Genomic DNA, 57,671 nt, shown 5'->3' on the forward strand with positions numbered 1-57,671 from the left:
GACGAACGCGGCGACGACGAGGGTCAGCCGGACCGAGGCCGGTTGCTTGCTTCGCACGGACGAGATCGTGGCAAGGCCCGACCGTTGCCGGACCCCTTGTCAGTACCAATCACCCGATACACCACCCGCACCACCGGTCCGATCCCCGGCCGCGGCCGGGACGCGGGGTCGGCAGCCGTAACACGAATCAGCGGTTGTTCCAGTCGGCGGTGCCGTCCAGGTAGTGCTTGTTGCGTTCGGTGAAGGCTTCGACAGTGAGGGGAGCCCGGCCGGTAAGGTGTTCCACGGTGTTGTCGGCGCCGGCGAAAATGCCGTTGCGGTAGTCGACGGCCACGGCGATCAGGTGTTGAATGAAGTGCGGATCGAGGCCGCGCTTCTCCAGGTCGGCGCGGAATTCGTCGAGGCTGATCGGCACGTAGGACACTGTGCGGCCCAGGGCGCGGGTCATCGCCTCGGCGATCTGGTGGTGGTTCATCTCGACGGGACCGTAAAGCGGGTAGATCTTGCCAGCGTGCTGCCGCGGATCGGCCAGGAGCGCCGCGATGACACGGCCCTGGTCCTCGGCGGCGATGGGAGCGTGGCGGGCGTCGGCGAAGGGCAGTCGCAGCTCCCCGGTCGCGACGTCGAAGAAGTTGACCAGCCATTCGGCGAAGAACGTGGGCCGGATGTGGGTGACCCCGCCGCTGAAGTGGTCGAGGAGCCGTTCGGCGATCCAGTGTTGGCGGGCGGCGTCGCTGACGGCGTCTCGCCGGGCCGAGATCTGCGACATGTTCACGATGGTCGAGACGTTGTTCTCCTCGGCAGCCTGCAGCAGGATCGCGCTGGCCTCGATCAGCCCGGGGGCGATCGGATAGGTCAGGTACGCGGCGTCGATTCCCCTGGCCGCCTTCGACACCGCGTTGAGGTCGAGCAGGTCGGCCACAACGATCTCGGCGCCGACTGTGGCCAGCCGGTCCGACCTCTCGTCGGTGCGGCGCACCAGCGCCCGCACGTGATGGCCCTGCTCGAGCAGGACCTTCGCGGCGTATCCGCCGGTCTTGCCGGACGCGCCGGTGATCAGGATGTTGCTCGCCATCATGGTTTCCCTTCGGGCCGGGTTCTCGGCTGCGGTAGGTACAACCACAGAATATGGGGGCATGTGCCCATAGTGATTATGGGCACATGCCCGTACTTGCCGGCATGCCCGGCCGGTCACCGGCGTTGACGACTGCACGGACGCGCAAGGGAGGTACCGGGATGCACGCGGCCAAGTCGGCAGTGCAGGAGTGTTACGCCACGGCGGCCCGTAAGGCGTCGCGGCGGTTGACAGCGCTCTACGACGGCATCTTGACGCCCGCCGGTCTCCGCTCGACGCAGTACGCGATCCTCAGCCAGCTCGCCGTCGGCGGCCCAGCCACGCTCAACGAGCTGGCACACGTGCTGGTGCTGGACCGTTCGGGACTCGGGCATTCACTGCGCCCGCTGCAGCGCGACGGCCTCATCCGTCTAGACAAGGACGCGAACGACCGGCGCAGCGTCAACATCACCCTCACCGACGAGGGGCGACGGAAGTTCGAGAAAGCGTACGAGCTGTGGCAGACAGCGCAGGAGCAGGTCATCGCGGTGCTCGGCCTGGCGACGGGCGCCAAGCTTCGCGACCAGCTCAACACCGTGGCGGAGGACGACCGGCTGGGCCTTCCGCCCGACACCCGCGACGTCAGCTAGGACAGGCTGTCCGGGACGCGAACGCTCACGGACGACGCACCGGCGACATGAGGGACGGCTGCGAGTCCGGGGCAGTCGTCAATCGATCGTCCATCGCGCCTGAGTTACCTCCGGACGTGACTTCCGCCCCGATGGTGGACGCGCTCGGGCGGCGCGGTACCCACTCCCGAGTACGACGTCGTCGCCCGTTACCTTGTTGATCGTCCCCGATGTGGGGATGCAGCTGCGGCAGGTGTTTGATCGGCTCGCCCGGCATGGTCGGGTCCTGGTGGTGGTCGACCAGCCGGGCTGCGCAAGGCCGGCCGCCGCAAACTCGCCGAGATCGCCGCCAAGCACGCCCCGCGGATGGGCGGACGCCTCGTCGAGCAGGTCCTGACCGCCCTGGACGAGCAGACCGTGACCGTTCCTGGCACCGCCGCGGCCGAGAAGGTCCTCCCGAGGCTGGCCGACAGCTTCCGCGACGTCCTCCGCCAGCGTGACCAGGTCGCCGGCGAGGTCGAGGGGATGCTTGATGCACACCCTCTTGCCAAGGTCCTGACCTCGATGCCCGGCATCGGGATCAGGACCGCAGCCCGCATCCTCCTCGAAGTCGGCGACGGCACCGCGTTCCCGACCCCGGGACACCTGGCCGCCTACGCAGGCCTCGCCCCGGTCACCCGACGCTCCGGCACCAGCATCCGCGGCGAGCATCCACCCAAAGGCGGCAACAAACAGCTCAAACGCGCGTTCTTCCTCGCCGCGTTCGCCAGCCTCGCGCATCCACCCTCCCGGGCCTACCACGACCGCAAGCGAGCCGCCGGGAAACGTCACAATGCCGCCCTCATTCACGCGGGACAGGGCGGCGAAGTCACTGGTAACCCCGGAGACCTCTGGTCGCACAAGTGGACCCTGCCGAGCGCCTACAACGCGGACGGCACGCGCATCTTCGCTTATCTGACCATCCCCGAGGACGCCCGAATCGGTGTCTGCGCCCACGAGTTGGGACATCTGCTGTTCGGCTTCCCCGACCTGTACGACATCGACGGCACTGCGGAGGGCATCGGCAACTGGTGTCTGATGGGCAGCGGTTCATGGGGTGGCGGCGGCGACGTGCTACGACGCCTCGCTGCCTGGCGAAGGGCTGGTGATCCTGCACGTCGACGAGAAGCAGCCGGACAACACCGACGAGTCTCACTACATGGTGGGACTGGTGCAGGCCGACAATCAGCGGGACCTCGAGTGGTCGGCGAACCGCGGCGACCCCGGCGACTCCTACCCCGGAAGCACCGCGAACACCTCGTTCAGTCCGACGAGCACTCCCAGTTCGCACTCGTACGCGGGCGCCCCGACCGGCGTCTCCATCACCGGCATCTCCGCGTCCGCCCCCACGATGACGGCCACGGTCGCGGTCTCCGCGCCGGGACCGGTCCATGTGCCGGTCGGCGCCGCCGCGGCGCGGGCGAAGATGGACGGCGAGGTCGGGCTGGCCGAGTTGATCCCCGCCCTCCACGCGCGGTTGGAGGCGCTGGAACAGGTAGTGGCAGGCGACGCGCGGAGGTCTGCCGAGCCGGTCCTCGACGGCGGCCAGCGGCCGGCGCGCACCGGTGCGCCAGACGGCCTGGAGTCCGCTGTGGGCGTCGGCCACGCCTACAGGCGGCCGTAGGACACCCATGACGCTCGGGTTGGCTGTTGTTGCTGCCAGCCGACGCGGGCCCGGTCGACGCTTGACCGATAGGGTCGCGGATCGTGGATGCTCAAACTGAAGAACTGCGCCACGCGCACGACGTGCTGGCAGGCTGGTATGCGGAACGTCTGAGCGGTGTCCTGGAATCGATGCCGACCGAGCGCGCGGTGCTCGACCTGTTCAGTGAACTGACCCTGGCCGCGGGCCTGGGCGCCGAGGTGGCCGACGTCGGGTGCGGGACCGGCCGGCTCATGCCGTATCTGGCCTCGCGCGATCTTTCGCCGCGCGGCGTCGACCTCTCTCCCGGCATGATCGAGGTCGCCCGCCGTGACCATCCGGCGTTCCCGTTCGAGGTGGGCGACCTGCGCGACCTGCCGTTCCCGGACGCTTCGCTGGCCGGCGTGGTGTGCTGGTACTCGCTGATCTTCCTGGCCCCGACGGCCCGCACCGTGGCATTCGCCGAACTCGCGCGCGTCCTCCGGCCAGGCGGCTACATGGTGACCGCCTTCAAAGACGGCGACGGTCGGCACCGGCGTAGCGGGCGGTCCGCAGGTCTCGGCGTGGAGTTCGACTCGTACTGGTTGCCCGCCCGGGAAATGCTGGACCTGGCCGGGGCCGCCGGCCTCGACATGGTGTTTCAGGGCAGCCGCCCGCCTGAGGAATCAGAGTCATGTCCGCAGGGCTACTTGCTGCTCCGCAAGGCTTAGAGTTCCCAACAAATGCGAGTTGTGCCCTCCGGTGTCCTCTATAGACAGTGATCTGCTCAGCGCTGGCGGGCTCGGGCGTGGAGGGCGGCCCGCAATGCCGGGCCGAAGATGCGCTGTACCTCGGCCGAGGGCAGGGCAGCGATGGGACGGATCGGGTTCAGATATCGCGTGAAGATCAGGCCGCCGATCACGCCGACCGCGGCGGTGGCGCGTTCGGTCGCGTCGGGGCCGCCGAGAAATTCAGCAATGCGGACGAGTAGCTCACTTTCCAGGTACCCGCGGAAGGCGCGCATCGTGTCGTCGTCCTGCAACGCTATACGGTTTTCGGTCGGCGCGGTGGCGTCCCACAAGGTCGTAACGGCGGTCAGCAGCCGGTCGGCGAGGCCGGCTTGGTCGCCCGGCAAGGCCTGGTCGAGGGCGGTGGACTCCAGGCACAACAAGTTCAGCGACTGGCCGAACAGGCCCTGCTTGGAGCCGAAGTGGTAGCTGATGAGCGCCGAGTCGACGCCGGCCGTGGCGGCGATGGCGCGGACCGTCGTGCCCTTGTAGCCGTGCTCTCGGAACAGCTCGCGGGCGGCCTCGGCGATGCGGGCTTTGGTCTCGGGGTTGCCACGGGGCCGGCCCCGAGTTTTATTCAGCACGGTTGAATATTGCGCTCCTCGCGCGGGACCGTCAACGCCATCAACCCCGCAACGAGGAGCGAGCACATGCGCACTGTCATCTTCGGCGCCAACGGACCGACCGGCCGCCAGCTCACCGAGCAGGCCCTGGCCGCCGGCCACGAGGTCACCGCGGTAAGCCGCCGCCCGGGTACCATCCAGCCCCGCGCCGGCCTCACCGTGGTCACGGCCGACGTGACCGACCCCGCCGCCGTCGAACGTGCCGTCGCCGGCAGCGACGCAGTTCTGTCCAGTCTGGGGGTCCCGCTCTCCCCTCAACCGATCACCGTGTACTCCCAGGGCAACGCGAACATTGTGGCGGCGATGCACCGCCACGGGGTGAAGCGGATCGTCACGGTCAGTTCCAGCGTCATGGATCCGACGTGGCGACCGACCGGTGAATTCTTCTTCAACAACGTCATGGACCCGCTGGTCAACCGCAGGCTGGGCCGCACGGCGCACGAGGACATGCGCCGTATGGAGGCCCTCGTCCGCACCAGCGACCTGGACTGGACGATCGCCCGGCCGTCCGGGCTGTTCGACCACCCAAGCGTCACGCGGTACCACGTTGCGGAGAACGTCGCGGACGGGCTGTTCACTGCGCGCACGGATCTCGCGGCGAGCATGGTGGCGCAGCTGACCGACGACCGGTTCGTCCGGCGCGCCATGGCGGTGATCACCACCGAGGTGAGGCCGAGCATCGTCGGGCTGATCTGGCGCGAGGCCATCGGGAAGAAGTCATGACACGGCCCGCAGCTCGCGGCCATCGCGCCGCGGCAATGCAGCCGCCGTCGCCGCGCGCCGCGGCGTTCCTCGCCGAGCCGCACCTGTGCACGCTGACGACCCTGCGGCCGGACAGTTCGCCACACGTCACGGCCGTCCGATTCACCTGGGACCCGGCCGCCGGCCTGGCCCGGGTACTGACCGTCGCGTCCAGCCGTAAGGCCCGCAACATCGCGTGGCGTCCCGACGGCCGCATCGCAGTGTGCCAGGTCGCGGGATTCCGTTGGATCACCCTCGAAGGCGCCGCGACGGCGTCCGACGACCCGGCGCGGATCGCCGAGGGGGTGCGCCACTACCTGTGGCGGTACCAGTCTGTTCCGCCCGCCCCACCCGACCGCGTCGTGATCGAGATCGCGGTCGACCGCATCCTCAGCCTTAACCTCTGAAAGGTCATGTCATGCCCACTACTCGTATTCTCAACTCGACGATGTTCCACCGGGAACTCGGCACCGGGCACCCGATCGTGTTCCTCCACGGCAACCCCACCTCCTCGTACCTGTGGCGGCACGTCATGCCGGCGGTCAGCTCCGGCCGGCGGCTCGCACCGGACCTCATCGGCATGGGCGAGTCCGGCAAGCCCGACCTCGCGTACACCTTCGACGACCACGCGAGATACCTGGACGCCTGGATCGACGCGCTCGGCCTGGACAGCATCGTGCTGGTCGGCCACGACTGGGGCGGCGCGCTCGCATTCGACTGGGCCACGCGGCACCCCGGGCGCGTGCGCGGCCTGGCGTTCATGGAGACGATCGTGAAGCCGATGGCGTGGGAGGAGTTCCCCGAGGGCGGCCGCGACCTGTTCCGGTCGATCAAAACACCGGGCGTCGGCGAAACCATGATCCTCGACAACAACGCATTCCTGACGCAGCTGCTGCCGTTCACCGTCGCGAGCGGTCTCGGCGACGACGATCTCAAGGTGTACCTGGATCCGTACCCGACGCCGGAAAGCCGCCGGCCGTTGCTCCAGTGGCCGCGATCCATGCCGCTCGGCGGCGAGCCCGCCGACATCGTGGCGCGCATCGAGCGGTACGACACCTGGCTGGCCGCAAGCACAGAGGTACCTAAGCTGCTGCTCGCGTTCCAACCAGGCCCCGGCGCGATGATGGGACCGGAGATTGTCGACTGGTGCGCGAACAACATCGCCGAGCTCGAGATCGAGCAGCTCGGCCTCGCCGGCCACCACGCGCCCGAAGACCAGCCGGAAGCGATCGCAGCGGCGGTACGCGACTGGGCGTCCCGGCATGCCCTCCTGTAGGCATGGCCTCCGGTAGCGCACGATCCTCCGTTCGGCCCGCGGACACATCCCAGGTGATCAGACCAGCCCCATCGGCCACCAGATCATGGTGCTGCAGCGCCAGCTCGGAGAGCAGCGTCCGCGGTTCGATCCGAGCGACCGGGCGTTGCTGGCCGCGCTGCTGCACCAGGTACCGCGCGACGTGGTGCGGGAGCTGCGTCTGCTGGTCCGTCCGGTCTACGGTCTGGGAGATCCTGCTGCGAGGCGGCATCGATCCGGCACACTGCTGGTCTTCGGCCCGTTCGACTGTCGTTGACGAAGACGACGGGATCGCGGAGGTCCCCGATGGCCCCCGCGATCCCGTCCGGTCCGATCAGGCCGGAGTGGCCTGGAAGTACTGGTTGTTGCCGCCGTTCCACCAGTACGTGTCGAGCTTCGCGCCGTCGCCGCGCGCGTCCTGGTACACCTCCAGGTAGAGGCCGCTGGAGACGTTCTGGATGGTCCGGCCGATGTAGTCGGTCGTCAGGCCGGTGCTCCACAGCTCGTACTGGTTGCCGTCGCAGGGAACCTGGAGCACCTGGTGACCGGACACGCCGTCGCTCCACAGGCACTTGCCGCTGTTCAGGTTCTGGATCAAGTAGTAGCCGCTGGCCTGCTGCCAGAAGACCCACTTCTGGTTGTTGCCGCCCGTCCAGTGGTAGAGGATCACCGGCGCCAGCGTGCTGGTCGAGGCGCTTTGCACGTCCGCGAAGATGTACGGGTTGGACGCGGGCGACAGCCACGCGGTGAAGTTGCCGGAGGCGTGCGCGGTCCCGGGGCTGATGGCGACCGCGCCGGCCACCGCCGCGACCGTGGCGGCGACGCTCACGGCGAGCTTCTTGAGGTTCCGGTTCATCGTGTACTCCCTGTCGCGTTGCTGCGATCGATGTGGGTGAGTGTTTTGCCAGGGAAGACCGTCGAGTACGGACGATCAATACGTCAGGAATCCGTCACTTCGGCGGGACAGCTCCGGGTTGCGGCCCGCTCCTGGCCGCGCCGCACCCTGCAGCCGCTGTCCGGCTCGGTGCCGCAGCGGCGTCGGCACGACAAGAAGTCGGCAAGGTGGCGGTCCGACGATGGGCGGGCACGTGACACCGGGCGATCCCGCTCGGCGCCGCCACGACATCGAGGACCGGGATTCATGGTGCTTGCACGGCCGACGAAGCGGCGCGCGCGGTGAGCGACGAACGCCGGCTGGTCACCGTCGTGGGGTCGCGGCGCCGGGTCGACCTGTCCGTCCCGTCCCGTCCCGTCCCGTCCCGGGCCGTTAGCGCTGCCGCCTCGGCCGTTCACGGCCGTCGAGGACCGCATCGCCGACCTGCCCGCCGCCGACGGACCGGGCCGGGGCACCGGCGCGAACGCCGGCCGGATCCCGGTCGGCTCGACCTGATGGCCGGTGCTCAGGTGCGGGAGAGCAGCCGACGGGTTCGGGCGGGGACGTCAGCGGGCAGCGTGCCGATGACGTCGGCCAGGCTGACCGCTGCCAGACTGGCTCGCCATGCCTCGTGGGCCGCGCTCATCGTCGTGGCCAGGACGCACGGCTCGGTGCAGTCCTCGGCGGGCAGCGCACCACGCCCCTGCTGCCTGATCTCCCGACACTGGTACGGGTCTGCACCGCCGTCGACAGCCTCGATCACGTCCAGCACGGTGATCTGCGACGTGGGCCGGGCTAGCCGAAACCCGCCCCGCGGGCCCGTCGTTGCGGTCAGCACCCCGGCGCGGACCAGGTGTGCCAGCTGTTTGGCCAGGTAGGGCGCGGGAACGCCGAAGTGCTCCGCGAGCTGGGCGGCGCTCGCCGTAGCGCCGCCGTCCAGCTGCGCCAGGGAGGCGACGCAGTGCAGAACCCACTCCGCACTCTCAGGCAGTTTCACGCGCCCAGCCTAGCCACACTGCTATTATGGACCTCTGATATCCGCAATAGGCAAGGAGCTGCCAAGATGCGAGTAGCCGTTGTTGGGGCCACCGGACGGATCGGCTCCCTGACCGTCGCCGCCCTGCAACACGATGGGCACGATGTCGTGCCCATCAGCCGGACCCACGGTGTGGACGTCGTCGCCGGCACCGGCCTCGACGAAGCCCTGGCCGGGGTGGACGTGGTCGTCGACGCCGCCAGCACCAACGCCGCGACCGAGGCCGAGGCCGTCGGCTTCTTCACTGCCGCCACGGCCAACCTGCTCGCCGCCGAACAGCGAGCTGGGGTCGGCCACCACGTCCTGCTGTCCATCGCCGGGGTGCGCACCGTGCCCGGCAACGCCCATATGGCGGGCAAGCGCGCCCAGGAGGCGGCGGTCGAGGCCGGGCCGATCCCGTACACCATCGTTCCCGCGACGCAGTTCCACGACTTCCCGGCGATGGTCGCCGGCTGGGTCGAACAGGACGGGGTCGCGCAGCTGCCGCCGCTGCTGATGCAGCCGATCGCCCCCGCCGACGTCGCGAACATCCTTGCCCGGGTCGCCATCGGCGCCCCGCAGGGCCGCCACCGCGACATCGCCGGAGCCGAGCCGCAGGACCTGATCGACATGGCCCGTCGCACGCTCGCCGGGCAGGGCAGGAGCATCCGGCTCGTGCCGACCTGGCACGGCGGCATCTTCGACGAGACCGCGGCCGGCGACGTCCTGCTGCCCGCGGCCGACGCCGAGATCGCCCCCACCACCTTCGACGAATGGCTGGCCACCCAGCAACGATGAGTGAGCCGGGGCGAGACCTTGGTGAAGCGCATGTGCACCGTCGCGGTCAGCGTCGACCCGTCGTCCAACGGGCCTGGGTGTCCTGGCTCGTGGATCGGTTCGCCGATCACCGCGGGCAGGTCGGACGACGGGTCGACGCGTATCCGGGTGGCGCAGCGGGTGAGTCGGTTGCGTGGTTCCCGCTCGTGGTTGCCCTTGCGGCCGCGCCCGCCGCGACCAGCCATGACTGTCGAGACGGGGGAACCTGCAGCCGAAGTGGTATTCCACGCGCGACGTGGCGATGCTGCTGGGCTACGGCACCTCAAAGGTGAAGATGCTCATCGCCGCCCACGAGCTGCGTTCCATCAAGGACGGCAAGTACCGCCGCATCCTGCCTGAGCCGGTGGACGAGTACATTGCCCGCCGCGCCCGCGAAGCGCGGGAGCGCTGGTGAGCGCGAAACGGACCCGGGCCAACGGGGAAGGCTCGACAAGTACGTCTACGGCAAGACCGCGACGAGGCCCACGACAAGCGGATCAATCCGCCCCACCCTGCTACGGCAGCGCGACCACGCCGCTGACCACCACCAGACCCACGCGCCGACCTGTTCGAGCGGCTCCTCACCTGGGCAGTGTGCTCGCGCGCCGGCCGTGATCCTCGGCAGCAGGGCAGCATGAGCGAACACGTACTTCCCGCTACGATGCTTCATCCTGCTCGCGGGCGAGCAGGTGCAGATGTGTTATGGCCATGTCGATCGCGGAAGCCATCGGCGTGACGTCGCGGGAGGTCTGCGCCAACAGGTAGCCCCCCTGGACAGCCGCCACGAACCCCGTCGCAAGTTGGGCCACGTCGACGTCCTGCGGAATGACACCTTCCTGCTGAAACCGGCGAAGGAGATCTTCGAAGAGTTCTTGCCAAGCCATGAACAGGTCGTGGAGCTTCCTGCGCGCGACTGAGTCCTGATCGGAAACCTCGTTCGCCAGGGAGCCCAAAGGGCACCCGTACCGGCCGTCTTGCAGGGCATTGCGCGCGACAAGTGCATCTCGCCAACGTCGCAGGCCCGCGAACGTCCTCACCTTCTCCAGGCGTTCTCGCTCACCGGTTATCGTTCGCTCGCCCACAAACTCGATCACTGCCCGTACCAGCGCTGGCTTGTCTTCAAAGTGTCGGTACAGCTGCGATTTACTGACGTTGCTCGCTGAGACGACATCGTCCAGAGTCGTTCCACCGACTCCTCGCACGCGCATCAGATCGGCGGCGGTGGCGACGATTTGAGACCTCGTCTTCGCGCCACGCGCCGTCAACCGCGCGGCTGCGGCCGTCTGCGAGCTCTCCTCCACACTGCCATGGTACTGACAGGACCGCCGCACGAACCAGGTCAAGGCATCAGCGAGGGGCGCCGCGGCCGCGCATGGGCGCCGGTGAACGTGGACGTGTGCAGCCACCTAGCCACATCTGGACGATTTCGTCTCGATTGGTCAACCATCGACATCCCGTGAGGCGTCCCATCGGCCATCGTGTGTGCATTTCCACGCCCGCAGGCGTACCGGCCTCTGCGACCGCACCGCCAGGCGCTCGCAGAGCGACACCGAGCTGCACTGGACGAGTCCGTCCAGTCAGTTGTGGTCGGACCGTTCAACCAGTACAAACAGGGAGAGTCGGCTGTCACGTCTGCGCCTGCCGAACCGCGGGTGATGACCGCCAGGCATCCCCCCTCTTCCTGCGGCCGGGCGGCCCGCAATCCCACCGCCACCCGTGCTTCTACTCGGCCGATGGATATGCCGATGTGGTACCTACCCATGGCGACATCATGCGATTCGGTGATGAGGTTCTCCGCGGTGAGGGCGTAGCGGCCCACAATCCGGCATCAATTAACTGGACTACAACGTCCAGACAGGCATCGATCTGGTAGCACTCGCTGGCCACCATTGGCTTGGCACAGCGCGTCTGATGGTCGTGGCGATACGTCCTCGTCTGGCCGCGCGCCCCGTACTGGCGCTATACTGGACGAAATCGTCCACATAGCCGCCCCCGCAGTTTGGCGGCGGGGACTGGATACAGGGAGGTGCCGGATGAAGGCGATTGTGGTGACGGATCAGGCCGCGGGAACGGCCGGGATGACGCTGGCGGAGCGACCCGGGCCGGAGGCGGCGGGGAACGATGTGCTCGTCGAGGTCCATGCCTCGGGCTTCACTCCTGGAGAGTTGACGTGGCCGTCGAACTGGACGGATCGCCTCGGCCGTGACCGGACGCCGTCGATCCCCGGCCACGAGTTGGCCGGTGTGGTCAGCGCCCTCGGGTACGGAACGACGGGCCTGTCGGTGGGACAGCGGGTGTTCGGCCTCACGGACTGGACCCGTGACGGCACGCTGGCGGAGTACGCGGCCGTGGAAGCGCGTAACCTTGCGCCGCTGCCGGGAGACGTCGACTTCACCGTGGGCGCGAGCCTGCCGATCTCGGGTCTGACCGCTTGGCAGGGACTGTTCGAGCACGGTCGTGTTCAGGCGGGGCAGAGCGTGCTTGTGCACGGTGCGGCCGGCGGCGTCGGATCGATGGTTACCCAGCTTGCGCGTGAGGCCGGTGCCTACGTCATCGGTACCGGACGTGCTGCCGACCGTGAGACGGCACTCGAGTTCGGCGCGAAGGAGTTCGTCGACCTCGATAACGACTCACTGGACGACGTCGGCGGAGTCGATCTGGTGTTCGACGTGATTGGCGGTGACATCGGGAAGCGGTCGGCAGGGCTGGTTCGAGCCGGAGGAGCACTGGTGACGATCGCCGGCCCGCCGGCGGCGCGGCCTGCGGACGGCCTGGCGATCGACTTCGTCGTCGTGTCCGATCGCACCCAGCTGAATGAGATTGTCCAGCGGGTGCGGGACGGACGTCTGCGGACGGTCATCGGCAACGTCGCGACCCTCGATGATGCCGTTGCGGCGTTCAATCCGACCGAGCGGGCCAAGGGAAAGACGATCATCCGCGTTCGCCCGTAAGGACTTGGCACACCTAGCGCGAGCATGACCCCGCAGAGCGGGAACTGCGTCGATGGATCGGCCTGCACCTCCGTCGACGACATGCGGCGGGGCGAGTACGACTACCGCCACGGCCCGAGAGCGATCTGATGACCGTCAACGAAGGGATACCCCCCATGACCGACCCGACCGAGCCGACCCGCTACGTCTTCGAGGTCGTTAAGGACGAGGAAGCCGGAATCTACGACGCCGTCGTCGGGGACCGAGAGGTGGCCGGGCTGACCTACGACGTCGCTGGCGACGACCGACTCGTGTTGCAGGCAACCTCGGTGTTCCCCGAATTCCGCAAACAGGGCATCGCCACCGAGCTGATCCGACGTGTGCTGGACGATGTACGCGCGCAAGGCAAGACGGTCACCATCATGTGCCCGATTGTGCGCACCTTCATCGAGAACAACCCCGAGTACGCCGACCTCATCGACCCCGAGCACCCGGGAGCGACCAACAGTCTCCCCCGACAGAACGTGTGACGATGACGATCAATCTTGACGCCGAGGCGGCCACCCGCGAAGAGAACAACGCGGCGCTCGTCGCTGCTCTGGACAAGGCAGGTCTCAGCGAGGTGGAGTCCAGCTGGGGGCTCGATGTCATCAACGACGCGGAGCACGGCCGATGGGTCGCCGTCCTCGGTGCTGACGCCATCGCCGAGCTCACGTATCGGTTCGTGGGCGGCCGTGTCGTGCTGCTGTCGACCTGGGTCGACCACGCCTACCGCAACCATCGGGTGGCGACGGAACTCGTCGCTCGCGTGTTGAACGAGATTCGCGAGAGCGGGAAGAAGATCACCGTCATCTGCCCGGTCGTGGGTGAGTTCATTGCCCGCAACCCGGAATACCTTGATCTCATCGACAAGGTCCATCCCGGGGCCGGCGCCTACCCCCAACACAAACCCGCGGGGGGCAGGGCGACGAGCAGCTCACCGCGTTCGAGCACGACGTGACGTAGCCGTCGGCGTTCGGACGCGGTTCGAGTCGTCCAGCGGGTCCGGGCTGGTCGGCTGCGGAGGGGCATCGGCAACGTCGCGGCCCTCGGCGATGTCGTCGCCGCCTGCAACCCGACCGAAAGGCTGAGGTCTCCCTTCCGGCGTCGTGTGGGTCGCCATCCGGCGCATTCGCGGCCCGGCCTAGTTCAGAACAAGAGAAAGATGCAGAACGTGGCACCTGTGATCAACCAGGTCAGCCAGGGCGGAACGCTCCGGCTGGCTTTCTTATCTGCGGTGGCATCCCTGGCGGCCGCGTTTGCCGCGGTGGGCTCGACGATCCCGCTTTTCAACATCTACCGGGCCGAGGACGGGTTCACCAACGCCGGCATCTCGATGACCGTCGTCGCCTACTCCGCTGCCACTCTCACCACACTGTTGATGACGGGACGGCTGTCCAATCATCTCGGCCGCCGGCCCACCTCGATCGCGAGCCTCGGACTGCTTGTGCTGGGCTGTCTGCTGTTGCTGAACGTGCACGACATCGGCATCCTGATCGCCGGTCGGCTCCTGATGGGCCTCGGGGCCGGGCTGGCCAGCACCAGCCTCACCTCCTACATCGTCGATGCCGCACCGGCCAAGCCGGCCTGGCTGGCCTCCGTCGCCTCCAGCCAGACAGTCATGCTCGGCCTCGCCGTCGGCGCCATAGCCTCCGGAGCCCTGGTCCAGTTCGGCCCCTGGCCACGCGAGCTCATCTACCTAGTTGCCGTCGGCCTCCTCCTCCTGTCTGCCGCACTCGTCGCTGTCAGCCCGGAGACTGCAACTCCGTCGCCGGGCGCTTGGTCGTCATTGCGACCCCACGTCCGCGTACCGGCCCGGGTCAGACATCTGCTCCCCGTCGCGGCAGCGGTGTTCCTGGCCACCTGGGCGACCGGGGCCTTCTACCAGGCCTTCGTGCCAGCTCTCGTCGAAGATCAACTCCACACGCGCAGCCCGCTCGTCCTCGGGCTGGTGTTCGCCGCCTACATGGGTCCCAGTGCTCTCGGTGCTCCCCTCGGCGGCCGGTTCACATCCGCGGCCGCCGAACGCCTCGGCATGATCATCTTCCTGGCCGGATGGATCGGCATCATCATCGCGATCGCCACCGGCACACTGGTACCGTTCATCACCGCAACCATCGTCGCGGGCGCCGGTCAAGGCATCGCCATCAGCGCCGCCACCCGCGGCCTGCTGCGCGGCAGCACCCCGGCCGACCGGGCACCGATCTTCAGCGCGACCTACCTACTCTGCTACAGCGGTGCTGCTATCCCCGCCCTGGCCTCCGGCCAACTCTCCAACACGTTCTCACTGCCGCAGATCGCCCTCGGATACGGCGCACTTGCCCTCGTAGCCACCGTGTTCACTGTCATCGCTGCGCGCAACCCACACCCCGACACGACCGGGAACAGCCCGGCACGTGAGCAATCATGCGCTACTCCGTCATAGCGACGCAGTGCCCGCCTGCAGCAGCAGTCACGGCGGGGGTGAGGCCGCCCGGTCCACCAGGTCGTAGTCTCGCACCACCGCCGCGGTTGACCCAGTCAGATGGGTGGCGTCGGATACAGCTCGACAGTCGTCATGGCGCATCCTCCGATCGCCAAGAACTGCCGTGGCGCACACATGTCAGGCGGGCTGCCGCACCGCCGTACCAAGACGGTTGTCGATCAGGTACCGCCAGAGTCCATCCGTGCCGCGGCGCGCGACATCGCTTGCCGTGCCTTCGACATGCACGTGCTTGCCGTCGGGACCTGTGCCATCAATTGACCAGTCCACCACGATCTCGGCGATATCGCCGGCAACGAACACATGGCGCGCCTTGGCCTCCAGCGGCAGGCCGAGGCTGAGATCGCGCTCGAGTTCGGAAGCGATCTCGGCGCGATCAGTGACGGTTCGCCCGTCGTCCGCGATGAGTACGGCTCCTTCGTACAAGGTCATCATCTCGCTGACATTGCCGGAGTTAAATCGCTCAATCAGCGACGGGATGACGCCTTCGGGTCCAGTGGGGAGTGAATGGGACTCGGACATCGCGGTCTCCTGTTCGTGTTGGTTGAACGCCCTGCTGGGGTTCAGGAGGGCCGGGGTGCCCGCCGGTCGCGGCGCTGTTCGAGCTCTTCGTCGCTGACCAGCGTTTGCATCGGCTGACCTGGCACCATGATCATGGTGGCCAGGAAGCGCAGCCAGGTGTCCGGCCGGGGGTTGGTGGTCTGGTAGTGGATGATGTCGCCGCCCGGCTCGAACACCGCCTCGCCGGCTCGGACCAGTCGCTCCGGCTGGCCCTCCAGTTCGAAGATCATCTCGCCTTCGAGGACGTAGGCGGACAGCGGGCCGGAGTGCCGGTGCGGCGGGATGCCCTCGCCCGGCGGCACCTCGATCAGCACCGTCATGAACTCGGGCGAATCGGGGATGAACGGCGGAGACTCGTCGAGCAGCGTCGTCCGCGTGATGGGGTCCTCGCGCATCGCCATCCTCCAAGGTTCCCGAGGTATCCGGAGCCTCCGGCTCGACACCCATGGTTGCCCCGGCGGTGCTCGGCCGCCCCCATCCAGGCGAGGTGACCGGGGTGTGCCGGACCGCGAGCGATCCCCGGCGCCTCGTGGTCTGGCACACCGGCGCGAACGGTGTGCCCAAGCCGACCTCGCCGACCATTTCAACGGCCGCGACCGCTGCCCGAGTCCGCGACTGCCTCGCCGAACGACCGACGTGCTCGGGCTGCGGGACGCCGGCCCGACCAGGTGTGGCGCAGGTACCGGGAGCGGAATCGAAATGGCCCCTCTTCTTCAATGACAACGTCGATCCGCGAGACGTAGCTGATGTCCCGATCGTGGGTGGACCAGGTGTGGCGTCCAGGGAGGTTGGCCGTCAGGCCGTGTGCCTTGGAGGGCGACCTTCCGCCCCCCAAGGCACCGCGACGGGCCGGGACTCACCCCTTGCGCGGGTGGGTGCTGAAGAACTGCCAGATCGAGTCGGTGGCGTTCAACGCCTGTGACGGTGGCGGCAGCCCGAGCAGTTGCTCCACCGCCGGCATCGGCGTGCCGCCCGGCCACTGGTGGCCGGCGCCGGCGATGGTGATGAGCTCGACGTCGCGCCCGTCCGGGCAGTGCGCCAGCACCGTGGTGACCTCTCCCGCGGTCCGTGTCTGCGGGGCGCCGCACCGGTCGATCGTCCGCCACTTGCCGATCTGGTCGGGCACTGATCCGCCGTCGATCTTGACCGGGATCAGTCCTTGGCCGTCGTTGTTCATTTTTCCCGCACTGCCGTCGTACGGCACCACGTCGTCGCCGGTGCCGTGGACATGGATCACGGAGATCGGTGCCGGCGCCGGGCATTGCCCGAGCTGCTTGCCGGCCACCACCCCGATCGCGGCGAACGTGGTGGTGTCGCAGGCCAACCGGTAGGCGAGCATCCCGCCGTTGGATATTCCGGTGGCGTAGATCCTGGCCGGATCGATCGGCAGTTGGTTCGAGACGTTGGCCACCATGTCACGGATGAATGCCACGTCGTCGACGCCGCCGTGCGCCGACGGCCCGCAGCAGTCGGCGCTCACGACCCAGGATCGCAGGAGCCCGTCCGGGTATGCGACCACGAACCCTTTACGGTCCGCCTCGGCGTTCCAGCCGTACGCCAGCTCCGCCTGGCGGCCGTCACCGAGGGCGCCGTGCAGCATGACCACCAGCGGTACCGGCTTCGACATCGACAGGTTGGCCGGCCGGTAGAGACGGAACGTGCGCTTCGTGCCGGCGACGGTGATGCTGTGGTCGGACGACCCGGCGGCAACGGACGGGCTCCTGGGCTTGACCGCCACCGCCGCGGACCTGGTCGGAGCAGTCGGCGTGGGCGTGCCCTGCCCGGACGGCTGGGCCGCATCGCAGGCGATCAGCACGATGAACACGCTCACGGCCGCCACCGTCAACGCGGTACGCCGGACGGACGCCGCTGTGTTGGTTCTGCGGAACATGAACTTCCCACCTCTCATGGCAGCTCGCAGTTGCTCGCCGGAGCGCCGGCCGGTCGGCGACCTGCGCCGACCGGCCGGCGACCGGACGAGACCTAGCCGAGGCGCCCGGCGGTGGTCTTGAGCCGGACCAGCTCCCAACCGCCCTCGGGCACGTTGTCACCCTTGTCGGTGCGCAGGTTCATCGGGTTGGCCATGCCGAGGTAGATGGCCGATCCGTCCGCCACCATGTTGCGGACCCCGTAACTGAAGTAGTTGCCGAGTCCGGTGGTGTTCACCGGCTTGGCCGGTCCTTGCGGGCTGTCGAACGCCCACAGGTCGGCACCGTACGACTTCGGATCGGGCGTGCCCATTGCGGCCCGGACCCCGCCGAGCGCCGCCGGCGGCGAGTACTTGCTGATGTAGCCCCAGTCCATGGTGCCGACGTACAGCGAGCCGCCGGTGACCACCATCGACCAGGTGTAGGTGTTGTAGGCGTTGCCGAATCCGGCCGCGCCGTACTTGGGCTGGTACCCGGTCGAGGCGAGCTTCCAGGCGCCCGACCCGCTGTTCGCCTTCGGGTCGTAGGTGGGCAGTTGCGACGCCCCGTACAACAGGTCGACCGACGGGCGGCTCTTGTCGAAGCTTCCGGCGCGGAAGATGCTCACCGTGCGCTGCGTGTTCTTGACCGCGAGCGCGCCCTGCTGGTCGTTCGCGGGCTTGTACTGCTTCACCATTGCCGCGGTGGCCTGCAGCGGCACGTGCATGGTTCCCCAGTACAGGTATCCGCCGTAGGAGGCGAGTGAGCCGAGACCGTACGTCCTGGCCACGATGGGGTCAGGCTCGTACTGGTACACGTTCCACACCTGCTTCCAGGTGTTGGCGTCGTCCTTGGTCAGGCCGGGCTTGCCGTTCGCCAGCCGCGCGCTCATCCACACGCCGGCCGCGGTCGACTTGGTGTACCCACCGGCGCTCGGCCAGGTGGTGACGAAGATCCGGCCCTGGTGCACGGCGAGGTCCGCGACCTGCGCCGGCAGGTTGGCCACCACCGTGTACTTGAACGGGTTGGACTTGTCGCCGGTGAAGCGCAGCACCGCGCCCCCGCCCTGGCCCTCCGGGCCCAGGCCGACACCGACGTAGAGCGCGCCGTCGGCCACGACGAAGTGCCGGATGTTGCCGTACGCGTTGAGGCTGGTCGACCCGAGGTACCGGCCCGAGTCGCTGTCGAAGGCGAAGAGGTTGCTGCCCAGCAGGCCCGGTCCGCCCAGCAGCACCACGCCGTTGTTCGAGCCGGCGGCACGGATACCGACGGTCGTGTTGATGCGCAGGTTGTCGGCCCTGGACGCCTTGGTGATGTCGCCGGTCTTGTCGGTCAGCTTCCGCGACGACGTCTGGTAGAGGTACACCTTCGGCGCGCGCCAGTCACCCAGTCCCGCCGCCAGGTCACCCAGTGAACCCCCCAGGCTGCCGGCCTTCTTGCTCATCTGACTGGAGCCGTACTCGCACACGTAGTCATCGTTCAGCGTCGGCGTGGTCTGCGAAAGGCTCGTTCCCAGGGTCAGGCACTGGACGTTGGCGCCAGTTCCGAACCAGACCCGGTCGCCCGTCTTGGTCAGGCCCCACACGTACGACTGGTTCACTTTCGGCTTGCCGTCCTTGCACGGCGGCCCGGCCGGGTACGGCTGACCGATCCCGGCGAAGCACTCGTCCGGTTGGGCTTTGGCGAGCAGTTCCGGCCCCGACGACACCCTCGTCGTCTGGGTTCTGACGGCGCCGTCGGCCGCTTGGCCGACGGTGAGCACCGGAACGGCCGCGAGGATGGCGACGGGGAGCAGAGATCGGGCGATGAACCTGATCCTGTGCATGCTTTTCCTTTCATCAGGTACAGGTCCGTCGGCGGCAGTCGCCGCGGACGTCGAGAACGCTTGCTGTCGAGACAAGGGATCTCTGGACGGGCAGGGGCGGCTGCCGTTTCGTGCGGATGACGGGGCACCGCGAAATACAGCGATGCTCGCAACCCGGGCTGGGCGGCGGCGAAGCCTGCTACATCCGCATGTGCAGCGTTGCGAGTCCGGCTGGGACCACCAGCGAACCGGACGCCCTGCGTCATGCGCGTCTCAGCCCAAGGCATCTACAACCTGGTTTGTACCAGACGGCCGATGCGTGGGCAGGACGATCCGCAAAGAGAGCAAGACCGTTCTGAGTAACCGGGGACAAATACGACCGCCGTGTTATACGAATGATGTGCCGCGGCCGCAGCGCGCTGGAATGCGCCGGGCCGAGCCGGCTACGGACGCCGGCGGCGCGCACGCCAAACGTGAGCTTTTGGCGGATCAGTCAACGGACTTGGCGCACGAGGCTGCGCCGTCGGGCCGGTGTGCACCTGCGTCATCCCAACGCTTGCTGCACATCTGACCCAATCGACAGGAGCTTGATGAGTACTGCATTCGGCGGCAACGATCTGGTCATCGCCGTCAATCCGTGTGGGGCGGTGGAGCCGGGTCCGCGGATCGTGGCGGCCGCGGTTGCCGGCGGCGCGCTGGGGGTCTTCGACCTGGCCGAAGGTGACCGCCGGACGCTGCGAGCGCTGGAAAGGGCGGCGTCGTGGTCGGCCGGGCCGATCGGGGTGCGGGTGCCGGCGGGTTGCATCGCCACGCCGGCCGACGTCCGGCGCGCCGCGAACGACAACGTCACCCTGGTGGTCTTGCCGGCCGGCGGCGGGTGGCCGGTGCGTGAGGCGGCTGAACGGTACCGGGTGCTGGTGGAGGTGAACAGTCGTGCGGAGGCGCGCGCGGCGGCGGCGGCCGGTGCGCACGGGTTGATCGCGCGTGGCTCGGAGGCCGGAGGAAGATCCGGTGAGCTGAGCTCGTTCGTGTTGCTGCAGCAGCTGCTGGCCGATGAGGCGCTGGGTCTGCCGGTGTGGGTGGCGGGTGGCATCGGGCCGCGTACCGCCGCCGCGTGCGTGGTCGGCGGGGCGGCCGGCGTGGTCCTGGACAGCCAGTTGGCGCTGATGCCCGAGTCCGATCTGCCGGAGGACGTGCGGGCCGTGATCGGACGGATGGACGGCTCGGAGACGGTGCTGTGCGACGGCGTCCGGGGCCTGCGCCGCGACAGCCGGTCGGACGGCAGCGGCGAGTTGCTGCCGGTCGGTCAGGACGGCTGGATGGCCGCGGTGTTCCGGCAGCGGTGGGGGAGTACGACGCAGGCGGTGCGCGGCATCCGCGCGGCGATCGAGGCTGCGGCCACGGGCGCCGCGGCGGGTGACGTGCTGGCGCCGGACGCACCATTGGCGCAGGCGTTGGGTGTGCGGATCCCGGTGGCGCAGGGTCCGATGACGCGGGTCAGTGACGTGGCCGGGTTCGCGGGCGCGGTGGCCGATGACGGCGCGCTGCCGTTCATCGCGCTCGCCCTGGCCACCGGCGAACAGTCCCGGCGGATGCTGCGGGAGGCCGCGCGGCAGCTGGGTCAGCGCCCGTGGGGGGTGGGCGTGCTCGGCTTCGCGCCGGAGGAGGTGCGGGCGGCGCAGCTCGCGGCGGTGATGGAGGTCCGGCCGCCGGTCGTGATCATCGCGGGTGGCCGGCCGGCGCAGGCGAAGGCCCTCGAGGCCGAAGGCCTCAACGCGTTCCTGCACGTACCGTCGCCCGGGTTGCTGCGGCAGTTCCTGCGGGCCGGTGCGCGGCGGTTCGTGTTCGAGGGTGGCGAATGCGGCGGGCATGTCGGGCCGCGCACGAGCTTTCCGTTGTGGGAGGCGCAGGCGCTGGCGCTGGAGGAGTTCCTCGACGGCGCGCCGCCCGGGACCGCCGCCCAGGTGCAGGTGTTCTTCGCCGGTGGCATCCACGATGCGCGCTCGGCGGCCATGGTGGCGGCGATGGCGGGGCCGCTGACCCGTCGCGGCGTGCAGGTGGGGGTGTTGATGGGCACCGCGTACCTGTTCACCCGCGAGGCGGTCGAGTTCGGGGCGATCCAGCCGCTGTTCCAGCGCGAGGTGCTGGGGGCGACGGTCACGGCGCTGCTGGAGACGGCGCCCGGGCACGTGACGCGGTGCCTGCACACGCCGTACGTCGACGACTTCCACCGGATGCGCGAGGAGCTGGACGCGGCGGGGGTGGCCGGCCGGCAGGTGTGGGAGCAGCTGGAGATGCTCAACGTCGGCCGGCTCCGGATCGCCAGCAAGGGCAAACGGCGGGAGGGCGACGCGCTGGTCGATGTGGACGAGGCGGGCCAGCACGCCGAGGGAATGTTCATGGCGGGCCAGGTTGCCGTGCTGCGCGACGCGCAGACCACTGTGGCCGCCCTGCATGCCGATGTGACCGTGGGGGCGCAGCGCTTCCACGCCGGACGGATCGCGGCCCTGACGGCGATGCTCGGACCGGACGCCGCGGCGGCCGAGCCCGAGCCGGCGGCACCCCTGGATGTCGCCATCATCGGCATGTCGTGCGTCTTTCCCGGCTCACCGGACCTGCCCGCCTTCTGGCAGACGATCCTCGGCGCCCGCGACGCGGTCACCGAGGTGCCGGCCCAGCGCTGGGCGCCGGACACCTACTACGCGCCCGAGGTGGAGCCGGGGCAGGCGGGCCGGATCAGCGTGTCGAAGTGGGGCGGCTTCATCGCGCCGGTGCCGTTCGACGCGATCGGGCTGGGCATCCCGCCGGCGGCCTTGGCCAGCATCGACCCGGCCCAGCTGCTGGCCCTGGAGGTGGCGCGGCGGGCGCTGGCCGACGCCGGGTACCACTCCGGCTCGGCCGGGGCCGACCATTCGCGGACCGGGGTCGTGTTCGGCGCGGAGGCGGGCAGCGACCTGAGCAACGCGACGGTGATACGCACGACCCTGCCCGCCTACCTGGGTGAGGTGCCGGCAGAGTTGGCGGACGGGCTGCCCGTCGTCACCGAGGACTCGTTTCCCGGCATCCTGACGAACGTGATCTCGGGGAGGGTGGCCAACCGGCTGGATCTGGGCGGACCGAACTTCGCCGTGGATGCCGCCTGCGCGTCCTCGCTGGCGGCGATGGACGCGGCCTGCAAGGAACTGACCACCGGCGGCAGCGACCTCATGATCTGCGGCGCGGTGGATCTGCACAACGGCATCCATGACTACCTCATGTTCAGCTCGGCGCATGCCCTGTCGCCGACCGGGCGGTGCCGCACGTTCGACGCCACCGGCGACGGGATCGCGTTGGGCGAGGGGGTCGCGTGCGTCGTGCTCAAGCGGCTGGCCGACGCCCGGCGCGACGGCGACCGCGTCTACGCGGTGATCAAGGGGGTGGGTGCCTCCAGCGACGGGCGGGCGCTGGGGCTGACCGCCCCGCGGGCCGAGGGGCAGCGCCGGGCACTGGACCGGGCGTACGCGCAGAGCGGCGTCTCGCCGCGGCAGGTAGGTCTGGTCGAGGCGCACGGCACCGGCACGGTGGTCGGTGACCGCACCGAGCTACAGACGTTGACGCGGCTGTTCGTCGAGGCCGGTGCGCAGCCGGGCAGCTGCGCGCTGGGATCGGTCAAGTCGCAGATCGGGCACACCAAGTGCGCCGCCGGTCTCGCCGGGGTGATCAAAGCCGCGCTGGCGCTGCACACCGGGGTGAGGCCGCCGACGATCAACCTGACCCGTCCGAATCCCGCCTGGGACGCGCAGTCCAGCCCGTTCGCGTTCTCCACCTCGGCCCGCCCCTGGCCGGCTCCGGCTGAGCAGCGCATCGCCGGGGTCAGTGCGTTCGGCTTCGGCGGCACCAACTACCACGTGGTGCTCGCCGCGGACCCGCGCACGCCCGAGCCGCGCCACGCTCATGACGAATGGCCGGCCGAGCTGTTCTGTTTCCGCGGCCGGGATCGGACGGCCGCGCACCAGGCGGTCGGCAGACTCGCCGACCTGATGCGCGGCACCGACCGGTACGGCCGGCCATGGCGGCTGCGTGACCTGGCGGCCACGGCCGCCGCGCAGTCCGACCCGCGCTCCGGCTCCGTCCAGGTCGCGATCGTCGCACGCGACGTCGCCGAGCTCGACCAGCTGGTGCGCCGCGCGCTCGCCGGCGAGCACGACCCCGGGCAGGGGCTGATCCAGCCACCATCGGGCACGGCCAGCGGTCAGCTGGCGTTCCTGTTCCCCGGGCAGGGTAGCCAACGCCCGGGCGCCCTGGCCGAGCTGTTCGTCGCCTTTCCCGAGTTGCGCGAGTACCTCGAGCTCGCGCCCGAGTACGCGGATCTGCTGTTCCCGCCTGCCGCGTTCGATGCGACCACCGAACGCGACCAGCAGCAGCGCCTCCGCGACACCCGAGTGGCTCAACCCGTGCTCGGTATCGAAGGACTCGCTGTCGGCCATCTGCTGCGCCGGCTGGACATCTGTCCGGACGTCGCCGCCGGACACAGCTACGGCGAGCTCGTCGCGCTCTGCGTGGCCGGTGCCTACGACCCGCCGACGTTGCTACAGCTCAGCCGGCGGCGGGCCGAAGCGATCCTCGGCGCCGCCGGTGACGATCCGGGCACCATGGCCGCGGTCAGCGCCACCGCCGGGCAGATCGCCACGGTCCTCGACGACGCCGGCCTTACCGACCAGGTCGTCCTGGCCAACCAGAACTCCCTGACCCAGCAGGTGATCTCCGGCCCGACCGCCGCGGTACAGGCGGCGATCACCGCGTTGCAGGCGGCCGGCCTGACGACACATCGGCTCAGCGTTGCCTGCGCCTTCCACAGCCCGGTCGTTGCCGGCGCCGTGGAGCGCTTCGCAGCGGTGCTCGCCGACCAGCCGGTCGCACCACCGGCCATCGCCGTGTGGTCGAACCGCACCGCCGGGGCCTACCCCGCGAATGCCGAGGAGGTCCGGGACGAGCTCGCCGCCCAGGTCGGCGCGCCGGTTCGGTTCGCCGAACAGATCGAGGCCATGTACGCCGCCGGCGTCCGGATCTTCGTCGAAACCGGCCCGGGGCAGGTACTCACCCGCCTGGTGCAGGCCATCCTCACCGATCGGCCACACCTCGCGATCGCGTGCGACCGGAACACCGGCGAAGGGCTCCGCGACGTGCTCACCGCGGTGGCGCAACTGGCCTGCGCCGGCGTACCGGTGCAGAGCGGCTGGCTGTTCCACGGCCGCGACAACGTCGAGGCCGCCCCGACCGGACCCGATGACCGTCCCTTCTGGACGGTGGACGGCCAACTGGTCCGCGACCGCGACGGCAACTGCATCCCCGGCGGGTTGAGGCCCCCACGACGTATCAAGGAGCTGTTTATGACCGCAACGACCAAGCCCGCCGCCGGCGACCCCGACAACCGGGCCGGGCGACGAGGCCCGGACGAGCTGCTCGCCGAGTTCCTCCGGACGTATCGCGAGCTGATCGCCTCCCAGCGCGACGTCATGCTCGCCTACCTTGGCAACGACATAAGCGATGGATACGGCCCGGTGGACACCGTCGCGGGACCGCCGCTGCCCCCGCCGCCACCGTCGACGCCGGCACCGGTTGCGGCGAGTCCGCACAGGCCGGTGTCGCCCGTGCCCGCCCCGGCCGGCCCGCCCGTGTCCGCCCCGGCCGGCCCGCCCGTGTCCGCCGTGCGGGCGCCGGTGTTCACCGCGTCCAGCAATGGCAGCGCGACGGCCTCGCTGGTGGCGCAGGCACCGAAGCTCGACTTCCACGGTGCGGTGCTGGCGGTGCTGAGCGAGCGGACCGGGTACCCGGTCGATTTGATCGATCTCGATCTGGACCTGGAGGCCGACCTCAGTATCGACTCCATCAAGCGGGCGGAGGTGGCCGGGGACGTGGCGGCCCGGCTGGGGCTGTCGGCCGAGGGCGACGACTCGCAGCTGGAGGAGCTGGTCAAGGCCCGGACCGTGCGCACCATGGTCGGCTGGCTCACGACCCGGGTGAACGGCGCGCTGCCGGCACCGGCCGCGGACACCGTCGTCCGCCCGGCGCCCGACGTACCCCTTCCCCGGACCGGCACGCCGGCACCCGTCGTCGCCGTGCCGGCCGCGTCGGACTTCCAGGGTGCGGTGCTGGCGGTGCTGAGCGAGCGGACCGGGTACCCGGTCGATTTGATCGATCTCGATCTGGACCTGGAGGCCGACCTCAGTATCGACTCCATCAAGCGGGCGGAGGTGGCCGGGGACGTGGCGGCCCGGCTGGGGCTGTCGGCCGAGGGCGACGACTCGCAGCTGGAGGAGCTGGTCAAGGCCCGGACCGTGCGCACCATGGTCGGCTGGCTCACGACCCGGGTGAACGGCGGGCTGCCGGCACCGGCGGCGGAGACGCTGTCCATACCCACGCAGGATCGAACCGAGGCACCGGCCGGCGGTGACACGCGGCCGGGCGTCGCGCCGACGCGCATGCTCCCCGCCCTTGTTCTCGTCACGGATCCGCAGGTCCAACCGGCGGCGGCGCTCGCGGGGGCGACGCTGCTGGTCACCGGGGCCGGTCCGGTGGCCGAACCCGTGGTCGAGCTGCTGCGCCGGCACGGGGCGACCGTCCACACCGGCACGGTGGCCGAGCCGGGCACCGTCGACACGGCGGACGGGCTCGTCCTGCTCAACGGGCTGGCCGGTGGACCGGCGCCGCTGCTGCCGGAGGTGTTCGGGTTGATCAAGCAGGTCCTGGCCGGCGGGCCGCGCTACCTGCTGGCGGCCGTCGACGCGAACGCCGGTGCCGTCGCGGACGGGCTGCGCGGCCTGTTCCGCACCATCGCCCGGGAGTATCCGTCGACCGCCGTGCGGCTGGTCGCCGTGGACGCCACGGAACCCGCGGACCGGCTTGCTCAGCAGATCGTCGACGAGTTGCTCGCCGAGGACGACGTCCCGGTGGTACACCGCGGCGGTGGCGCGCGCAGCGCGTACGAGCTGGTGCCGGCGATCCTCGGGCCGCTCGCGGCCGGTGGCGCCGGCCCGGCGGGAGACGGTGCGGCCGAAGCCCGCGCGATCGGTCTGGACCGCAACGCCGTGGTGGTGCTGGTGGGCGGCGCACGGGGCATCACCTCCTGGTTCGCCCGTGCGCTCGCGTCGGCCGCCGGGTGCCGCATCGAGCTGGTCGGCCGGACCCCGATGCCGGACGGACCGGAGGATCCGGCGTTCACGGCGGCCACGGACGCAGTTGCGTTGCGGGCGGCGCTCGCGCGCCAGGGCGTCGCCCCGCCGGCGGAGATCGCCCGCCGGGCTCAGGCGATCCTGGCTGGGCGAGAGGTCGAGGCCACCCTGCGGGAGCTGCGCGATGCGGGCGCCCAGGTGCGCTACCACAGTCTCGACGTCCGCGACGCACAGGCGACCGACCGGCTCATCACTGCGATCCATGGCGAGTACGGCCGCATCGACGGGCTGGTGTACGCCGCCGGTGTGATCGACGACAAGCTGATCGCCGACAAGGAGCCGGAGTCGTTCGCCCGGGTCTTCGACACCAAGGTGGCGGGCGCCCGGGCCGTTCTGGGCGCGCTGGACGGGCTCAGCGGCGCGCCGAAATTCGTGGTGTTCTTCGGCAGCGTCGCGGCGACGCACGGCAACCGCGGCCAGGCCGACTACGCCGCCGCCAACGATGCCCTGGACGCGATGGGAGCACGCTGGGCGGCCGGCTCGGGCAACCGCTGCCTGACCGTCCACTGGGGACCATGGGCGCCGGCCGAAGGCCACAGCGGCATGGTCACCGCGGAACTGAGCCGGGAGTATGCCCGGCGCGGCATAGCGCTCATCGACCCCGAGGAAGGCGCGCTGAGCCTGCTGGGCGAGCTGGCCTGGGGTGATCCGGCGATCACCTCCGTCGTCTACACCGCGTCGGGCTGGTGACCGCGTTGCACGGCGACCAGACAGCCATCGTGGGTATGGCGGCGCTGCTGCCCGGCGCGGGTGACCTGGACGGCTACTGGCGCAATCTGGTCGAGGGCGTCGACGCGATCAGCGAGGTGCCGCCGGCCAGGTGGGATGCCGAGTTCTATGACCCGGCGCAGGCGCACCGTCCGGACCGCGTGTACTGCCGGCGCGGCGGGTTCGTCGACGAGCTGGCCACGTTCGAGCCGCTGCAGTTCGGCATCATGCCGGCTTCGATCGCCGACATCGACCCGGATCAGCTCATCACGCTGCGGGTGGCTGCGGCTGCCATCGAGGATGCGGGTGGTGCGGACCGGCTGCCCGCCGGCGACCGGGTCGGTGTGATCATCGGCCGGGGCGGCTTCTTCAGCCCGGGCCAGGTCCGGCACAATCAGCGGGTCCGGATGCCCAGCCAGGTGATCCAGGTGCTCCGGGAGCTAATTCCCGACCTGCCGGAGAGCCGGCTCGAGGCGGTACGGCAGAGGCTCGACGAGCGGCTCGGCAAGCACCAGCCGGAGGGCCCGGTCGGGGTGGTGCCGAATCTCGCCGCGTCCAGGGTTGCCAACCGGCTCAACCTGCGCGGCCCCGCATATGTGTTGGACGCCGCCTGCGCCTCGTCGCTGGTCGCGGTCGATCACGCGATCTCCGAACTGAGCAGAGGCCGGCTCGACGCGGTGCTCGCCGGCGGCGTCCACCACGTACACGACGTCGCCCTCTGGTCGGTCTTCGGCCAGCTCGGCGCGCTGTCCCGGCGCGGCGAGATCCGACCGTTCGACCGCGCGGCGGACGGGCTGCTGATGGGCGAGGGCACCGGAATCGTCGTACTCAAGCGGCTGGCCGACGCGCTGCGCGACGGCGATCGGATCTATGCGGTGATCCGGGGCAGCGGGGTGTCCAGCGACGGTCGCGCCGCCAGCATGGTCAACCCGGCCACCGCCGGGCAGGCGCTCGCGATCGGGCGGGCCTGGGCGGGCGCCGGCCTCGACCCCACCGCGCCGGACGCGCTGGGCCTGCTGGAGGCGCACGGGACCGCCACGCCGATCGGCGACGCCGCCGAACTCGACACGATCGCCGAGGTGTTCGGCGCCCACGCCGGAGGCCCGAAGCCGGTGCTCGGCTCGGTCAAGTCGATGATCGGGCACGCCATGCCCGCAGCCGGCATCGCGGGGCTGATCAAGGCGGCCCTGGCCGTGTACCGCGGCGTGCTGCTGCCCACCCTGCACTGCGACGATCCGCGGCCGGAGCTGGCGCGGACCCGGTTCGCCCCGATCGGTTCCGCTCGGCCGTGGGAGAGCGAGGGACCGCGTCGCGCGGGCGTCAACGCCTTCGGCTTCGGCGGCATCAACGCCCACGTCATCCTGGAGGAAGCGCCGGACGCGGTGGCGGCCCGTCGCGGCGGCACGGGCTCGACCGGGCCCGTGCCGTTGCCCGCCGCGTCGGTCGACGTCGAGGAGCCGGACGAGATGCTGTGGCTCGCCGCACCGGACCCGGCCGCGCTGGCCCGCCTGCTCGACGCGGACGACACCACCGTTCGCGCCCGTGGCGCCGACAGGGCCCGGCAGGCCCGTCCTGCCGCTGGCGCCCGCGTCGAGGCCGACGACGAGAGCTGCCGGATCGGCATCGTCAACCCGGACGCCAAGCGCCTGGCCACCGCCCGTCTCGCCGTCGCGAGAGGGCAATCCTGGCGCGGCGCCCGTGACATCTGGTTCAGCCCGGCACCGCTGCTGGCCGGCGCGGCCCCCGGCCGCCTCGCCTTCGTGTTCCCCGGGCCGGAGGCGGAGTTCCGCCCCCGCACTGCCGACATTGCGGCACACTTCGGCCTGCCCGACCGGCAGTGGTCCGCCGCCGACCTGGGCCGGCACAGCGGCGGCCTGGTCGAGCTGGGCCGGCTGCTCAACGACGCCCTGCATCGCATCGGGATCACCCCGGACGCGGTCGCCGGGTACAGCATCGGGGAGTGGACCGCCGCGGTAACGAGCGGGCAGGTCAGTGTCTCCTCCATCGACGAGGTCATCGCCGCGCTCAACCCGGCGTCGGTAGAGGTGCCCGGCCGCGCATTCGCCGTCGTCGGGTGCGCGGCCGAGCAGATCATCCCGCGGCTGGAGCGCTACCAAGGGGTGGCCCTCTCGCATGACAACGCGCCCGCACAGTGCATCGTCAACGGTCCGGAGAGCGAGATCGACCGGCTGGTCGAAGCGCTGCGCGGCGACGGCCTCGTCTGCCAGAAGCTGCCGTTCCGCTCCGCCTTCCACACCCCGCTGTTCGCCTCCGGGCTGGAGTCGATCGGCGCCGCGCTGCGCCGCTGGCAGGTCCACCCCGCACGAGTACCCGTCTGGTCGGCCACCCTCAAGGCGCCGTCGCCCAGCGATCCGGCCGGCGTGCGCGAGATGTCGATCCGGCACATGCTCGAACCGGTCTGGTTCCGCGAAACCGTGCAGGCGATGTACGACGCCGGGTTCCGGGTGTTCCTGCAGGTCGGCGTCGGGCAGCTGGCCTCGGTCATCGACGACAACCTGCGCGGCCGCGAGCACCTCGCCGTGCCCGTCAACGTCGCCCACCGCGCTGGCCTGAACCAGCTGCGCCGGGTCGCCACGGCACTGTGGGTCGAAGGCGCCGCACCTGATCCGCGGGCTCTGTATCCACGAGGCACGGCTTCCGTACAGGCCGCGGCGCCCGCCGCCCGGCCACCCGCCCGCCGCGGCCCGATCACGCGGCTCGACCTGGGCGTCCCGCTGATCCACCTCGGCGAGGGAGCCGAGGATCTGCTCGGCATGCCGGCGCGGGCCGCCGAGCCGGCCGGCGATCGGGGCGCGGGGCCGGCCGCCGTGGCGACGCATGCCGCGGTGCCCGCGGTGCGGACGCATGCCGCGGTGCCGGCGCCGCGATCGCCAGCCCTGGCCACGCTGCGCAAGCTCGCGGGGCGGTCGAGCGCCGCCGCTGAGCTCGCATCGCTGCTGGACGGCGCAACGGATGGCGCAACGCACGGCGTGGCCATCGGCGACCCGGTACCCGGCGGCGGAGCCGGCCACGCCTCGCGGCCGCTGCCGCCGGATGTCCACCGCACGGTCCTGCGGGTCGCCCTCGACACGATGCCGTACCTGCACGACCACTGCTTCTTCGCCCAGCCCGACGACTGGCCCCATCCGGAGGACCGCTGGCCCGTCGTGCCGGCCACCACAGTCGTACAACACATGATGGACGCCGCCCAGCAGGCGGTCCCCGGCATGCGGGTGGTCGGCGTACACGACGCCCGGTTCAACCGCTGGTGTGTCGCCGCGCCGGCACAGGACGTCGAGATCACCGTCAAGGCCACCGCACCCGGCCGGCTTGCGGTGACCTTCGGTGCCTACGCCCGGTCCACGATCGAGGTGGCGCCGGATTACCCGGCCGAGCGTCCGGAGGTGTGGCGACACGACCCGGCCACGGAACGGCCGCCGCGGTTCAATGCCGAGCAGATGTACGCCGAACGGATCGTGTTCCACGGACCCCGGTTCCAAGGCTTGACCGCGGTCGATGCCCTGGGCGACATGCACGTCCGCGGCGTCCTGACCGCCCTGACCCCGCCCGGCGCGCTGCTCGACAACGCGTCCCAACTCATGGGCAACTGGCTCTTCACGACGCAGCCGTTCATCGCGTTGCCGGTCGGGATCGGACGTGCACGGTTCTTCGGACCGTCACCGGCGCCGGATGCGGCGGTCGACTGCGTCGTCCGGGTGCGCTCGGTCGACGATGCCCAACTCGTCTTCGACACGCAGCTCGCCGTCGACGGCCGGGTATGGGCGCAGCTCGACGGATGCGTCCACCGGCCGTTCGTCAGCCACCCCGCAATCCGGCCCGCCGAGCGCTTCCCGGGGCGCCATCCACTGTCGGTGCGCCAGCCGGAGGGGTGGACCGTAGCGTTCGACCGCTGGCCCGACCTGGTCACCCGTGGCCTGGCCGCGCGCGGCATCCTCGGCGCCGGGGGCGTCGCCGAGTACGAGCGGCAGCCGCTCAAGGCGCGCAAGCAGTGGCTGCTGGGCCGGATCGCGGTCAAGGACGCTGTGCGCTTCGGACTGTGGGACGACGGCCACACCGACGTCTACCCGATCGAGCTGACGGTCAGCAACGACCCGAACGGGCGGCCCCGGGTGCGCGCGCGCTCCGGCCGTGGCTATCGCGACTGTGACGTCTCACTCGCCCACATCGCCGACGTCGCCGTCGCGATCGCGAAGCCACGCACACCCGGAGCACCGATCGACGCCCCCGGCGTCGGCATCGACGTTGCCGAGATCACCGACTATGCGGACAGCACGATCGCGTTCGCGCTGTCCGACGCCGAACGGCGGTTGCTCGACTCGAAGGTGACCTCCGGCGAAGACCAGCGCCTGTGGTTCGCCCGCTTCTGGGCCGCGAAAGAGGCCGCCGCCAAAGCGGATGGCACCGGCCTGGACGGCAACCCCCAGCGGTTCAAGCTCGTGGCCGCCACGCCGGCTGCGCTGACCGTGCAGGTCGCCGACCGCATCTACCTGGTCGCCTATCGAGAAGTCTCCAACCCCGAGGGCCTGCCGCCACGACGCTACGTCGTCGGCTGGACCTGGGGACCAGAGCCCGTCCACCCAACCGGTCGCCGTAGCGGCGCCAACCACGAACCAAGAGAAGGGACATCTCATGTCTGCTGACCGGACCACGATCCTTGCCGAGATCGCCGCGCTGCTGCACGCGGTCCGCGACCACGCCGGAGTCGACGGCGAGATCACGATGTCGACCAGATTCTCCGACGACCTGGAGATGGAGAGCATCGACATGGTCTCCGTCGCCGGCCGCCTGCAGGGCCGGTACGGCGACACGGTCAACTTCGCCCACTTCGTGGCCAGCCTCGACCTTGACTCGCTGCGGGACCTGACGGTCGGCCAGCTCGTCGAGTATGTCGCCGCCTCGCTCGACAAGGCGGAGGCCGGCACCGGCAACACGGAGGCAGGACTCGGCAGCGTGAGCGACGCGCACACCGGCGTCGGCAAGGTGGGTACGCCAGCATGAGCATGGTGCTGGCCAATGGCCTGTCCATGCACGTGGAACAGCTTGCCCCGCCCGAACCGGCGTCCGGCGCGCGGAGCACCGCCCCGACCGCCGTGCTGATTCACGGTCTGGCCCTGGACACCTTGGCCAGCTGGTACCTCACCCTGTCCCACCCCCTCGCCGCCGCCGGTTTCGACGTGGTCATGTATGACCTACGCGGCCACGGACGCACGCAACGCCTGCCGGAGGGCTACGCGCTGGACGACTTCGTCGACGACCTGGCGGCGCTGCTGGCTACGCTGGACATCACCGGCCCGGTCCACCTGTTCGGCAACTCATTCGGCGGCACGATCGCGTTCGGCTACGCGGCGCGCCACCCCGAACGGGTCGCCACCATCGCGACGATCGAGGCCATGCCGCCTACCGCGGTCTGGCTCAGGCTCGTGCCCCGGTGGATCGGCAACGCCGCCGCGTACCTGCAGCGTGAGCACGCGCTCGCCGGGAGCAACCCCGGACGCGGAGAGCGCGCCAGCCGGTGGGCCAAGACCATTGGCGAAGTGCTCGCGGCGACGACACTCGCCCGCGACGTGCCGGCCAGCCGGCTGCCGGCGGAGGAGCGCATCGCCGCGATCCGGTGCCCGGTCCTGTGCATCTTCGGCGGCGAGTCAGCCGTGGACGAGGCGACCACCGACATACGCCGGCTGCTTCCGCGGGCACGAATCGTCACCGTGCCCGGCCAAAGGCACTCCGTCCTCGTCGACCAGCCGAACAACATCCGCGACATCATCCTGCCCTGGCTGCGCGAAGCCGGCGGGCAGCACTGCGACGATCACCAACTGGCACGCATCGACCACTAGGACATTGCGATGGACCCAGCAAGCCATGACCACGCCATCATCATCAACACCGGCCGGTGCGGATCGACACTGCTGTCCGACCTGATCGCCGAGCAGCCCGACACCCTGTCGGTCCAGGAGTTCCTCATGTGGGTGCCGTGGACCGCCGGTGCGGAGGTGCTCACCGGCGCGGCGTACTGGTGGACATTGAGCAGCCCCAGCACCCAGCTCGCCACCCTGTTCAGGATCGGGCTCACGCCGTCCGAGGTGCGCTACCCGGCGCACGGTCGCTGGGCCGGCAACCTCACCGAGCTGCCGCAGATCCTCGCGACCACACTGCCGAAAATCTCGGCCGACCCGGATGGCCTCTACGACACGCTCGCCGAGCTCGTGCCCAAGTTTCCGGCCCAGCCGCTGGCGCGGCACCACCGGATGTTCCTGGACCTGCTCACCTCGCTCACCGGCCGGCGGCGCTGGGTCGAGCGGTCCGGCGGCTCCAGCAACATCGCCCAGTGCCTGCTGCAGAACTTCCCGGACGCGAAGATCGTGTATCTGACCCGGAACTGGACGGACACCGCCGAGTCGATGAGCCGGCACTCCTGCTTCCAGCTCATGCAGCTGCGAGTAGAGTCCGCCGGCCGGTACGGCGTCGACCCGTTCGAGATCACCCCCGGCCAGCTGGTGCCGGCGGAGGTGGAGCGCTACCTGCCCGGCCGCCTGACCGCCGAGACGCTCCGCGAACGCGGCCGGGACGTCAGGCGTTACCGGGGACTGTGCGCGTTTCTCGCCAGCCAGGCCGAGCAGGCGATCGCCGACGCGCGCCCACGGCACCTGCTGACGATGGCGTACGAGGACCTGGTCGACGACCCGCCAGCGCAGCTCGGCCAGCTGGGCCGGTTCCTGGGGTTGGAGGACTGGCAGCAGTGGGCGGACCGGGTGGCCGGATCTGTCGTGGCCCGCCCGGCCGCGCGCGCGGCGGCGGCGCTGGCATGAATGACTTCGCGGACAGGGTTGCGCTGGTCACGGGCGCGGGCTCGGGCATCGGTGAGGCTTGCGCCGGACTACTGGCCAGCCGCGGCGCCAGAGTCCTCGTCGCCGATCTCGACCTGTACGCGGCGACACGTGCTGCCGAGGCCATCGGCAAGTCGGCCCAGCCCTATCAGGTCGACGTGACCGACCCGCACGCGTGCGAGGCGATGGTCGCCACCGCATTGGAGACGTTCGGCCGGCTCGACGTCGCGGTGAACAACGCGGGCGTCGGCGGGCCGCGGGCGCTCACGGGGGAGTACCCCCTCGACGGCTGGGCGGCCGTGATCGCGGTCAACCTCAGTGGCGTGTTCTACTCCATGCGGGCGGAGATCCCCGCCATGCTGGACAACGGCGGCGGGAGCATCGTCAACATGGCATCGATCATGGGAACGGTCGGATTCGCGCGGTCGGTGGCCTATGTGTCGGCGAAGCACGGCGTCGTCGGCATGACCAAGAGCGCCGCCCTCGAGTACGCCAGGCACGGGATCCGGGTCAACAGCGTCGGACCGGGCTTCATCCAGGCGCCCATGCTGTCCCAGGAGGGTGCCGCCGGCGTGGCCTACCTGCACCCCACGTGCCGGCTGGGCCGCGCCGAGGAGGTCGCCGAGCTGGTCGCGTTCCTCGCTTCCGACCGCGCGTCCAACACCACCGGGTCGTACTTCGTCGCCGACGGCGGCTACACGGCGCAATAGCATCGATGACGTACTCCGACCTGACCGTCTCCGACCTGACCGTGTCCGATCGACCGTCGGCGAACGCGGCGCTGGTGCGGCAGATGCTGCAGCACGCGGCGCTGCGCCGTCCGGCCGCCCTTGATCAACGGCGGATCGCGTACGAACGGGCGGCCGAGGCGTTCGCGGCGCCGCCGGCCGGCGGCGAGGCGGTACCGATCGGGGCGGCGTCCGGGACCTGGATCCGTCGCCCCGCCGCCGGCCGGCCCGTCCTGCTCTATCTGCACGGCGGCTTCTACTGCATGGGATCGGCCCGGTCACATCGGCACCTGGCGGGCCGGCTGGCGGACCTCACCGAGGCCGCCTGCCTGATCCTGGACTACCGCAGAGGTCCCGAGCACCCGTTCCCCGCGGCCGTCGCCGACGCCGTCGCCGCTATGGAGACGATCCGGGCCGTGGCGCCGGCCGGGCCGGTCGTCATCGCCGGCGACTCGGCGGGAGCGGGCCTGGCCGTGTCGGTGGCGATGCGCCTGCGCGACGACGGGGCCCGAGCACCGGACCTGCTGATGCTGTTCTCGCCGTGGACGGACCTGACCTGCTCGTTGCGCAGCCACCAGGAGCTGGCGTCGGCGGATCCGGTGCTGGCCACCGAGGATCTCCTGGCGATGGCTGAGCTGTACGCCGGCCGCGCCGATCGGCGGCATCCCGAGATCTCGCCCATCTTTGGCGACCTCGCTGGCCTACCACCGGTGCTGGTCCAGGTCGGCGGCCAGGAGGTGCTGCTCGACGACGCCCTGATGCTCGTCGAGGGCATCCGCACCGCCGGTGGACACGCGATCCTGCACCACTGGCCGCACATGTTCCACGTCTGGCAGTGGTACCACCCGATCCTGCCGGAGGGAGTCCGCGCCCTGCACGATGCCGGTCAGGTCGCCCGGACCGTCACGGCAGGTGCAGGTACTGCGCCGAGTCGAACCGGCGGGTGCGCCGCCGGTACTCCTGCGCCGGGAACGGCCAGTTCTGCGCCGAGCGGCCCGCCTGGTTGACGAACCAGCCGCCGGCCTTCGAGAAGCCCCAGGCGCGCTCTGCATTGGCCGCGTCCACTTCGGCATTGAAGGCGTCGCAGACGTCGCGGCGCACCTCGACCGCCCGGTGCGGCGCGCCGAGCAGATGCCGGACCGCGTCGAGCAGGTAGGTGACGCCGCACTCCGATAGGAAGATGATGCTGCCGCCGTGCCCGGCCAGATTGGTGTTGGGCCCGTAGAGGCAGAACAGGTTGGGGAAGCCGGGCACGGTGAGGCCGAGATACGCGCGGGCGTCGCCGTTCCAGGACCGGTGCAGGTCGATGCCGCCACGGCCGGTGACCGTCATCGGGGCGAGGAACTGCGACGCGGCGAAGCCGGTGCCGTAGATGATGACGTCGGCCGGATGCTCCGCGCCGTCCGTGGTCCGGATCCCTTCCGGCGTGATCCGCTCGATCCGCTCGCTCACGAGCCGGACATTGCTGCGCTTCAGCGTGGCAATCCAGGTGCCGTTGTCGCGCAGGATCCGCTTGGCGCCGACCGGGTAGGCCGGTATCACCAGCCGTTCAAGGTCGGGCCGCCCGGCGAGTTGGCCCCTCGTATAGCCGGTCAGGGTCGCGCGGAGGGTGTCGTTGACCGCCGAGACCGCCCTCTCGCTCGGCGGGTAGTCCCGGTCGACGACCCAGCCCTCCAGCACGTGGTGCAGCCCGGGCGCCAGCAGCCAGAAGCGGTACCAGGCGGAGTAGTACGGCAGGTGCTCGTGCAGCCAGCGCAGCCCGTCGGCGACCGGCTGGTGGTAGTTCGGGGTTGGCCGCAGCCAGGGCGGCGTACGCTGGAAGATCCGCAGCTCGCCGGCCGTCTTCGCGATCTCGGGGACGAACTGGATGGCGCTCGCGCCGGTGCCGACGACCGCGACCCGCTGTCCGGCGAGCCGAACCGAGTGGTCCCAGCGGGCAGAGTGGAACGCCGGGCCGGTGAACTCGTCGAGGCCCGGAATGCCGGGCACGTGCGGCCGGTTGAGCTGCCCGACGGCGGTCACCAGCACGGTGCTGGTGACCGTGCGTTCACCGTCGGGCCCGTCCAGGGTGAGCCGCCACCGGCCCGCCGGCTCGTCCCACGTGGCAGCGCGCACCTCGGTGTCCAAGCAGATGTGTTCGTACAGGCCGTGCTGCTTCGCGAAGTCCATGAAGTACCGCAGCAGGTCGTCCTGGGTGCTGAAGTGGTACTCCCAGTCGGCGCGCCGCGCGAACGAGTAGCTGTACAGGTGGCTGGGCACATCGACCCGGCACCCCGGGTAGGTGTTCTCCAACCAGGTGCCGCCGACGTCGCTGTTCTTTTCGTAGACGACGACCGGCACGCCGGCCTGCTTCAGCCGATACGCGGCGAGCAGGCCGCTCATCCCGGCGCCCACGATGGCCACCTCGACGTCCCGTGCGCCAGGCAGGTCGTCACGGCTCCAGCCGGGCGCCTTGAGGTCGGCGCCGGGCAGCGCGATCTCCTCGGCCAGCAGCGGTACCAGGTCCGCAGTGTCCATGCCCAATGCCCAGCTGCTGATCCGGTGCAGCGTCGGCGCGTCCGGTGCCGGTGCTGGCGCTCCGCCTCGCAGCCCGGCCAGCACCGCGGCCCCGAGCGCTCGGGCCTCCTCCCGCTGCCGGGCGGTCAGGCCGCCCTGTGGCAGGAACAGCCAGCCGGGCGGGCGCAGGTCGTCGCGAAGGATCGAGGTGTCGCCGGTCAGGTGCGCCACCGTCATCAGTAGGGCGGGCACCTCGGCGTCGCGAAGGTGGCGACGCAGTTGCGCGTCGTCGGCATCGATCGTCATGGCAGATGTCTCCGGTCGGGCCGTCGCAGTCGTCACCGGCGGCGGATCGGCTGTCCACGCCGGTACAGCAACAGCGGAATGCGGCACTCGACAGTGGCGAGGCTTCGCAGAGCACCGACGAGCCGTCGTCCGCGCGTGGACCCGCCTGCGTTCGGACTGATGCGACAGCTGCGTGGCAAGCGCTGTGGGCCGCCGGTGCGCGCCGAGCGTAACACGCTGGTCGCACCGGCCGCCGCCTTACTGGCCGATGCCGACGAGTAGCCGTTGCGGTGGCGCCCCGGGCGCCAACGGCCGGAGGATTGTGGCCCTGACGCCGAATAGTCGGTGTGTTCGATACGACCGCCGACGATCCGGCCAGACCGGTCGAAGGTCGACGTGGCCAGCGTCGCGCGAAACGCGGTAGAGGTGTATTGCCGCGGTCGGAGTGGAGGTTTGCCCTGCGGTGGGTCAGGCCCCAGCCGGGAATCCGTTCGAGACTCCCGGCCCACGGTGGTCCGGTGTCGCTGCCCTACAACGTCAGCCGCGGGTCGGTGGCCGGTGTCAGGAACGGGTCCAGCGCTGGTTGCTGCCACCGTTGCACGTCCACAGCACCACCGCCGTGCCGTTGGCTGTCCCTCGGCCGGTCGCGTCCAGGCACAGGCCGGACTGGACGCCGGTGATGGAGCCGTCGGTGTTGAGCCGCCATTGCTGGTTGGCTCCACCGTGGCAGGTCCAGATCTGGACCCGCGCACCTGCGGCGGTACCCGGGGCGTCGAGGCACTTGTTGCCGTACACCGTCAGCTGGTTACTCGAAGTCGCCGTCCAGGCCTGGTTGGCGCCGCCGTTGCAGTCCCAGATCTGCACGACCGCACCGTCGGACTGGCTCGCTCCGCTGACGTCCAGACAGCGGTTCGAGCCCACCCCGCGGATCTGACCGGGAGTGCCCGGTGCCGGGCTGGTGGGCGGCGGGCTGCTCGGCGGCGTGTCGCCGAGGGTGAGGTTCTTCTGCTGCACCTGCCACTGGGTGTTGCACAGTCCGCAGTTCGAACCGACGAAGTTGGTGCCGGCGGTCGTGTCGCCCTTCAGGCGCCACTTGAGGTAGAGCACCGCGACGCGGCCGAACTCGCCGCCGTTGGTCTGGCCGTAGGTGCCGCCGTGCCCGACGTTGAGGTTGCCCATGAAGGCGGGCAGCCCGGCTGGCAGCTTGTTCCAGTCGTCCATGGCGTTCGGGTACGCGATGTCGCTGGGGCCGCCGATGAAGTAGGCGATCGGCTTGGTCAGTCGCCACAGCTGGTAGTCGTCGGCGTCATTCAGCAGCCCGCTGCTGAAGATGGCGGTGGTGGTGACCCGCGGGTCGTTGGAGACGGCGTACGCCTCCAGCCCGCCGCACGACCAGCCGGCCACGGCGATCTTCGAGGTGTCGATTTTCCCGAAGTACTTGCTGCCCTGCCGGCCGTTCTCCGACACGGCCCAGTCGATGGACGCGGTGTGCATCGTCGAGTTGGTGCTGCCGGAGCCACCGGGAGCGCCGTTGGCGATGGCCAGGAAGCCGTACGAGGCGATCTCACGCAGGAAGTTCTGCTGGTCCAGCCCGTTGCCCGAGCAGCCGCCGTTGCCCCAGACGAACACGGGCATGCGCTCGGCCGGAAGGTTCTGCGGGCGGTAGATCGTGTGGTTGGGCAGGTTGCTCGCAGTCTCGTAGTCGGCCGGGTAGGGGCCGGATCCGCCGACCGCGGCATCTGCCGAGGTCGCACCGAGCGCCATGACCGCGGTGGCGACCGCGATGAAGACGGCCGCCAGCCCTGCGCTGACCGCTGTACGTTTGCTCATCCCACTCTCCAAGGGGTGTGCCGATACGGCGCTTCCTCGGGTGTGGCGCATCGGCGGCGGCTGTGCGGTCGGGCGCTGGCCGAGATGGCCGGCGGCCAGTCGTGGAACAGGTCCGCGGGAACGGGGTAGACCGCATCGCTGCGCCGGCCGTAGACCAGATATCCGATGGGAGCGATGTGCACTTACTATTACCACGGTAACGAAAAGTGTCAATGTTCCACAGAGTGCCCCCTTGGGAGCTGCGGGTCGCCATGAAAACAGCGCGAATACCCGTCCTGGAGGGTCGGGCGCTGAAAATAGTTGCTCAAAAAGTGTTATGCCTTGCGTCTCCGCTCGCCGTGTTCGCGATTGATATGAATCGTTTGTGGTGGTCGGCTCGGAAACCATGGCCCGAGGTGCGGCCCCGGCGAAGTTCCCGCTCTGGCAGCGGCAAGGTGATGACGCAGGGCCCGGAGCGGGTGACTCCGGGCCCTGCGTGTGTCGTGGCGTGACGACGCGGTTCGGCACGTCGGCGGCAGCGGGTCGCGGCCGCCCCTGCGGGACGGACCTCGAAGGTCCGTTCGGGCGGCCGTCTTCGCTGGTTCGGTGCCCCAAGGGCTGCCTTGCCGCGTGGCCCGGCCGAGTCAGTTCCCCTCGATGTGGCGGATCAGCGTGCCCAGGCTGCGCAGCGCCGTTCGCACCCGCCGCGTCCAACTCTTGTCCCCGAGCAGGATGATCGCCTCGCCGCCGAGGAACGAGAGACCGACCAGGGCGGCGGCCTCCTCCGCCGTCAGGGGGCCGAGCCGGGTCTGCGCGCCGCTCTATCTGTCCTCGCCGATCGGCCTCGGGCACGCCCGCCGGGACCTGGCGGTCGCCCAGGAACTGCGCCGACAGGTGTCCGATGTGGACATTGACTGGCTCGCCCAGCACCCGGTCAGCCGTGCGCTGGAGCATGCCGGCGGGCGGGTGCACCCGGCGAGCCGGTGGCTGGCCAACGAGTCGGCGCACATCGAGAGCGAGTCGGCCGAGCACGACCTGCACGCCTTCCAGGCGCTGCGCCGGATGGACGACCATGCCGACGTCACACCCGATCACCTGGCCGAGGTGGTGGCGACCGAGATCGGCAAACACACGGCCTACCACCCGGTCGCCCCCGACGGCGCCGCGCGCGCCGCCACGCTGCTGGCCGAACTGTTGTAACAGCCCAACGACCCAACCATGTTGCGAGGTTTCGATGAACACTGATCTGCTCGAACAGAACGTGCACCGCCTGCTCGGCGCGATGACCGGCGCGGCCACCACGGCCATGGTGGCGGTCGGCGACCAGCTCGGGCTGTACCGGGGCACTCGCCGACGACGGACCGGCCACCCCGGAGGAACTGGGCGCCCGCACCGGCACGGCGGCCCGTTACCTGCACGAGTGGCTGTTCCAGCAGGCCGCCGCCGGATTCCTCACCTACCGGGAGGGCGACGGGCGGTACACGCTCGCGGCCGAGGCCGCCGCCGTGCTCGCCCACGAGGCATCGCCGGCCTTCATGGGTGGCGGCGCCACGATGATACGTGGCTGGTTCGCCGGCATCGACCAGCTCGTCGAGGCATTCCGCACCGGCGCCGGCATCCCTTGGCATGAGCAGGACCCAGCAAGGCCAGTCCTCGCACGGCGTGGCCTACTACCGCTGCCGGTTTCCCCAGGAGTACGCGCTGGCCAACGCCATCGACCATCCCCGCAACGTGATCATGCGAGAGGACATCATGATCGGCCCGCTCGACGCCTGGCTCGCGGGCGGGCGGTGGGTCGATCAGCTGGTGTTCTGCTGCCAGATGGTCTCCAGACTGTCCCCGTTGACGTACGGCGTGCCGTTGAATGTCTTGCTGACCAGCAGGCCCGTGGCCGGCGAACTGTCGCTGTCCCAGTACACGAACGGAACACCGTCGCGGCTGCCCGTGATCCGGGTGCCACTGATGCCCTGTGCCTGGTAGGGCGTGACCGCGGAGACCTTGGCGCCAGCTTGCGCGTTCTGCCGGCCCTCCGGGCAGTCGTTCCGCCCGCTCGCGCACATGATGAACGTGACGGTCCAGTCCCGCTTCTCGCACGTGACGGCTTCCGTGGCCCCTGCGACACCGCCGTTGCCGCTGCAATCCGAGGTGCCCAGCCACGGCTGCGCGAACTGCTTCAGTGCGGGGGTGCAAAACAGGTCCTTGTTGCTGACCGGGGTGAAAAACTCGTCGGGCTGGGTGCACGCGGACGAGGTGGCCGCGGCCGGAGTGTCGCCGGTGCGGCTCCCCGTGCCCTGGTCGCCGAGGTCGACCAGTCCCCAGATGATCAGGACGATGACCACCACCACCACGGCGCCCACCACGAGGGGGACGGACCGGCCGGTCCGGTAGTGCGGCGGCGGCGCGGTCCTGGTCCCGGCCGCCGGGAATGATGGCCCGATCCGGGGCGGGTGCGGCGGTGGGTCCGCGGGCGGCCGGGTTGTCGGCCCGGCGGCCGGAAGATCGGCGGCCGGGTCGGTGGTCCCGCCGACAACGAGGTCCGCGGTCGGGTCGGCGGGCGGACCGATGGCCAGGCCGGTGGCGTCCAGCGCTCCTTGAGCAACGACGAGCTCGGGCTGTTCGATGATCGTGGGCGCTACGGCGAGGCGGCGGTGCAGCAGGGTCGCGACCAGCGGGATCCGGCTGGCGCCGCCGACCAGGAACACGCCGGCGATCAGATCCGCCGGGACCGCGGCGGCAGCCAGCGTCGTCGCGGTGAGCGAGATCGTGCGCTCGATCAGCGGCCGGGCTCGCTGTTCGAACTCCTCACGCGTCACGAACGTCTCGGCGTTCAGCAGCGGTACATGGATCGGCGCGGTGCTGCCCATCGACAACTGCTCCTTGGCATCGCGGGCATCGTCGAGCAGCATCCGGCGGTACCGGCGCTCGGCCGGCGTCACCGGCTCGACCAGCCGCCGCCAACCGGCCGGGTCGGTGTCGGCGCACGCGTCAGCGACGCGGGTCACAATGACGTGATCCAGGTCGATGCCACCCACGTCGTTCAGCCCGTCGCCGGCCAGCACCTGCCAATCCTCGTCGGACCGGCGCTGCACCACGCTCACGTCAAAGGTGCCGCCGCCGAAGTCGTACACCACGATCGCGCTCCCGACCGGCACCGGCCGATCGAGAACGCGGGTGAAGTACGCGGCGGCGGCCAACGGCTCGGCGAGCAGCTCGACGTTGTTCAAGCCGGCCCGGCCGGCGGCCGCCAGCAGCACCTCGCGCCGGCGGTGCCCCCAGCCGACCGGATGGGTCAGCACCGTGCGGGTGCTCGGCGCACCACCGACCCGCACCGCTTCGGCGGCCACCCGGCTCAGGACGGCCGCTATCAGGCCGACCACCGGCACCGCCGTGTCGCCGAGCAGCACGTCGCCGTCGTCGATGCAGCGCTTCGGGTGGGGCTCGTACCGCGCCGGGTCGCTGCCGGCGTACCGCTGAGCGTGGCGGCCGGTGACAGCTTGCCCGTCGGCTCCGAGGAACACCGCCGACGGCAGCATCGGCGAACCGTCGAAGATCAGCGGCTGCGCCCGACCGTCCGGCCAGCGCAGCACCGCGACCGTGTTCGAGGTGCCGAAATCCACGGCGAGCTGAAGGCCTGACACCGATGCACACTAGCCGATGTGTCGCGCCGGAATGACACGGCGTCCGCCACCTGTCCGTTCGTGTCGATCGTTGACAGGCCGAACCGCAGCGTTGTACCTGCCGAGAACGCCATCCGGGCAGCTCAGGCGGCGTGCTCGTATTGGTGAAGGACGCCACCGAGGTGGTCACGCCGGTGGATGTTCACCCGGAGAACCTCATCCTGACCCGGTCGTGGTGGCTCGAACTCTGCGAGTCGCATTACCTCCGGGCCGCCGTAGCGGTCGTACTGAAGGCGCTTCACGAGGCGTATTCGTTCGAGATCTCGGTGGCGTAGTTCTTCCACAGCGGTTTCATGGTCTCGGCGTTGACCGGCTGCCCGGAATCGATCATGGCCTTGAAGTCGCGGAAATACTGCACGTACAGGTCCGGCGTGAACGTGTTCAGCATGACCGCGTTCTCGTCGCCGACGTTGGCGAACGTGTGCGGCGCCCCGGTCGGCACGATGACCCAGGTGCCCGGCCCGGCGTCATATTGGTCCTCGCCGACGGTGAACCGGAACGTCCCCGCCAGTACGTAGAAGCCCTCGTCGTGCTGGGCATGGCGGTGCTGCAATGGGCTCGGGGCGCCCGGCGGGATGGTGACCTCGGCGAACCCCAGCCGGTGGTCGGTGTGCTCGCCATTCTCCAGGATCCGGATCTGCTGAGCCCCGCTGCCGAGGATCTCGCCCTCACCGGGGCGGACGATGTTTACCTTCGCCACGACTTCTCCCATTGCTATTGCTTGCCTTGGTCACCACCATCCTGTTCCGGGTCGGCCGTGCGCGTCTTGGTCGTCTGCGCACGGTTGCTGGTTACCAGTGCGCGGGCGTTGTAGCCGTACGTCGTCTTGAAGAGCTTGCTGAAATGGGTGGGATCGGAGAACCCCCACCGGGCGGCCACGGCGGTGACCGTACGTCCGCCTACGGTCAGCTCGGCCCGGCAGCGCTCCAGGCGGCGACGCCGGATCAGAGCCGCGACGGTGAGCGGCTGGTCCTCGAACAGCTTGTGCAGCCGGCGTACGGAGATGTGGTGGGCGGCGGCGATGCTGGGCGGGGACAGGTCGGGATCGGCGAGCCGGGCCTCGATGTAGCCGGCGATCCGGTCCCGCAACCCGTCGTCCGAGGCCGGTTGTTCGTCGCCCAGCCGGGCCTCCAGTGCGACCGCGATCAGCTCGATGATCGCCGCCGCCGACCGCAGCGCCTCCGCCTCGCGGAACTCGTTCGCCGACCGCGCCGTCTCCCGGGCCAGCACGGACACGAGAGCGCCCGGACCGTGGCTACCGTCGATGCGTACGCCGATGAGCCGGTCAATTTGCGCGGGCCGGATCCGAAGCTCCCGGCGCGGTACCAGGATAGTGACGTGCGCCGCGGCGGTGCTCTCGAACCGGAGCGTACGCGTGGGATCGAGCAGCACCAGGTCGGCCGGCCCGAGTTCGGCGTCGCCACGCCCCTGCTCGATCCGCGTCCGGCCCCGGGTCATCACCTTGACCGCCAGGTTCTTGCCGTCGGAGGCGTCGCGCCCCCGCCCGATACAGGCGCTCTCGGGCGTGTCGAGAGAGACCAGCCGCAGCGGCCCGAGGTCGCGGGTGGCGACCCGGCCCCGGAAGCCGGCCCCGGCCAGCTTGTTGACCAGCGGCGGAAACCCGCTGGCGGCCAACTCGTCCTGGAACGTCTCAAGGTTGCCGATCACCGGTCAACGATAACGGCGACACTTCCGCTCGGACATGGTGTTCGGCTGGGGTTACAGCGGCGCCGGCCCGCATCTGCTTTACCAGGCTCTGGTAGTGCACGCCGGCTCGCTGCGCGACCTGCGCAACGAGTTGGCCTTGGATTCGAGTTTCCGCTTGGGCCGTGGCGTGCCGATCAGTCAACCAGGGGTGCCACCGTCGCCACGCCTGGACCGGAGGGCTATCTTTGCCCGTCATGACATCGATTGTGGTCGCCTGTCTCGTCGGGTTGGCTGTTGTGACGCTGCTCGCGGTGTGGCTGGTCAGCGTGTACAACAGGTTGGTCCGTATGCGCAATCAGGTCGATGCGTCTGGGTCGCAGATCGATGTGCAGCTCAAGCGGCGGCACGATCTGATCCCGAATCTCGTTGAGGCCGTCAAGGGCTACGCGGCGCATGAGCGTGGCACCCTCGAGGCCGTGGTGATCGCCCGCGGTGCGGCGATGGCTCATTCCGGCGGCGATGCCGGCCAGGCCGATGCCGAGGGCGCGCTGAGCCGGGCGCTGGGCCGGCTCATCGCGCTCGGCGAGGCCTACCCGCAACTGCGGGCGAACGAGAACTTCGCGGCGTTGCAGGCCGAGCTCGCCACTACCGAGGACAAGATCGCGTACTCGCGGCAGTTCGTGACGTACGCCGTGCAGCAGTACAACACGGCGATCGAGAGCTTTCCCGCCAATCTGATCGCAGGTGTGTTCGGCTTCCACCGGCGGGAGTTGTTCGCGGCGGTTGGCTCGGAACGTGGCCCGGTCGAAGTCAGTTTCTAGACCGATGCTCGAACTCATCATCGCCGTGGCCGCCGTAGGGCTTTGGCTGATCGCATACGGATCGTGCCGCATCGTCACCCGCCCGGTGGCGCCGCCGGTAGGACCGGCAACCATGGACCTTGGTCCGGAGCCGCCGGCGGTGGTCAGCATGTTGGTCAACGGCTGGTCGACGAGCGTCGACACGGCCGAGTCGACGGTCCTCGACCTGGCCGCGGCCGGCTACTACGAGCTGCGTCAGCCGGATGCCGACCCCTACCGGACCACCGTGCACCTGACCCGCAACCAGCCGAACCTGGGCGGTCTACGCCCGTACGAACGGCAGGTGCTGGAGCGCGTCCGTGGGCTCGCTGTCGACGGGGTGGTGCCGCTGACCGCGCTGGCCTTCCGCAACCGCAACGAGTCCAGGGCGTGGAACAGCCGGCTGCGTGCCGCCGTGGTCGCCGACGCGCGGGCGGCCGGGTTGTCGCAGCGCCGGTTCAGCCGGACGATGATGAAGGGGCTGTACTACGGCGTACTCGCGGTCGCCGTGTTGTGCGGCTGCCTGGCCGTGCACTACACCCATCATTTCACGGCGTTCGCCTGGTCCCTGATGTTGGCCGCCCTGCTCGTCGCCGTGGTGCAGCACACCGGGGAGCGGGGCACCCCGGCCGGGCTGGAGGCCGCCTCCCGCTGGCTGGGGGTGCAAACCTGGCTGCAACACCACGAGCAGTTCGCGGAACTGCCGCCCTCGGCAGTGGCGGTCTGGGACCGTTACCTGGCGTACGGCGCCGCCCTGGGCGTCACCCGGCAGGCCAGTGACGTGCTCGATCTCAAATTCGGCACCCAGCGCCGGCTGTGGTCGTCGTACCAAGGCGGCTGGCGCCAGATCCGGGTCCGCTACCCGCGGGGTCCCTGGTGTGGTAGCACCACCGGCACCCTGATCCTGCAGGCGGTGCTGTTCATGGTGGTCGGCTCGGTCGTCGCGGGCGTGACCGGTCGCGCGAGCGGGTACGCGCTACCCGGGTACGCGCTGATCGGTGCTGGCCTCTACGTGCTGATCCGTGCCCTGCTCGACCTGACGGGATCCAAGCAGGTCACCGGCGAAGTGCTCGCGTGCCGTCCCTGGCGGCAGCACAACGACCGCCCCCAACTCGACTACCTGGTGATCGACGACGGCACCGCGGACACGACCACGGCCTGGGGCCTGCCCGCCAGGCGGAGCGAGCGCTACGGCACCGGCGACATCGTGACGATCACCGCCCGGCCGTGGAGCAGACGGGTCATCACGGTGACCCGGCGAGCACCGGCGCAAGCCCGGCCGGTGGCCGCGGTCGCAGCCGAACAGGCCGGCCCGCCGCTTACGGACTTCTTCGGCGAGGTGCGCACGCCGGGCCCGCTTCCGCTGTCAGTCGATGACGTGGCACGGCTCGTCGGTCAGCCGGTACGCGCGGAGCGGCAGCTGCAGCGCGTTGACTTCCGTTCCGAGGCCGACAGCAGCCTGCTGCTACGCGCGGAATGGGGCGGCGGCACGGCCGGGCGGCTCGCGTGGCATGCGAACGGGCGCCGAGCAGCGACCCCGCTGCCGGGAGTCGGGGACGAGGCGTACGCCAGCGGTAACCGGGTAGTGATGCGGGTCGGCGACATCACGCTGGTGGTCGCCGCGCGCGGCCAAGGTCAGAGCGGGACGCCGCACCTGCCGTGGCTGCTCTCCCGCTGTGAAGTCGCCGGCCTGACGCTGCCCGAGTGAACAAGTTGGCCACATGTCGGATGCTTGTTGTGGCAAGGGTCGATATAGGACCCGGCGGCCGGGCGCCCGGGCCCCTTCACGACACCCACACAACTCCGAGGACGCTCGCGGGCCGGCCGCGAGCGCACCTGGTTCCCCTTCCGGTCGCCGGCATCATACTGACGCCCGTCGAGCGTCCGATGTGGACGGCCTGGCGTACCATCGCGTCGTGAATCGGCGGCGGATGTTGTGGGCGGCGGGGTCGGCCGTAGCGGTCGTCGCCGGGATCGTGGTGTACGCGGTGTGGCCCCGCGCCGACGGCCCCGCCGACGTCGTGCGCAACTACCTGGCCGCCATCCGCGCGAAGGACGTCGACCGCGCGCTGAGCGTCGCCGGCGCCACCCGCCCCGACGGCGCCGCGGGCGTCCTGCTCACCCCGGCCGCGATCGGCGACGACTGGCGGGCCGACGTCGGCGGCACCGACCGGTTCGGCGACGACGCGACCGCCGAAGTCGACGTGAACCTGACGGCGGCCCCGGGCGTCCCGGACGTGTGGCCGGGCGGTGACCGGTGGGCGCTCCGGCTCGCGCTGACCGAGCGCGACGGCCGGTGGCGGATCGACCAGCCCCTGGCCGAGCTGCACTTCATGACCGTCCCCGTGAGGTACCTCGAGGTCAACGGCGTCCGCGTCGACCGCTCTGGCGCGGACAAGGACGGCGGCCCTTCCTACCTGGCGTTTCCGGGCATGTACACCCTCTACCGCGACCCCGGCGACCTGGCGACGGTGGCGCCGAGCCGGATCGTCGCCTGGCCCGGCTCCGGCCCGACCCGCGTGCCGGCGGCGACGGTCACCGTCACCGGCCGCGGCACCGCGGCCTTCCAGCAGACCGTGAACGCTATGGTCGACCACTGCGTGGCCGTGGCGGCCCAGCCCGGCGGCGACTGCCGCTTCAGCAACGGCGACGGCCTGTACCGCCTGCGCGACTCGGTCGCCGACATCCACGACGTGAAGACCGCGGCGTGGACGCTGCGCCGCTATCCCGTGGTGAACCTGCCCGGCACCCTCGTCGCCGCCCCCGACGAGACCCCGCTCCTGGCCGGCCAGGTGGCGGTGCCGGGCGAGGTCGAGCTGACCGCCAGCGGCCCGGACCTGGACAGCCGGGCGGTGACGTTCACCCAGACCTGCCTGATCACGGACCTCGGCCTGCGGGCCGCGTTCGCCTTCGACGGCACGCTCACGACGTCGTGGTCGAGGCCGGTCCGCGCCCAGGACACCCCGCCCGGCCGCCAGTCGATCGCAGTGACCTGCACCGCGGTCTGACCGGCTGCGGCGGCCGCCCGGAACGGGCCGGGGCGGCCACGGATAGGCGTCAGCGGCCGAAGCAGCGCTCCAGCTCGCTCAGCCGGTAGTAGAAGCTGCCCCGGGCGATCGGGCGGCACGACGGCGGGAAGGCCGTCTCCCGCTCGTTGTAGAGCATCCGGACCAGGTAGACGTCGCCCCAGGCGTAGAGGTCCCACTGGATGTTCGCGGCCATCGGGCCACGTTCGCGCCGCGCCAGGGGTTGTTGAGGTAGGTGTACGGCTGGTCCGGGCGGGCCGGCTTCGTGCTGCCCGGCAGCTGCAGCAGCACGGCCAGCGGCTCCACCTCCTCGGCGTGCGTGAAGCGCAGTCGTCGGGTTCCGGTTTCCGCCGGAGGTGAGCCTCGTCGCCGGCACCAACACTGTCCGGGTCGCCGACACCACGGCCAACGGTCCGCCAAGCCTCGAACGCATCGACGTCGGCGGATCAAGATGCCGCTCCGGTCAATTCCGGTCAACGCCGTTCATTGGCCGGAGCGACAATTCTTAATGCCCACCTAAACGAGCGCAAAGGCAACCTTTAAAGTCGTCACCGTGCGTCATTATGGCCAGCCACTTGAGTAGGGGTCGGGCACTTTTCTGCTTGTTAGCATCCTGCTCCGATCGATGGTCGTAAAACACGTGACTCATTGACGTGCGGTGAAAGGACACCCTGTGAGAAAAGGACGCGTGGGCGGCTGGCTCCTGGCGTTCGCCGGAGTCTGCGCGATCGCCGCCGGCACCGTCTGGACTGCCCCGGACGCGGAGGCGTCCGGTCCGGTGGAGGGGCTCGACGTGTCGAGCCACCAGAACGATCGCGGGGCGATCAACTGGAGCAAGGTCAAGAGTGCCGGCGAGAGCTTCGTGTTCCTCAAGGCGAGCGAGGGCGTGAGCTACACCGACCCGCACTACTCCGCCAACAGCAGCGCAGCGAACTCGGCCGGGTTGCTGCGCGGCGCGTACCACTTCGCCCGCCCCGACTCCTCGGCCGGCGACGCCCTCGCCGAGGCCCGGCACTTCATCGACGTGACCGGCACCTCACTGACCGGCCAGCTGCCGCCGGTGCTCGACATCGAGGACAGCGGCGGGCTCTCCTCGAGCGCGCTCATCACCTGGACCAGGACGTTCCTGCGGGAGGTCGAGCGGCTCACCGGCCGGGTGCCGATCGTCTACACCGGCCCGTCGTTCTGGCAGAGCAAGATGGCCAACTCCAAGGATTTCAAGAACTACCCGCTGTGGCTGGCCCAGTACACCTCGGGGACCCCGACCATCCCCGGCGGCTGGTCGACGTACACCTTCTGGCAGAACACCAGCTCCTTCACGGTCTCCGGGATCACCGGCGGCGTCGACCACGACTTCTTCCACGGCACGCTCGCCCAGCTGCGGCAGCTCGCGGACGGCTCCGGTGGGGGCGCCACCAACCCGTACACCGCCACCGAGATCTGCGGCGGCGGCTACAAGGTCATCGACCAGGCCGCGCTCAGCTCGGCCGGCACCGTCTACCTGCTCTACGACGCCACCACCGGCGGCAACTGCGTGACCACGGTGAAAGCGACGAAGCTCGGCACCGCCTCGGCTACCTCCGCCTACCTCGAGGTCAAGGGGAAGGCCCGGAACACCGACAGCGGCTCGTACGCCTACTACGCCGGCCCCGTGCGCGCCTCCGCCGAGAACACGTGCGTGAAATGGGGCGGATCGGTGGACGGCAATGTATATGACAGCCCGTTCGAACACTGTGGGTGACAGGAGTAACGCATGCGCAAAAGAAGAATGCTGGTACTGACCGTGGCCGTCGGCGGCGTCGTCGCGATGACCTACGCCGGCATCGGGGTGGCCAACGCGGCGGGCGTACGACCGGCCTTCCAGCTGCCCTTCCCGTGCGGGCAGACCTGGAACGGCGACTCCGACAACAGCAGCGCACACCGCTCGTGGGAGATCGACTTCAACCGGGGCAGCACCGCCGACGCCGACTACGGCGACACGGTCGTCGCCTCGGCGGCGGGCACCGTGCTCACCTCGGCCAACCAGGGCTCCGCCAACGGCTACGGCAACCTGATCGTCATCGACCACGGCGGCGGCTGGCGCAGCTACTACGCCCACTTGAGCAAGCGCTCCGTGAGCCAGGGCGCCCACGTGGCGCAAGGCCAGAAGATCGGCGAGGTCGGCAACACCAGCAAGCCGGGCAACAACATCAGCCCGCACCTGCACTACGAGGTGCGCACTACCGACACCTCCTACCCGTCCAACATCCAGAGGGCGTACTTCAACGGCACGGTGTTCGGCTACCCGAACCAGACGCTGCGCTCCAACAACTCGTGCTCCGGCGGCTCGACCAACCCGTACACCGCCACCGAGATCTGCGGTGACGGCTACCAGGTCATCGACCAGGCCGCGTTGGGCACAGCCGGCCGGGTGTACCTGCTGTACAACGCCTCCAACGGCCGCAACTGCGTGACGACCGTGAAGCAGACCGGGATCGGCAGCGCCACCGGCACCACGACCGCCTACCTCGAGGTGAAGGGCAAGGCCCGGACGACCGACAGCGGGGCGTACGGCTACTACGCGGGCCCGGTGCGCGCCGCCGCCGAGAACACCTGCGTCAAGTGGGGCGGCGCGGTCGGCTCGAACTCCTACGACAGCCCCTCCGAACACTGCGGATAGCCCGCCCAGACCCGCGCGGCGGTGTGGCCTCCCTCCACACCGCCGCCGGTTCGCGCCCGACCAAACCGGCTCCCGCCAGCTCGCCGGTGCCCGACGCGACAATCGTCGAGATCGTCGATGACATCTTCATGCCACTGGTACGGCCCCGAACAGCTTGACGTCGCTGCACGCCGCAGGCACCATCCGTTTCGGCACCAGGTCGAGCAGCATTTGCGGGGGTGGTGGCATGGCACGTCTGGAAACGCCCGTCGATCCGTCGACCGGGCCGTTGCAGTCGTTCGCGTACGAACTGCGCAAGGTGCGGGCCGCCGCCGGAAACCCGACCTACCGCGCGCTGGCCAAGACCGCCGGTTACAGCGCGACCACGCTCTCGGAGGCCGCGCGAGGCGAGCGCCGGCCGACCCTGGACGTCGTGCTCGCGTACGTCGGCGCCTGCCACGGCGACGTCGAGCAGTGGCGGCGGCGGTGGCACGCGCTCGACGAGCCGCCGGATGCGACTGCGGACGTCGCACCGGAGGAGACCAACACCCCCAACGTGCGCCGCCGGGTGCTCGTGGCGGCCGCGGCGATCCTCCTCGCAACCGTGGTGGTGACCGTCGTCGCGAAGTGGCCCAGGCACCGGGTGGCGCCGCCCGTGGCCGCCGGCTGCCCGCAGCTGCCCGCCAAGCGGGCGTTCACCGGCGAGACCTACGGCACCGGCGTGGCGATCCGCGCCGGGGCATCCACGGACGCTGCCGTCGTGACCGACGTGCCTGCCCGCTGCACGCTGGGGTTCACCGGTTACTGCCGCGGGCAGAAGATGAAGGACGCCACCAGCGGTACCCCGGACGTGCGGTGGTTCATCCTGGGCGACGGCAACGTCGTGCCCTCGGCCGTGATCCACGGCAACCCGCCCGCGCAGCTGCGGCCGGCAAGCTGCCGTGGCGAACGCCCGGCGCCCCAGGCCGTCACGCTCGAGCTCAGCGCTGACGTTGCCAAGCCCGGCGCGATCCTGGCCCGGGCCACCGGCCGCGACGTGGACATCGTGGGCTTCGCGGCCCGCCACGCCGACCCGGGCAGCTCAGGCTCTCCGCAGTGGCAGCAGATCGCGTTGAGCGGCGGCGGCGAGTTCACCGGCACCTGGCGGCCGGGCGGCCCGGCCGCGAGCGGGCGGGTCACCATCGTCGCGGCCGCGTGCCTGGGCGGCGGCGGCCCGACGGACGTCGTGGACGCCAAGGCGACCTCGGATGGCACCCCGGAGGCGGCCACGCTCAGCCCGCAGGAACGCACCGCCGCCGCCCGCTCGGCGTGCCAGTACCCGGCCGGCACCGCCCCGAAGTGAACGTAAGCCCAGCTGGGCGGCCATGGCCAGGGCACCGAGGAGGCGCGTCGTCGACGAAGCTCGCGGTGGCCAGCTCCGGCGGAACGGTACCGACCGGCTGAACCGAGTGTGGCTACAGTGCGGGGGTGCTGCCGTCGCGTGCTGTCCGTCTCATCAGCGTCGCCGTCGCGCTGGCGGGTCCGGTCGTTGCTCCGGTCCCGTCGGGCGACGTCGATCTCGTACCCGCGCTGACGTCGACACCGTTCGGTGCGGTCGGCGGGCAGTTGGTCACGCACACGATCCTCGTGTCAGGCACTGGTGTGGGGAGTCTGACGGGGGTGCGGCTCACATTCACCACGACAGTCGGCCTCGATGGCGTCGCGGCGAGCGCCAGCCAAGGGCATTGCTCGGTCGTCGATGCGCTCACGGTGGTCTGTGAACTGGGAGTCGTGGACTTCCCGGACGCCGATACCGCACCGCCGAAGATAACGATCACCGGTACCGTCAAGCCGGGGGCCGCCCGCGGCGCCCTCGTGCAGAACCTCGTCGACGTCACGTCGGAACCGTCCGACGCCGACGTGTCCAACAACGCGGCGAGCAACGCGTACCTGATACCGGGCTTGAGTGGCAGCCCGACGAGCCGCCCCGGCGCCGCGCAGTCTTCGGACGCCGCACAGTCTTCGGACGGCGCGCGGCGAAGGCCGGGGTACCTGGTACCGGTGGCTGGCGCGGTGCTGGTGCTCGGCGCGCTGGCGGGCCTCATCCTGCTCCGGCGCCGCCATTCGTGACCGGTGTGTTACGGATCGGACGTCCAGACCGATACAGCAGGTAGACATTCATTGCGAGGAACCTGCTTCTGGGGCTCAGGATGAACCATCCAACGCGGTACATGAGTGCAGCGCTGTCGACAGCCGTGGTGGCCGTGGCGCTGGTCACGATGACAAGCACCACGGCGGGCGCCGGTCCGCTGCCCGGCTTACCGTCCGCGAGCGTTCGTCTGCCGGCGCTGCCGGGCCTGCCCTCGCTGCCCGTCCCGGGCGTGAGCCCACCTGCGCTGCCGCTACCCACCGGCAAGCCACCAGCGGCATCCCATCCTCGAACCGCCCCGCCGACCTCGTCGCCCGGTCCTCCCGGCTCGTCCGCCGCACCACCGGCCCAACTGTCCGCCGGGCCCACCTCGGGCGCCGCTGAGCCGGATGCCGTCAACGCGGCCGGCCCGGTGACCGCGGCCGCCGCCGGTGACATCATCGCCAACGACCCGGCCGCTGATCTGTACCCGCAGCCACCGGTCGACCCGGCCACGACTGCCCAGGCGCGTCTTGTCGCCCGGCTGAACGAGGTCCAGCATCGGGTCCAGTACCTGCGCAATGTGCTGATGCGCACGCGCGCCGATCTGGCGGTCGCGCAGGCGCAGCTCGACTCGGTCTCCTCGCTGATCATGCTGCTCACCGCACCGGTGAGCCTGGCCGCGCCGGCCGGCGCGGCCGCGCCGGCGACCGTATCGGCGCTGTCCGGCGGCGCGCTCGACGGCCCGCAGGGCCGGGTCGTCGCCCTGTCCGCGGCGATCGCTTCCGGCGAGGCGGAACTGGCGCGGAGCGAATCAGCGGCGCAGTCGCTGCAGCAGCAGGTCGACGACCGTGTCCGGGAAACGCTGACCGGCGATACACCCGTGCCGGCTGCCGCGACGACCTACGCCGGTGGCAAGCTTCGCCGACCGGTGCCAGGCCGGATCACCAGCCCGTTCGGCAATCGGCTCGACCCCTACTACCACGTCTGGCAGCTGCACGCCGGCATCGATATCGCGGCACCGGCAGGAACTTCAATCATCGCGGCCGCCGCCGGGCGGGTGACGCGAGCCGGTTGGTCTGGCGGCAACGGCAGGTACACCTGCATCGACCACGGCCTGGTCGACGGGCAGCGGGTCACCACCTGCTACGCCCACCAGCAAGCCATCCTGGTTCAACCCGGCCAGCAGGTCAGCGCCGGTCAGGTGATCGGTCAGGTCGGATCGACGGGCGCCTCGACCGGGCCGCACCTGCACTTCGAAGTACGCCTGGGCGGTCGCCCCGTTGACCCGATGCCCTGGATCTAGAGCCAGACCCAGGCCCGCCGGCACCTGTCCGAACTGCGGAACACCTGGATGGAACGCCCCGGCCTGGCGCCACCGTGACCCAGCTGCGCCACGCTGGTCGCAAGGTCGGCGCGCTGGTGCTGGACAATCAGCGCCAGCTGCGCGAGGTGCAATGGTCCGCCGGCGCGGGCGTCACCATGGCCGGCATCGCCTTCACCATGGAGGCGCCGGTACTCGCCGTGGCGTCAGGGTCGTCGCTGGACCGCAGCGCCATGGCCTCGTTCGTCGAGGCACTGATCCGTGACCCGCACGCCGGGTGGGCGTACAACTTCACGCCCTTCCTGCTTGCGACCCCTGCTGCCCGCTGAGGCGGACACTCCGCACACAACCTGGTGGCTCCGTCGATAATGACGGGCCACCAGCCGGCGTTGCGACACAGGAGTCCTCGACCGGCATTGACGTGCCGCGACCGGGCCCGCGCCCGCGCCCGCCGGAGGCTGGCCCGCGGACCAGCCGATTGGCGGAAGGGTAGTCCAGGCGCCGTTGCGTTGTGGGATCGGCGGACGCGGTTGACCCCAGCGAACGCCGACTTCGGAGGCAGCCACGGGCGACGAAGGGTCGACAGCTTCACCGGTCAACCGTGCCTCGATCATGCCAACGCTCAACGCAACTGTGAGTCAGGTGGCCCGTCAGCACCCAGAGCATCGCGAATGCGGCCGTCAATACCGCGACGGTGAGCGGACCCAGCACCCGTGCCGGCGGCAGCGCGAATCTTTCACTCCGGCCGGCAGGCTCGGCGACAGCGTTCACGCGCACAGGTTCCCATGAGGGCGCGCTCAGCACGCCAAGCCGGCTCAAACGCCACGTCCGGAACTGCTGTCCGGCCAGGCACGCACGAGCTATCAAGACAATCGATTGACATCAATCACGGCTTCCTCTATGACATTAATGACTGTAAATATCGTGAGCGATGTACTGGAGGGTCGGGTATGCGCAGCAACCGCTTTACGGAGGCCATCTGGGCGCTGTTCCGGATCGTGATCGGGCTGCTCTTCGCCCTGCACGGCGCGTCGACGGTGTTCGGAATCTTCGGCGGCAACCGGGGCAGCGGGCACGCCGCCGCGGTGGGCACCTGGCCCGGCTGGTACGCCGGCGTCATCCAGCTGGTGTGCGGGCTGCTCGTGCTGGTCGGCCTCCTGACCGTACCGGCGGCCGTGCTGGCCTCCGGGTCCATGGCGTACGCGTACTTCACCGTGCACCAGCCGCACGGGCTGCTGCCGCTGGAGAACGGCGGTGACGCCCCGGCCCTGTTCTGCTGGGCGTTCCTGGCCATCGCCGTGGTGGGCGCCGGGCCGTGGTCCGTCGACGGCCTGCGCCGTGCCCGCGGCACAGCAGCGGCGTATCCCGCGACCGACAGCGGGCCCACCGTCCAGGTGTGATGACGCGGGCAGCGGTGCTCATCCCGGCAACGGTGCCGACGAGTGCTCCGAGATCGACCGCTCGGTCGTGTCGGGTGCTCGACCAGGACGACTCGGCCGCCGCGATCGTCGGGGCGATCGTCCACATGGGACACGCCCTCGGCCTCGAGATCGTCGTCGAGGGCGTGGAGAAACGCGCGCAGGCCGACCTCCTGCGGCCTCGGGTGCGAGACCGCGTAGGCCGACCTCCTGCGGCCTCGGGTGCGAGACCGCGCAGGGCTTCCTCTTCGCCCAACCGCAGCCGATCACGGAGCCGTTTCACCTGCCGACCGCGTCATGACGGTGTGTCGTGGGTGAGTCTCCCGCCGGATCGAGGGAGAGCACGCGACGCGGCGGTCTTCGCGGCCGTCATAACACCGACAGTCACGGGTAACCGGCGGCGCTGCTGTACAGACTCACCCGCTATGAAGCTGACTCGAGTCCTCGTCGTCGCGGCCACCGTGGCGGCGGCAGTGGTGGTCGCGCCCCAGGCCGCGTTCGCCATTCCCTCCGGCACCGGCTGGTCCGGCTCCTGGGCGTACACCGGTGGCACGAGCATCCAGGTCACCCTGGACGTACCGGGCGCGAAGCTGGTCGCGAACGGCTGGGACGCGCTCGGTGTGCGGGCCTTCGTGCTGAACGTCACCGACACGGTGGCCGACGGCAAGTGCGCATACGTGAAGTGGACCGGGGCAGCGACAACCGAGCACTGGTCGTGCGGCAGCGGAACCACGGTGCAGGTCACCGGGCTGCCGAGCTCGACCAACGCCCTGACGGCCGTCCTGTGCCGGGACTCCACCGCGCATGACAACAAGACCAACTGCAACGTCATCGACGTGCCGTCGTCGTCCACCGACGAATTCATCCGTACGGAGGGCAACGGCGCGCACTGGAAGTACTACGACGGATACTCGGGCGAGGACTGGGGCGCCTGGATCACCATCGGCGACGTCAACTTCGACTACTTCGGATGGGACGACTCGCCGAGCGGGCAGCGCTTCATCGAGTCCTGGCTGACCCTCCTCGAGCCGACCTGCGGCTCGGGAACCTTACTCAACGCCACCCCGGCGTCGGCGCTGTCGCACTGCTCCGACTACAACACCATCGACGGCCTGCCCGACACGCACGTCACCGGGACGGTGTGGGGCACCGGCTGCACCTGGGCCTACCGGGGCTTCAACCCGCCCAAGCACTGCATCAAGATCCGCGTTCCCCAGCCGAGCTGATCCCTGCCGCGCCCCCGGCCGGTCAGCCACCCGCGGGCCGACCGGCCGGGGGCGCGGGCGAGACGCCCGGGATACCCGAAGGGCCCGGCGATGCCGCGTCCGGCTGCGTGCGGTCAGGCCAGGACCCGCACCGCAAGGACCGTGGTGTCGATCACGTCGACCGCCACCGCGTCGATCCGCGTCGCACGGTACCGGGTGTAGCCCCAGGCGCCGTCCGCGCCTGGAGTGACCACCACCAGGCGGGCGCCCAGGTCGAGCCACGCCTCGGCGACCTCGCCGTACTGCTGCCCGGGATTACAGCCACGCCAGGTCGTCGAGACTGACCTTGACGATGTCGCTGATGGCGACAAGGCCCTCGACCCGTTGGCGAACTCGCACCGGGTCGCCCATCAGCGACGGTCGGCAGTTCGGGTCGTAGGTGATCGTCGCGGTCCGGGAGGCCGTGTTGATCAGGGCGTCGATGCTGAGCG

The 57,671-nt window shown here is 70.2% G+C and carries 49 protein-coding genes and 3 pseudogenes; 36 read left to right on the top strand and 16 right to left on the bottom strand.

The features are described 5' to 3' along the window. Positions 1–187: 187 nt before the first annotated feature. The gene (locus AB0B76_RS43040) at positions 188–1,213 is read right to left on the bottom strand and encodes an NmrA family NAD(P)-binding protein (protein WP_360386858.1); all 1,026 of its coding nucleotides are present in this window, start codon (positions 1,211–1,213) and stop codon (positions 188–190) included. 23 nt (positions 1,214–1,236) lie between these two features. Here AB0B76_RS43040 and AB0B76_RS43045 point away from each other — a divergent pair, with 23 nt between their 5' ends. The 5 genes and pseudogenes from AB0B76_RS43045 (at position 1,237) to AB0B76_RS43065 (ending at position 4,074) form a co-directional block, all read left to right on the top strand. Then, complete coding sequence (locus AB0B76_RS43045; RefSeq protein ID WP_360386860.1) at positions 1,237–1,704, top strand: MarR family transcriptional regulator; 468 nt, start codon at positions 1,237–1,239, stop codon at positions 1,702–1,704. Positions 1,705–1,992: 288 nt separating this feature from the next. Then, a pseudogene (locus AB0B76_RS43050) lies at positions 1,993–2,529 on the top strand (transposase); the annotation flags it as partial. 54 nt (positions 2,530–2,583) lie between these two features. Continuing rightward, positions 2,584–2,730: pseudogene (locus tag AB0B76_RS43055) on the top strand (immune inhibitor A domain-containing protein); the annotation flags it as partial. A 49-nt stretch (positions 2,731–2,779) separates the two neighbouring features. Further along, the gene (locus AB0B76_RS43060; protein WP_360387108.1) at positions 2,780–3,346 is read left to right on the top strand and encodes a hypothetical protein; all 567 of its coding nucleotides are present in this window, start codon (positions 2,780–2,782) and stop codon (positions 3,344–3,346) included. An 83-nt stretch (positions 3,347–3,429) separates the two neighbouring features. Beyond that, entirely contained in the window at positions 3,430–4,074 is a 645-nt protein-coding gene (locus AB0B76_RS43065) for a class I SAM-dependent methyltransferase (protein ID WP_360386863.1), read from the top strand. A 56-nt stretch (positions 4,075–4,130) separates the two neighbouring features. Here AB0B76_RS43065 and AB0B76_RS43070 read toward each other — a convergent pair whose 3' ends face one another. After that, positions 4,131–4,781 carry a TetR family transcriptional regulator gene (locus AB0B76_RS43070; RefSeq protein WP_360386866.1) on the bottom strand — a complete coding sequence of 217 codons (651 nt, stop codon included), beginning with the start codon at positions 4,779–4,781 and terminating at the stop codon, positions 4,131–4,133. Here AB0B76_RS43070 and AB0B76_RS43075 point away from each other — a divergent pair, their 5' ends adjacent. The 4 genes from AB0B76_RS43075 (at position 4,782) to AB0B76_RS43090 (ending at position 7,066) form a co-directional block, all read left to right on the top strand. Then, positions 4,782–5,477, top strand: coding sequence for an NAD(P)H-binding protein (locus tag AB0B76_RS43075; RefSeq protein ID WP_360386869.1), 696 nt, complete (start codon positions 4,782–4,784; stop codon positions 5,475–5,477). Continuing rightward, entirely contained in the window at positions 5,474–5,902 is a 429-nt protein-coding gene (locus AB0B76_RS43080) for a pyridoxamine 5'-phosphate oxidase family protein (RefSeq protein WP_360386872.1), read from the top strand. Before AB0B76_RS43075 ends, AB0B76_RS43080 begins: the two co-directional genes overlap by 4 nt. Positions 5,903–5,913: 11 nt before the next feature. Further along, on the top strand, positions 5,914–6,771 hold the full coding sequence (locus AB0B76_RS43085; protein WP_360386875.1) for a haloalkane dehalogenase: 858 nt from the start codon (positions 5,914–5,916) through the stop codon (positions 6,769–6,771). 85 nt (positions 6,772–6,856) lie between these two features. Next, positions 6,857–7,066: a hypothetical protein gene (locus AB0B76_RS43090; RefSeq protein ID WP_360386878.1), complete on the top strand. Its 210-nt coding sequence runs from the start codon at positions 6,857–6,859 to the stop codon at positions 7,064–7,066. Between the two features lie 57 nt (positions 7,067–7,123). Here the strand turns inward: AB0B76_RS43090 and AB0B76_RS43095 are convergent, their stop codons facing one another. Together AB0B76_RS43095 and AB0B76_RS43100 are read right to left on the bottom strand one after the other, a co-directional pair. After that, complete coding sequence (locus AB0B76_RS43095) at positions 7,124–7,645, bottom strand: RICIN domain-containing protein (RefSeq protein ID WP_360386881.1); 522 nt, start codon at positions 7,643–7,645, stop codon at positions 7,124–7,126. Between the two features lie 544 nt (positions 7,646–8,189). Further along, complete coding sequence (locus tag AB0B76_RS43100; RefSeq protein WP_360386883.1) at positions 8,190–8,660, bottom strand: Rrf2 family transcriptional regulator; 471 nt, start codon at positions 8,658–8,660, stop codon at positions 8,190–8,192. A gap of 66 nt (positions 8,661–8,726) precedes the next feature. On the opposite strand from AB0B76_RS43100, the gene AB0B76_RS43105 reads away from it, so the two are divergent. Both AB0B76_RS43105 and AB0B76_RS43110 read left to right on the top strand, forming a co-directional pair. Then, positions 8,727–9,476 (top strand): SDR family oxidoreductase, encoded by a 750-nt coding sequence (locus AB0B76_RS43105; RefSeq protein ID WP_360386885.1) that lies wholly within the window; start codon positions 8,727–8,729, stop codon positions 9,474–9,476. Between the two features lie 226 nt (positions 9,477–9,702). After that, positions 9,703–9,909: an excisionase family DNA-binding protein gene (locus AB0B76_RS43110; RefSeq protein ID WP_360387103.1), complete on the top strand. Its 207-nt coding sequence runs from the start codon at positions 9,703–9,705 to the stop codon at positions 9,907–9,909. A gap of 241 nt (positions 9,910–10,150) precedes the next feature. Here AB0B76_RS43110 and AB0B76_RS43115 read toward each other — a convergent pair whose 3' ends face one another. Continuing rightward, positions 10,151–10,795, bottom strand: coding sequence for a TetR family transcriptional regulator C-terminal domain-containing protein (locus tag AB0B76_RS43115; RefSeq protein ID WP_360386888.1), 645 nt, complete (start codon positions 10,793–10,795; stop codon positions 10,151–10,153). Between the two features lie 732 nt (positions 10,796–11,527). Between AB0B76_RS43115 and AB0B76_RS43120 the strand changes: the two genes are divergently transcribed. The 4 genes from AB0B76_RS43120 to AB0B76_RS43135 all read left to right on the top strand — a co-directional run bounded on the left by AB0B76_RS43120 (position 11,528) and on the right by AB0B76_RS43135 (position 14,888). Further along, positions 11,528–12,445, top strand: a complete 918-nt coding sequence (locus tag AB0B76_RS43120; protein ID WP_360386890.1) for an NADP-dependent oxidoreductase — start codon at positions 11,528–11,530, stop codon at positions 12,443–12,445. Positions 12,446–12,600: 155 nt separating this feature from the next. Next, positions 12,601–12,954, top strand: coding sequence for a GNAT family N-acetyltransferase (locus AB0B76_RS43125; RefSeq protein ID WP_360386893.1), 354 nt, complete (start codon positions 12,601–12,603; stop codon positions 12,952–12,954). Positions 12,955–12,956: 2 nt separating this feature from the next. Then, positions 12,957–13,424: a GNAT family N-acetyltransferase gene (locus tag AB0B76_RS43130; protein WP_360386896.1), complete on the top strand. Its 468-nt coding sequence runs from the start codon at positions 12,957–12,959 to the stop codon at positions 13,422–13,424. 222 nt (positions 13,425–13,646) lie between these two features. After that, a complete protein-coding gene (locus tag AB0B76_RS43135) occupies positions 13,647–14,888 on the top strand; it encodes an MFS transporter (RefSeq protein WP_360386899.1) in 1,242 nt (413 codons plus the stop codon). 177 nt (positions 14,889–15,065) lie between these two features. Here AB0B76_RS43135 and AB0B76_RS43140 read toward each other — a convergent pair whose 3' ends face one another. The 4 genes from AB0B76_RS43140 to AB0B76_RS43155 form a co-directional block, all read right to left on the bottom strand. Further along, entirely contained in the window at positions 15,066–15,467 is a 402-nt protein-coding gene (locus AB0B76_RS43140) for a DUF4440 domain-containing protein (protein WP_360386903.1), read from the bottom strand. Positions 15,468–15,508: 41 nt separating this feature from the next. Beyond that, positions 15,509–15,907, bottom strand: a complete 399-nt coding sequence (locus AB0B76_RS43145) for a cupin domain-containing protein (protein WP_360386906.1) — start codon at positions 15,905–15,907, stop codon at positions 15,509–15,511. A 455-nt stretch (positions 15,908–16,362) separates the two neighbouring features. Next, positions 16,363–17,337 carry a PHB depolymerase family esterase gene (locus tag AB0B76_RS43150; RefSeq protein WP_360386908.1) on the bottom strand — a complete coding sequence of 325 codons (975 nt, stop codon included), beginning with the start codon at positions 17,335–17,337 and terminating at the stop codon, positions 16,363–16,365. A gap of 152 nt (positions 17,338–17,489) precedes the next feature. Further along, complete coding sequence (locus AB0B76_RS43155; RefSeq protein WP_360386910.1) at positions 17,490–19,238, bottom strand: hypothetical protein; 1,749 nt, start codon at positions 19,236–19,238, stop codon at positions 17,490–17,492. Positions 19,239–19,807: 569 nt separating this feature from the next. Between AB0B76_RS43155 and AB0B76_RS43160 the strand changes: the two genes are divergently transcribed. The 7 genes from AB0B76_RS43160 to AB0B76_RS43190 are packed head-to-tail and all read left to right on the top strand — an operon-like array spanning position 19,808 to position 35,716. After that, complete coding sequence (locus AB0B76_RS43160) at positions 19,808–27,118, top strand: SDR family NAD(P)-dependent oxidoreductase (protein ID WP_360386913.1); 7,311 nt, start codon at positions 19,808–19,810, stop codon at positions 27,116–27,118. Beyond that, complete coding sequence (locus AB0B76_RS43165; protein ID WP_360386916.1) at positions 27,115–31,797, top strand: beta-ketoacyl synthase N-terminal-like domain-containing protein; 4,683 nt, start codon at positions 27,115–27,117, stop codon at positions 31,795–31,797. Before AB0B76_RS43160 ends, AB0B76_RS43165 begins: the two co-directional genes overlap by 4 nt. Then, positions 31,787–32,155: an acyl carrier protein gene (locus AB0B76_RS43170; RefSeq protein WP_360386919.1), complete on the top strand. Its 369-nt coding sequence runs from the start codon at positions 31,787–31,789 to the stop codon at positions 32,153–32,155. The genes AB0B76_RS43165 and AB0B76_RS43170 overlap by 11 nt, the downstream gene beginning before the upstream one ends. Next, positions 32,152–32,991 (top strand): alpha/beta hydrolase, encoded by an 840-nt coding sequence (locus AB0B76_RS43175; RefSeq protein ID WP_360386922.1) that lies wholly within the window; start codon positions 32,152–32,154, stop codon positions 32,989–32,991. Before AB0B76_RS43170 ends, AB0B76_RS43175 begins: the two co-directional genes overlap by 4 nt. A gap of 9 nt (positions 32,992–33,000) precedes the next feature. Further along, on the top strand, positions 33,001–33,963 hold the full coding sequence (locus AB0B76_RS43180) for a sulfotransferase domain-containing protein (protein ID WP_360386925.1): 963 nt from the start codon (positions 33,001–33,003) through the stop codon (positions 33,961–33,963). Next, positions 33,960–34,691 (top strand): SDR family NAD(P)-dependent oxidoreductase, encoded by a 732-nt coding sequence (locus tag AB0B76_RS43185; RefSeq protein WP_360386928.1) that lies wholly within the window; start codon positions 33,960–33,962, stop codon positions 34,689–34,691. Before AB0B76_RS43180 ends, AB0B76_RS43185 begins: the two co-directional genes overlap by 4 nt. Before the next feature lie 5 nt (positions 34,692–34,696). Beyond that, positions 34,697–35,716: an alpha/beta hydrolase gene (locus AB0B76_RS43190; protein WP_360386931.1), complete on the top strand. Its 1,020-nt coding sequence runs from the start codon at positions 34,697–34,699 to the stop codon at positions 35,714–35,716. Here the strand turns inward: AB0B76_RS43190 and AB0B76_RS43195 are convergent. Continuing rightward, positions 35,613–37,511, bottom strand: a complete 1,899-nt coding sequence (locus AB0B76_RS43195; RefSeq protein WP_360386934.1) for an NAD(P)/FAD-dependent oxidoreductase — start codon at positions 37,509–37,511, stop codon at positions 35,613–35,615. The genes AB0B76_RS43190 and AB0B76_RS43195 overlap by 104 nt on opposite strands. A 540-nt stretch (positions 37,512–38,051) precedes the next feature. Then, a complete protein-coding gene (locus AB0B76_RS43200) occupies positions 38,052–39,320 on the bottom strand; it encodes a ricin-type beta-trefoil lectin domain protein (protein ID WP_360386936.1) in 1,269 nt (422 codons plus the stop codon). Positions 39,321–40,202: 882 nt separating this feature from the next. On the opposite strand from AB0B76_RS43200, the gene AB0B76_RS43205 reads away from it, so the two are divergent. Then, positions 40,203–40,499 carry a hypothetical protein gene (locus tag AB0B76_RS43205; protein WP_360386939.1) on the top strand — a complete coding sequence of 99 codons (297 nt, stop codon included), beginning with the start codon at positions 40,203–40,205 and terminating at the stop codon, positions 40,497–40,499. Between the two features lie 179 nt (positions 40,500–40,678). After that, positions 40,679–40,753 (top strand): annotated as a pseudogene (locus AB0B76_RS43210) (hypothetical protein); the annotation flags it as partial. Between the two features lie 345 nt (positions 40,754–41,098). Here the strand turns inward: AB0B76_RS43210 and AB0B76_RS43215 are convergent. After that, positions 41,099–42,937 carry an Hsp70 family protein gene (locus AB0B76_RS43215; RefSeq protein ID WP_360386941.1) on the bottom strand — a complete coding sequence of 613 codons (1,839 nt, stop codon included), beginning with the start codon at positions 42,935–42,937 and terminating at the stop codon, positions 41,099–41,101. A 143-nt stretch (positions 42,938–43,080) separates the two neighbouring features. Here AB0B76_RS43215 and AB0B76_RS43220 point away from each other — a divergent pair, with 143 nt between their 5' ends. Continuing rightward, positions 43,081–43,251 (top strand): hypothetical protein, encoded by a 171-nt coding sequence (locus AB0B76_RS43220; RefSeq protein ID WP_360386944.1) that lies wholly within the window; start codon positions 43,081–43,083, stop codon positions 43,249–43,251. Here the strand turns inward: AB0B76_RS43220 and AB0B76_RS43225 are convergent. Beyond that, positions 43,215–43,676, bottom strand: a complete 462-nt coding sequence (locus tag AB0B76_RS43225) for a cupin domain-containing protein (RefSeq protein ID WP_360386947.1) — start codon at positions 43,674–43,676, stop codon at positions 43,215–43,217. The two genes, AB0B76_RS43220 and AB0B76_RS43225, sit on opposite strands and share 37 nt — an antisense overlap. Before the next feature lie 14 nt (positions 43,677–43,690). Then, entirely contained in the window at positions 43,691–44,644 is a 954-nt protein-coding gene (locus tag AB0B76_RS43230; protein WP_360386949.1) for a helix-turn-helix domain-containing protein, read from the bottom strand. Between the two features lie 233 nt (positions 44,645–44,877). Here AB0B76_RS43230 and AB0B76_RS43235 point away from each other — a divergent pair, with 233 nt between their 5' ends. The 3 genes from AB0B76_RS43235 to AB0B76_RS43245 all read left to right on the top strand — a co-directional run bounded on the left by AB0B76_RS43235 (position 44,878) and on the right by AB0B76_RS43245 (position 48,470). Continuing rightward, positions 44,878–45,444, top strand: a complete 567-nt coding sequence (locus tag AB0B76_RS43235; RefSeq protein ID WP_360386952.1) for a LemA family protein — start codon at positions 44,878–44,880, stop codon at positions 45,442–45,444. Continuing rightward, complete coding sequence (locus tag AB0B76_RS43240; RefSeq protein ID WP_360386955.1) at positions 45,419–47,170, top strand: hypothetical protein; 1,752 nt, start codon at positions 45,419–45,421, stop codon at positions 47,168–47,170. Before AB0B76_RS43235 ends, AB0B76_RS43240 begins: the two co-directional genes overlap by 26 nt. Positions 47,171–47,378: 208 nt before the next feature. After that, on the top strand, positions 47,379–48,470 hold the full coding sequence (locus tag AB0B76_RS43245; RefSeq protein WP_360386957.1) for a hypothetical protein: 1,092 nt from the start codon (positions 47,379–47,381) through the stop codon (positions 48,468–48,470). A gap of 49 nt (positions 48,471–48,519) precedes the next feature. Here AB0B76_RS43245 and AB0B76_RS43250 read toward each other — a convergent pair whose 3' ends face one another. Beyond that, the gene (locus tag AB0B76_RS43250; RefSeq protein WP_360386960.1) at positions 48,520–48,684 is read right to left on the bottom strand and encodes a hypothetical protein; all 165 of its coding nucleotides are present in this window, start codon (positions 48,682–48,684) and stop codon (positions 48,520–48,522) included. 477 nt (positions 48,685–49,161) lie between these two features. Between AB0B76_RS43250 and AB0B76_RS43255 the strand changes: the two genes are divergently transcribed. From AB0B76_RS43255 to AB0B76_RS43290, 8 genes are all read left to right on the top strand, one after another. Beyond that, entirely contained in the window at positions 49,162–50,229 is a 1,068-nt protein-coding gene (locus AB0B76_RS43255) for a GH25 family lysozyme (protein ID WP_360386963.1), read from the top strand. Positions 50,230–50,241: 12 nt separating this feature from the next. Beyond that, positions 50,242–51,147 (top strand): M23 family metallopeptidase, encoded by a 906-nt coding sequence (locus AB0B76_RS43260; protein WP_360386966.1) that lies wholly within the window; start codon positions 50,242–50,244, stop codon positions 51,145–51,147. Between the two features lie 226 nt (positions 51,148–51,373). Then, the gene (locus AB0B76_RS43265; RefSeq protein WP_360386969.1) at positions 51,374–52,468 is read left to right on the top strand and encodes a helix-turn-helix transcriptional regulator; all 1,095 of its coding nucleotides are present in this window, start codon (positions 51,374–51,376) and stop codon (positions 52,466–52,468) included. Between the two features lie 125 nt (positions 52,469–52,593). Then, a complete protein-coding gene (locus tag AB0B76_RS43270; protein WP_360386972.1) occupies positions 52,594–53,235 on the top strand; it encodes a hypothetical protein in 642 nt (213 codons plus the stop codon). 431 nt (positions 53,236–53,666) lie between these two features. Then, on the top strand, positions 53,667–54,539 hold the full coding sequence (locus AB0B76_RS43275) for a M23 family metallopeptidase (RefSeq protein WP_360386975.1): 873 nt from the start codon (positions 53,667–53,669) through the stop codon (positions 54,537–54,539). A gap of 74 nt (positions 54,540–54,613) precedes the next feature. Then, complete coding sequence (locus tag AB0B76_RS43280) at positions 54,614–54,886, top strand: hypothetical protein (protein ID WP_360386978.1); 273 nt, start codon at positions 54,614–54,616, stop codon at positions 54,884–54,886. A 621-nt stretch (positions 54,887–55,507) separates the two neighbouring features. Continuing rightward, entirely contained in the window at positions 55,508–55,957 is a 450-nt protein-coding gene (locus AB0B76_RS43285; RefSeq protein WP_360386980.1) for a DoxX family protein, read from the top strand. A gap of 443 nt (positions 55,958–56,400) precedes the next feature. Further along, positions 56,401–57,201 (top strand): hypothetical protein, encoded by an 801-nt coding sequence (locus AB0B76_RS43290; RefSeq protein WP_360386983.1) that lies wholly within the window; start codon positions 56,401–56,403, stop codon positions 57,199–57,201. Between the two features lie 113 nt (positions 57,202–57,314). Here the strand turns inward: AB0B76_RS43290 and AB0B76_RS43295 are convergent, their stop codons facing one another. Continuing rightward, complete coding sequence (locus AB0B76_RS43295; protein WP_360386985.1) at positions 57,315–57,551, bottom strand: hypothetical protein; 237 nt, start codon at positions 57,549–57,551, stop codon at positions 57,315–57,317. Positions 57,552–57,671 lie beyond the last annotated feature (120 nt).

Source organism: Dactylosporangium sp. NPDC049140, assembly GCF_040648435.1.

Excerpts from the sequence above, each read along its gene's own strand:
- AB0B76_RS43200 (WP_360386936.1), bottom strand. The coding sequence starts at position 39,320 with ATGAGCAAACGTACAGCGGTCAGCGCAGGGCTGGCGGCCGTCTTCATC.
- AB0B76_RS43130 (WP_360386896.1), top strand. The coding sequence starts at position 12,957 with ATGACGATCAATCTTGACGCCGAGGCGGCCACCCGCGAAGAGAACAAC.
- AB0B76_RS43105 (WP_360386885.1), top strand. The coding sequence starts at position 8,727 with ATGCGAGTAGCCGTTGTTGGGGCCACCGGACGGATCGGCTCCCTGACC.
- AB0B76_RS43180 (WP_360386925.1), top strand. The coding sequence starts at position 33,001 with ATGGACCCAGCAAGCCATGACCACGCCATCATCATCAACACCGGCCGG.
- AB0B76_RS43045 (WP_360386860.1), top strand. The coding sequence starts at position 1,237 with ATGCACGCGGCCAAGTCGGCAGTGCAGGAGTGTTACGCCACGGCGGCC.
- AB0B76_RS43235 (WP_360386952.1), top strand. The coding sequence starts at position 44,878 with ATGACATCGATTGTGGTCGCCTGTCTCGTCGGGTTGGCTGTTGTGACG.
- AB0B76_RS43080 (WP_360386872.1), top strand. The coding sequence starts at position 5,474 with ATGACACGGCCCGCAGCTCGCGGCCATCGCGCCGCGGCAATGCAGCCG.
- AB0B76_RS43125 (WP_360386893.1), top strand. The coding sequence starts at position 12,601 with ATGACCGACCCGACCGAGCCGACCCGCTACGTCTTCGAGGTCGTTAAG.
- AB0B76_RS43120 (WP_360386890.1), top strand. The coding sequence starts at position 11,528 with ATGAAGGCGATTGTGGTGACGGATCAGGCCGCGGGAACGGCCGGGATG.
- AB0B76_RS43170 (WP_360386919.1), top strand. The coding sequence starts at position 31,787 with ATGTCTGCTGACCGGACCACGATCCTTGCCGAGATCGCCGCGCTGCTG.
- AB0B76_RS43085 (WP_360386875.1), top strand. The coding sequence starts at position 5,914 with ATGCCCACTACTCGTATTCTCAACTCGACGATGTTCCACCGGGAACTC.
- AB0B76_RS43095 (WP_360386881.1), bottom strand. The coding sequence starts at position 7,645 with ATGAACCGGAACCTCAAGAAGCTCGCCGTGAGCGTCGCCGCCACGGTC.
- AB0B76_RS43160 (WP_360386913.1), top strand. The coding sequence starts at position 19,808 with ATGAGTACTGCATTCGGCGGCAACGATCTGGTCATCGCCGTCAATCCG.
- AB0B76_RS43290 (WP_360386983.1), top strand. The coding sequence starts at position 56,401 with ATGAAGCTGACTCGAGTCCTCGTCGTCGCGGCCACCGTGGCGGCGGCA.
- AB0B76_RS43265 (WP_360386969.1), top strand. The coding sequence starts at position 51,374 with ATGGCACGTCTGGAAACGCCCGTCGATCCGTCGACCGGGCCGTTGCAG.
- AB0B76_RS43250 (WP_360386960.1), bottom strand. The coding sequence starts at position 48,684 with ATGGCCGCGAACATCCAGTGGGACCTCTACGCCTGGGGCGACGTCTAC.
- AB0B76_RS43175 (WP_360386922.1), top strand. The coding sequence starts at position 32,152 with ATGAGCATGGTGCTGGCCAATGGCCTGTCCATGCACGTGGAACAGCTT.
- AB0B76_RS43090 (WP_360386878.1), top strand. The coding sequence starts at position 6,857 with ATGGTGCTGCAGCGCCAGCTCGGAGAGCAGCGTCCGCGGTTCGATCCG.
- AB0B76_RS43285 (WP_360386980.1), top strand. The coding sequence starts at position 55,508 with ATGCGCAGCAACCGCTTTACGGAGGCCATCTGGGCGCTGTTCCGGATC.
- AB0B76_RS43190 (WP_360386931.1), top strand. The coding sequence starts at position 34,697 with ATGACGTACTCCGACCTGACCGTCTCCGACCTGACCGTGTCCGATCGA.
- AB0B76_RS43260 (WP_360386966.1), top strand. The coding sequence starts at position 50,242 with ATGCGCAAAAGAAGAATGCTGGTACTGACCGTGGCCGTCGGCGGCGTC.
- AB0B76_RS43140 (WP_360386903.1), bottom strand. The coding sequence starts at position 15,467 with ATGTCCGAGTCCCATTCACTCCCCACTGGACCCGAAGGCGTCATCCCG.
- AB0B76_RS43155 (WP_360386910.1), bottom strand. The coding sequence starts at position 19,238 with ATGCACAGGATCAGGTTCATCGCCCGATCTCTGCTCCCCGTCGCCATC.
- AB0B76_RS43185 (WP_360386928.1), top strand. The coding sequence starts at position 33,960 with ATGAATGACTTCGCGGACAGGGTTGCGCTGGTCACGGGCGCGGGCTCG.
- AB0B76_RS43075 (WP_360386869.1), top strand. The coding sequence starts at position 4,782 with ATGCGCACTGTCATCTTCGGCGCCAACGGACCGACCGGCCGCCAGCTC.
- AB0B76_RS43195 (WP_360386934.1), bottom strand. The coding sequence starts at position 37,511 with ATGACGATCGATGCCGACGACGCGCAACTGCGTCGCCACCTTCGCGAC.
- AB0B76_RS43145 (WP_360386906.1), bottom strand. The coding sequence starts at position 15,907 with ATGGCGATGCGCGAGGACCCCATCACGCGGACGACGCTGCTCGACGAG.